The organism is Enterobacter adelaidei, from assembly GCF_041937165.1.
Taxonomy (GTDB): domain Bacteria; phylum Pseudomonadota; class Gammaproteobacteria; order Enterobacterales; family Enterobacteriaceae; genus Enterobacter; species Enterobacter adelaidei.
This window is the reverse complement of the sequence record NZ_CP154353.1, coordinates 2806737-2863551: the sequence shown is the minus strand read 5'-3', so window position 1 is coordinate 2863551 and position 56815 is coordinate 2806737. Positions and strand designations below refer to the sequence as shown.

Here is a 56815-nt window from a genome sequence, read left to right as displayed (position 1 = left end):
TTATTTCCGTCCAGTTGCCGCCCCACTCAACATCAACAGATAACTCCTTAGCGGCCTGAAACACCGCCGTTGCAATGGTCTGGTAATGTTTAAACTCCCATGATGCTGTGCCGTTTATGACTGCGAATACATCGACGGCGTGTCCCGTTAAATGCCTGCTTTTTGAGGTTAATGACTTTCCTGCTGCCAATAGCTCAAGCTGTCGCTTCTGGTTTCTTACCCCTTCTGAAATGCCGAAATCAACAGGCGATAACTTCAACGCTTTTTTCATCACATCAACAAGATCCTTATGTACGCCTTTAAGGTTCTTTTCAGTCGTTTTACTAAATTCATGATTTATCATTGCTGTCTCCAGAGATTTTTTTCCAGTAATAATTAAGGGCAACAACGCCCATGGCACCTGATACACCGCTGACGGCAAGCGAAGTATGAAATACTGTTCCAAGGCTTTGTGACATCAATCCAGCAACTACGCCAGTAAATCCTGATACAATAATTTGTGCTATTGCCGAGAATAAATTTCTTCCCGACTGGCCAGACTTAACGTCAAGGAGATATCTGACAAGACCTCCCCACGCGGCAAATAATATTATGTAAATCCAGCTAAAAAATACATTTGATGATGGGTCTTTCCATGGCAAAACAATTACCTCCATAGGTGTATAAATAACGAAATTTACCTCATGATGAGTTTATTATTTCCTGACAGAAAACTATGTTTTTTCTATGCAGTAAATAATAAACGTTGGGCAACCCTATTTTGTGATAAATGTCACACGGAATGTAATTAATAGTTTTTGTCGATCAATTTCATGTGAGTGATAGTTATGTGTTATTGATGTTGATGATCATATTTAGTAATGGAATACATGAGAGGAACCAGTAGTAGAGTGTCGTGATCCGCCTGGATTAACAGGCTTTTCAAATTTGGCTTCTCAGGCTGGGATCGGCCTTACCAGTCAATGACAAATAAATACGCTAAAACCATCAATCGACGCTGATGAGCGAATCAGAGGCTGGGATGTAGTGACTTACTATTGGAATTAGGGACACGCTGCTGCATCAATTCAACGATCCAATCAATAAAAACGCGCAGTTTGGCGTTGATATGGCGGTTAGGCGGAAATGCCAGGTACAGGGGCATTGGGTTAATACGCCATTGTTCGAATAGCGGAATCAAGGAACCACAAGCCTGATGCGCTTCCGCCATATAGACGGGTAGCGCAATCACGCCTAATCCCGCGAGCCCTGCTTCGAGGTAAGCGTTGCCATCATCGACTGCAAGCACATAGCTTCCCGTGATTTCAATATGTTCACTCTCACAGCGCAGTACCAGAGGATCAATCTTACCGGTGCGTGAGGACAAGAATCCCACTATGCGATGGTCGGTGTTTTCCAGCTCTCGCGGATGCCCTGGGGCGCCGAGGCGTTCCACATAGCTTGGCGCGACGTAAACACCCATTTGCAAATCGCCGACGTGGCGTGCGATCAGGGACTGGTCATTGATTTCGCCACCGCGCAGGACGCAATCCACGTTGTCGCCGATCAGATCCACCACCCGGTCGCTCACGCCCATGTCGAACTGGATATCAGGGTATCGCGCGTGAAAAGCCGGTAGCGCGGGCACCAGCACCAGACGGGCGAGAGGAGTGGGTACATCTATCCGTAGCCGTCCCCTGGGCGTCATCGCCGAACTGGACAGACTGTTTTCAGCATCTTCCATGTCCGCCAGCAGACGGATGACGCGCTCGTAGTAGACCGCGCCATCAGGAGTGACACCGAGCCTGCGGGTGGTGCGATGGAGCAGCTTAACACGCAGGCGCGCTTCAAGCTGCTGAATAAGCTGTGTCACCGTGGTTTTGCTCATATGAAGCGTTTGGGCAGCCTTTGTGAAACTGCCTGCCTCCACCACGCGAGCAAAGGCGCGCATCGCATCGAAACGGTCCATCCCTTGTCCTCTCTTTTCACCGATTGTTTGGATATTACAAACAATGTTGGACAAAGTCGCTTGTTTATCCGCCCGATCCTGCACCTGTAAAGTGTCTTTATGTTCACCGGGCAGATTTCGCCCCATTACAAAGGTACAAACATGACAATACGCGAAGCCGTTTTTCCCTTCGGACGCCAGGCGCTCTATGAGCGTAATCGCTATTCACCGGCCATCAAATCCAACGGTTTTCTGTTTGTTTCGGGGCAGGTTGGTAGCCGGGAGGATGGTTCTCCAGAAGAGGATCTTGAAGCTCAGATCCGGCTGGCATTCGATAACCTTAATGCTGTTCTTACGGCTGCGGGCTGCACGTTCGCTGACGTGGTTGATGTTACCCTCTTTGTCGTCGATCCCGAGTCAAACCTCGACGCTATCTGGAGTATCCTGCCAGAATATTGGGGAGAAGCGCCTTACCCTACGTTGACCGGGATCGGCGTGACGTGGCTGTACGGATTCCAGTTTGAGATTAAGGTGATTGCCAGGCTGGATGCGATTCTGAGTTAACATCAGAGACGTAGATAAGCAAAAAGCCTGCTTTAAAAGCAGGCTTTTCAAATTTGGCTCCTCTGACTGGACTCGAACCAGTGACATACGGATTAACAGTCCGCCGTTCTACCGACTGAACTACAGAGGAATCGTGTGAACGAGGCGCATAGTAGCGACCTCAGTGCGCCTTGTCAAAGGGTGAAAACGCACTTTTCGTTCGTTTGCCGACAATTTCAGCAAATCGCTGATTTTATAGTAAATTTGCTTCGAAATTACACAGCAAAATGCGCCGCCCGCAGGCGGCGCGCGGTATTAGAACAGTACGGAGTAGTTCAGACCAAACGTGCGTCCACGGCCCTTGTAGGTATAAAGGCCCGGTGCACCGTAGGTTGGGCTATACAGCCCCGGCGCGCGCTGGCCCCAGGCGGTGGTGTAGTCTTTGTCCAGCAGGTTTTCCACGCTGAAGCTGACTTTACCCACCGGCAGGGCGTAGCTACCCAGGAAGTCGACCGTGTTATAGCCATCAATCTTCTTACCGTCGGAGTCAGAGACGTCAAAGGTCTGCGTGCTCTGTACTCGCAAGGTCCAGTCGCCTGGTGCCCAGTTGACCCATGCGCTGGCTTTCGACGGGCTGGCGCTGTCAACCGTCAGCTTCTCCCATTTCCCATTTTCACGGGTTTCAGACTTGATGGCGTTAAAGTTCGCGCCCGTGCTCCAGTCGCTGTCGGTGAAGAAATAGTCCACCTGACCTTCCACTCCGTAGATACGACGTTTGTCGTCTTCGAGGTTAATGGTCATGTCCGTCTTGTTGATGGTGATGGTTTTATCCGAGAGCGAGTAGTAGGCCGCGACCTGCGTGCGCAGGTTATCGCCGGTGTAGCGCCAGCCCAGCTCGTAAGCGTTAACCTTGATACCGTCCAGTTTTGAGTCGTTCACGTTCACGCTATTCAGCAGGCGATAGTGACCATTGCTGAGCTGATAGGTGCCGGAACCGTAGTACTTCGCCAGGTCAGGAATTTCAAAGCCCTGCGAGAAGTTAAACCACACCTGCTGCTGCTCGGTCAGGCGACCGAGGATCCCGGCGTTAAACAGGAAGTTGTTGTAATCGGTCTTCCCGCCCGGCACCGCGTCTGCGGAGGTGGCTTTGCCAGTGGCGATAGCCTGCTGCTGCGCGTAACCCACAAAGTCATCTACTTTGTTTTCGGTGTACTGGTAACGCACGCCGCCACTCAGGGTGATGGCGTCAATATCGTAGCTGGCCTGCAGGAACGGGGCGAGGTTGGTGATGCTGTAACCCGGGTAACGACCTACGTTATACGCGTTGTCCAGCTCCATGCCGCCACTCGCCGCGGCTTTGCTCAGGTTGAAGAACTGCTGGTTGGCATCGAAGGTTTCGTGGTCGGCGTCGACACCCCAGGTAAGGTTCAAATCATCCACTGGCTTGCTGTTCAGCGTCAGCTTACCGCCGTAAAAATCGGTTTTCTGCTGAGAGGCGCCGATACTGGTCACCACACCTTTGGTCAGGGTCGGGAACGGATAATAGGTCAGGCTCTCGTCACGATAGTAAATCTGCGCAACCAGATCCTGACCCAGGAAATCGGTATTGGAGTACTGCAGGTTTATCAGATGGCGCTCGGTACCCGGCACGCGGTCAGAGTCGAGATTCCCTTTGTTGTACGCGTTAGCATCTCCCGTTACCGCTGAGAAGTTCTTCCCGAGGTACAGCCCATGCTTACCGTCTGACTCACTTTTGTAGTACTGCGTCGTCAGCTGCAATTGCTGGTGATCGTCGATGTTGATGGTGCCGGTCCCCATCACATCAATACGGTCTGAATACTGTAAGCCGGTCTGGGTGTTATCAATGATCACCTCGTTGCCTTTGCCGTCGTACCAGCCACCGTAGCGCTGATAGGAGACCGACAGGCGACCGGAAGCATTGTCGTTGCCGCCGCTGACGGCTGCCGACACGTTCTCATCGTGGTCGTTATGGCTGTTAAAGCCACTTTTTGTTCCGGTCTGGAACTCAACTTCAGTCTCTGGCTGGCCTTTTTTGGTGACGATATTCACCAGACCGCCGGTACTGCCGCCGCCGTAGAGCGATGTGGCACCGGAGATCACTTCAATACGGTCGATGTTGAACGGATCGATGGAGTCCAGTTGTCGGCTGTCACTACGGGACGAGTTCAGGCGCACACCGTCGACCATGACCATCATCGAACGGCCGCGCAGGTTCATTCCGTAGTTGGTACGCCCCTGGCTACTGACGTCCATACCCGGGATCAGCTGTGCCAGTACCTCTTTAATCTCTTTTCCGCCCTGAACCTGCTGCTCAATTTCAGCCCGCTCAATGACCCAGGTGGTCTGCGCCATCTCCGCCACGCTGCGATGCGCACGGCTGGCGGAGACAACGATATTTTCTTCCTTTTGTTCTTCCGCCCATGCAGAGGTAGAAAGCATTGCAAGCAAACAAGGATTTAAAACCCAAAGATGAGAACATTTCATTGTTATGTCGATCCTGATTGTGTGTGTCAGTACTCAGTCGTTTTTGATAACGATTTAAAAACCTGGCTGCTTTCCGGGCTGGTGGTGGTACGCCAGTGGATCACGCCAGGGGAGGTAGCCAACTCAAACGGCTCGTCAGCATGTGCGCGATTCAAAATTCGTGCGGCACGCCAGGCCATCAGGCTGAGCTGGGGTTCAGCAATACCGAGACGGTGCATCCCGGCATTCACGGCAAACAGGCGGTTGCTCTGCGGGCCGTCCCATTCGAGGGTGAAATCGTTGTTAATGCAGAAAGCTTCGTCCGTATCCAGATGGAGGCGGTGAGACAGTGGGGCGAGAAAAGCAGGCTGTACGCTGCGGTAACCGGTGGCGAAGATCACCACATCGGTCTCCAGCTGTTCGCGTCCGCCGTCGAGATGATGCTGTATTGCCAGGCGCTGCCCGCTTTGCAGCCTCGTAAGCTCGGTCACCGAGCGGGACGGCAAAAGGTGCGCCCAGGGTTTTTCACGCAGCACTTCGAAGCGGTGGTACATGGCGCGATAAATCGCCAGCAGAGACTCGGTGGTGATACCGTCGGAGGTCATCTTCTGCTCGTGCAGCATCTGGCGACGCGCCTCTTCACCGAGCGTGGAGAAGCTGTCCACGTACTCCGGCGTGAAGTACTCGTTGGCAAAAGCGGCTTCATCCAGGGCGTTGTAGTTATTACGTCGCGATACCCAGTTCAGGCTCAACGGTTGGCCCCACTCGCCACGGAAAATATTCAAAAACAGGTCGGCACCGCTCTGGCCGCCACCGACAACAGTGACGCGCTTGCCCGCGAGATCCGGCGTGCGCAGCATCATCTCGCTGGCGTGGAAGCAGGTATCGTCCTGAGTTGTGACGCAGTCAGGAAGATTGATCTGTTTGCCAATCCCCACGCAGACATGGCGTGCCAGGAAGCGGTCACGCTGAGTGATCACCTCAAACAGGCCGTTTTTCTCATCAAAACTCACCTGCTGTACCTGCTGGCTGAATGACAGGTTGGTGAGGTTTTCCGCCGCCCAGCACAGGTAATCGGCAAATTCCTCACGAGAAACGGTGCGCTGCTCGGTGGTTAGAAAGCGGTAGAACTTTTTACGCTGTACCAGGTAGTTGAGAAAACTATGTCGGTTGGTAGGCTCGACGGCACTGACCAGATCCTTGAGGAAGCTGGTTTGCATATGGCAATCCGGCACCATCATGCCAGGGTGCCAGGAGAAATGCGGCTTGCGCTCAAGGAACAGCGAGCTAAAACCGTCCAGCCCTTCCGCCAGCGCGGCGATGCTGAGGTTAAACGGGCCAATACCAATGCCGATGAAATCATAGGTTTTCATTGTGCTGACTCCCGGGAGGCCAGAAAAAGAGGGTTATCAAGGTCGGTGACATAGTTCGGCAGCATGCGGCTGCCGCCGTCGTGTTCGGAGAAGGTCAGTTTGACCGGGTTGAGGATCACGCGAATAATTTGCGGTTTGAACAGGTCGAATTTCGCGAACCGCTCAGCAAGATCCGGGTGAGCTGCCATATACTGGCGCAGCACTCCGGCCAGGATCTGATAGAAACGCGTTTCGCTGATGCCGCTTTGCTGGGTGAGACGCGAGATAAAGCGCAGCACCGTGACAAAGTTGCCGGTTTGAAGGTCATGGATGATGTAATCCGCGCTCAGGCGTGCCGTCACGGCCTTCACCTGCTCCGGCAGGCTCTGGGCCTGCGGGAAATCCTCATCCACCAGGCGCATATCACCCTGGAAATCTTTCAGCAGGATGCGCTGCGGAATAGAGTCTTTCATCACCAGCGTCACGTTCTGGCCGTGGGCGATCAGCGCCACGCCGTAGCGGCAGAGCAGGTGGTAGAAGGGGATAACCGTCGCTGCAAACAGCTTTTCCAGCCAGGCTTCAGCAGTTAACCCGGAATGGTTGATCCACGCGTCGATCAGTGGGCGCCCGGCATTGTCGGTTTCCATCAGCGCCGCCATCAGCACCGCCTGTTCACCGTCCTGCAGATAACACGACGGATTTTCGCGCCAGATCACGCCCAGCATTTCCTGATAGCGATAGGGCGCTTTCGGCAAGGCGGCATAACCCGGATGCGACAGATACCCGGCTGCGGGTTCGCCAAGCACCTGCGCGCCTGAGCGGGTAAGCGTGGCGTCGGTGGCGAACTGCTGCTGGAGCCAGCGCGAAGCCAGCGGCCCGGCGGCAATGTACTTGCCCGGAATGCCGCGATAGCAGGAGGTGTTGTAGATGGTCAGCGGCAGCTTGATGTCATACGGCGCGCGACGGCTGGCGTTGGTCAGCGTGCGCAGAGATTGTTGCGCCAGATACTCATCGCCAAATTCCCCCAGTTCCACCATCTCACCACGCGCGAGCTGCGCCAGGAAATGAATGGCAATTTTTTGCTGCCACTGCCACGGATGCAGCGGCACCGGCAGCCAGCTTTCGTCGAGACCCAGCGTCTGCCAGCGCGCGTCAAACCGGGCGCGTTCGGCGTTGTCCATGGTGCTTGCCAACAGGACGTTGATATCGCAATCGGCGTCGCTGCTCCAGACCAGATGATCACGTTGAACGGCAACCCAGTGCAGGCGAAAACGCCCGCGATATTCCGGGGCGTACTGGCGCAGCGCATCCAGACCCCATCCGCGGCGTCCTTTGTTAAAAATAAACTTAGGATGACCGCTCATCAGGCACTGCAATTCATCCGGGTCGAGATGAATGAGCGCGTCGGCATCCAGCGTTTCACGCTCCTGTAAAAGCTGAATATCGCCCCGCAACGTCGCGTAGAGATCTTCCAGATGCTCCGACGTTTGCGCATCGCTCATCTCCAGCACCGTCGCCAGCTGCAGCAGTGCACTCTCCGCTTCCACGGCGGCACCGCTGGCGGTGGTCAGGCTATCCGGATCGATATGCAGCCAGCCCCAGATCCCGCGCGTGGCATGAAACTGCCAGCTCTCCGCCCCCATGGTGATTTGCCATCTGTCGGCTGCCAGAGAATGAGCGCGCAGGGTGCGTTCGTATTCCAGCTCGGCGAGGATCTTCGCCACCATCTCATGGTTCACTTTTTGCCACAGTGCGTTCACAGTCCCACCTCGTTGAAGAAGCGGTGACGCTGGCTCATGATGAGGCGCGAACGTTTATGCGGGAAGTCGAACTCTTTCACGGTATCAAAACCGGCAGACGCCAGATGGCGGAACAGGCGCTGGTTGTCGAAGCGCGGCTCGGCGACAATGCGCGTGGTGCGCGGTTCATCAAGATACAGATAGTGGCTAAGGCCGCGCAGCCAGCTACGGATGTATTGCGCACCACGCCAGTTCTCTTCTCCGACTAGCATGTGCAGCCCACGGTCAAATGGCTGCCAGCGGTAGTGGCGACCAATACGGTCTTCTGGAGCCCAGTAGAGTTCAAAATAGCCGAACGGCTGGTCGTCGAAGCAGCCGATAACCGGGTAGCAATAGGTCGAGTCGAGCTGACGACGCAGGTAGTTTTCCTGCTCGGCCTGCGGGCCGGCCATCTCCCAGAAGGCATTGACGCGCGGGTTATTCATCCAGTGGGTGAAGCGCTCGCCGTCCAGCGCCACGTCGGCCACGCGGAAGCTGAGGGTGCGCTTGATTTGTGGGTCATAACGGCGGTATACCTCGCCCTGCGGGCGGTGAGGACGCAGCGGGAAGTACAGCTGACGGCTCTCATCAAACTGCATACCGCCGCTGGCCAGGGGGCGTTCACCTTTCAGCCACAGCGGCAGCTGCCAGAAAGTTTCGCGCGCCAGATAATCGCCACACGCGTGGTTAAACAGTGCCTGTGCCTGCGGTTCATCCTTCCAGGTAGCCCAGGGGAGGGTGATCCCGCTGAGGGTAGGCGCGGCGACAAACAGCTGAGCCAGCGCTTCAGCCAGCCAGCCGTCCGGGATATCGCGCAGGCGCTCCAGCACCGCGCTACCGTCGAGACCCAACGTCAGCGGCAGGGGCGTGTCCGTTGCGGTGCAACGAAAGCCGTAGCCGGAATGAACGATGTTCGCGTTAGCCATCACACCTTCTCCTTGTAAAACGGGTTGCTAAAGTCGAAATAGATCACTGCCGGGTCGGCAATCGTGTTTTCGTTGCGATCGTGCAAATAGCAGAAAAAGTTGCCTTTGCAGTTCCAGATCGGGCTGTCGAGCACGTAGTCGAGACAGCGGGTCTGCTTGGCCGTGCGGCGCAGTTCCGCCAGCGCGTCACGCACGCGTGCCATCAGGTTTTCTTCGCTGTCGAAACCAGCGGCGGCGAGGGCTGCGGTGACGGCAAGGGTAGAGTTCAGCAGCAGGTAGTAAGGGAAGTAGCGCAGCAGCTGGCTCTCACCGAAGTGGTTTTCCACATCAGTTTCGCCCGCCTCTTTCAGCCATGCGTCGGCTCCTTCGGTCCAGGCGCTGCCCTGGCAGTCGCGGTAGATAAGCCCGACGGGGAAATCCTGCTGCATCTCAACGAGAATGTTTTGCTGGTGTGCCAACAGGACCAGACCGTAATCGGCTTCGGCACTGAACAGCGGAAGTAATACGCGGTCGCAATAGGCGTCCAGCCAGCAGCGCGCGGCCCGGGCGAGCGGTAAATCCAGGCGCTCACTCAGACGACGCACCGCAGCGGCAAGCAGGCTGTCGCCGCCGTCCGGCGCGGCCTGGGTCAGGCTCACCAGCACATTTGTTTGCGTATACGGAGTATCAAACAGCAGATTGACGCGCAGGGCCATCAGGCTCTCTTCCTGAATCACGCCGTTTTCGTCGCGCAGCCCCGCCCAGCCATCTTCCTGCATCACGCGCATGGTCGGGTAGCGCACCTGTAGATCTTGCCAGCGTTCGGTTTTAGCCAGACGAGCCAGACGCATCCCGCGCTTAACTTCTTTCACCGACAGCGTGCGCACGGAGTTGGTCAGGCGCACGCTGAGGGAAAACTTAATCATGTCGCTGTTGGTTTCGCTGTACAGCGAGCGTGAAGAGCTGGTTGGCAGCCACTGTGCGCCCGCTTCACCCAGGTCTTGCAGCGAACCGTTGGTCACCAGCCGCTGGCACCATTCCTGACCGAGCAGGTACTCCGCCTGCCACGGATGCATCGGAAGCAGCCAGCGGGTGTCGGTGAAGTGGCCGAGAAGTTCAGGGGCGCTCTGGGCTGCAAAGCGTAGTAAACGTTCGCGCAGGGAAACATTCAGGCTGTCACCGGCAATAAGCGTGTTCTCAACGGCGAACCAGCGCAGCGGGAAGCGAGAAGCGAAATCGGGTAAATATCGACGCGCCTCGGTTTCGTTAAACGGCTCGTGTGACTTTGGCGCAGGGTGGAATGCATGGCCGACCAGCAGCGCCTGTTCCGCTTCGGCAAAGGTTAACGGTTTATCGCGCAGGGTTGGCCAGCTGTGGCGCAAATCAATCGCCTGCCAGGTGTGCGCATGGCTTTCAATGGCGCGTTGCTTAAAACGCGCCAGCGTATCGGCATCCAGCGAACCTTTTATTGACGGTTTTTCAAGAATTAAATCAACCAGTTGGTGGAATGTGACGGCGTCACTACTGTCATTGTCACTCTGGATAAGCGTTGCCGGGAAACAGTACTGATGATGCTGGGTCGGGGAAAAATACCGTACCGGAACCCGAAGAGCCTGGGCTGGAGAAAGCGGAATATGTATGTGCGATAACTCATCCGCAGAGGTTGCGGAGTGATAGTACCAGTCCTTCGTTTCACGCAACAGGGCGTTTAAAAAACACTGGGCCGCAACGTCTGTACCGGCGGAGCGGGGCAGAGTACGCATAGATGAACCTCATTCCATGATTGATAATAATTCTCGTTATGATATTCATTCTGTTTACAGTCGCAACCATTTTTGCAATATTTGTTTTCATAAACTTCATGATTTCCACACATTTATTGACACTATGTTCACATTCTCATGCGCACTGACTCTGAAACGTTGACGGAAAACGTCACCCCAAAAGCCAACTGGTCCCTGGCGTTATGTGCAGGTTTATTAGGGATTGGGCAAAACGGTTTGCTGGTCATGCTTCCGCAACTGGTCACCCAGACAGGGCTTTCGCTTTCGGTTTGGGCCGGGCTGTTGATGTTCGGATCCATGCTCTTTTTACCCGCATCACCCTGGTGGGGACGCCAGAGCGAGCGACATGGCTGTAAGGTCGTGATGCTGGCCTCGCTGAGTGGCTATCTGGTCAGTTTCGGGGTGATGTCGCTGGTGGTCTGGGCGATGGCGGCCGGGATGCTGGATAAGGTCTGGGGCCTGACGGGGTTGGTTCTCTCGCGCACGCTCTATGGTCTGACGGTCTCAGGCCTGGTACCTGCGGCTCAGACGTGGGCTATCCAGCGCGCGGGTCTGGAAAAAAGAATGGCCGCACTGGCGACAATTAGCTCCGGCCTGAGCTGTGGTCGTTTGCTTGGGCCACCGCTGGCGGCGCTGATGCTCAGCGTCAATCCGGTAGCACCGCTCTGGCTGATGGCGATTGCGCCTTTCATCGCTTTGCTGCTGGTGCTTCGCGAAGTGGCGGACCCACCGTTACCGCCAGTGGCGCATCAGTCGACGCGTTTGCGGGCTTCAATGCTGCCGTTCCTGTTATTGGCGTTGCTGCTGGCGGCCCTGGTGAGTTTAATGCAGCTTGGCCTGTCACCGCATCTTAGCCCGCTGCTGGAGGGTAACGTCCGGGACATCAGCCATCATGTTGCTCTCCTGCTGAGCCTGGCCGCGCTGGCCACGCTCGCGGCGCAGTTTCTGGTGGTCCGCCCGCAATATTTCAGCCCGGTGACACTGCTCTGCATGGCCGCGGTATTGATGGTAGTGGGGCTTGGGTTGATGTCTGTGGCGGGTCTGGCGCTTTTCTACGTGGGGATTGTCATTACGTCGCTCGGGGCAGCCATGGCAACACCGGGATATCAGCTACTGCTTAACGATCGGCTAACCACGGGCAAAGGGGCGGGAGCGATCGCCACCAGCCACACATTAGGCTACGGTGTTAGCGCGCTGCTGGTACCTGTAGTGACACGTTTTTACGGTGAACAGTTTTTAACGATGGCTGCATTAGGCATGGCATTGCTGTTTTTAGTGCTCAGCATAGGGGTTCGATCAACTGAGCGTCCCCTCGCTGAAAAAAATTAATGGACCTGGCGGGGAGAATGGCCGCCAGCATCCTCATTCTGCCGTAAACGCTGCAGGGGATCTTGCTGGTAAAACTGGCAGAATCGCTGCCACAGTGCCGGGAATCGGGGGGCGAAGAGTTCTGGTGCGCTGAAAAAGTATTCAGAGAGTACCGCAAAGCACTCTGCGGGATCGGTCGCCGCATAGGCATCAATGCTGGCTGCGCTTTCCCCCACCAGGTCTATTTCATCCTGGATATTATCCATCGCGGCATGCAGGTCGTGTTCCCATCCCGCAACCTCACGAAGCGGAATCAATGGCACGCCGCTGGCGCGATCGCCGTTGCGGGTATCGAGCTTATGCGCCACCTCGTGAATAATCAGATTAAAACCTGACGCATCGAACGAGTCCTGAATATCGAGCCAGTTGAGGATAATTGGTCCTTGCTGCCAGCTTTGTCCGGACTGAACCACGCGCTGGTTGTGCACCAGCCCGATATCGTCCTGCCATTCGTCATCGACAACAAACGGCGCGGGATAGATAAGCACTTCGTGGAAACCGTCCAGCCACTCGATACCCAGTTCAAGAACCGGCAGGCAGAACAGCAGGGCGATACGCGCGTTTTTCAGCGGGTCTAGTTCGAATCCCTGCAGCGGAACCAGGCGTTTTTGCTGCAAAAAACGATCCGCCAGCTGAACCAGTTTCGATTGTTCATCCGGGTTTAGATTAGCCAGAACAGGGATCGTCAGCGCGTCATCCCATGGCAGCGCCACATCCCGGCCAGCCTCATTCGTTTTCCAGGGCCACTTTATCATCGCTTTGCTCGCAAACTCGTCACTTGAACAAAAATGGGAAAGTCAGGTTCGGTTAAGACGCCAGAAAATCGCTCACTGCGACAATTCCAGCCTGAATAAACTATCATTCGTACGTAGCGGTGGGTAGCGGTTTGCGGGCATCACCTTCATTTTGTGAAGTCTGTCGTGGCCTTGTCTGTAGTCTCAGTGAATTCACCGACAAAGAGAAACCATCGTTACCTTGACTACAACGAACGCTAATCTGAATTTCAACACCTCACCGGTTGCGGTAGGTCAATAAGACGCTATTATTTTTGACTTTGTTGCGTATTCCCTGACAGGACATTTAGACGCCATGCCCGTGAATTTTGACCTTAACGATCTCTATGCTTTCAGAGCGTTAGTGGAATACGGTAACTTCCGTGTCGCTGCTGAATCTATCTGCTTATCCCAGTCGGCGCTGAGCCGCAGGATTGAAAAGCTGGAAGCCGCGCTGGGAAACCGGCTGTTCGATCGTACCACCCGCCGCGTGGCCTTAACCCTATACGGGCAAAACTTTGCTGAACGATCGGCTCAGCTGCTCGACAGCGTAGAGTCAATGTTGGCTGATGTTGATAAAGTCAGTGAAGAACGGACAGGGCTTATCACGGTCGCCACGGTACCCTCTGCGGCCTGTTATTTTATGCCTGACGTGATTCGTCGTTTTCAGTCTCGCTATTCACGCGTTCGCATTAAGCTCATCGATAGCAGTGCAGGAAATGTGATTGACGCCGTGGCCCGAAGCCAGGCGGATTTTGGTATCTGCTTCGCAGGAAACTTGCCGCCTGACATCGAATTTTTTCCGCTGGTGGAGGATGTTTATGTCGCGGCGTGCAGAAAGGATCACCCGCTGGCACAAAAGAGTCACCTGACGTGGCAGGCGTTTTATCAGCAGGATTATATCTCTCTCGATAAAACGTCAGGTAACCGTAACCTGCTCGATCGGATGCTGGGAGATATTGTTCCCGAGCGCCCCAGCGTCTGTGAAACCCGTCACGTCACCACGATGCTTGGTATGGTAGAGGCGGGGATTGGCATTGCTGCCGTTCCCGCCATGTCGATGCCGACGTCAGAGCATACGCTGCTGACGCATCTGCCGCTGGTGGCGCCGGAAGTGAAACGCACCGTGGGGCTTATCCGGCGCCGGGGGCGCATCCAGTCTTACATAGCGGCTGAACTGGAAAAGCAGATCACCGAGCAGTATCGCCGGACGTAACGGGGATCATCCCCGTCTCCTTGATGACGGCCCTTGAGGGCGGTGAGGCGAGATAGGTCAGCAGCGCTTTCCCCTCCGCGGGATGTTCGGCATGGCGGGTGACCGCACCCGCGAAGCGCGTGATGTACTGCAGACTATCAGGGATTTTCCCGATAAAGGTAACGCCCTGAACCGGCAGCAGCTCGCTGACCTGCTGGAAGCCCACGGCGTATTTTCCTTTCGCCACTTCTGAGGCAACCGGAATACGCTCGACCTTTGTCGCTTTGCCCGCCACTTCCTTTTCAATCCCCAGCTTTTTGAACAACGCCTGGCTGACATACCTGCCGCTGGCGCTGTCAGAGTAGGCGATGGAGCTGGCCTGCAGCAGCGCGTTACGCAGGGTCGCCTCGCTGCTGATATCAGGAACATCCGCACCTTTTTTCACCACCATGCCAACGGGAGAGTCCGCGAGTTCAGTTCGCGAACCCGGCTGGGTCTGGCTGGCTTTTTCGAGCTTCTCCAGCGCATCGCCCACCATAATCACCACGTCGGATTTCTCGCCGCGCGCCAGGCGGTTTGGGATCGCCTGCGGCGTCGTGCCCATTGAGGGGCCGGGGATGATCACGATTTTATCCCCGGTCTGGTGTTCATATTCCGGGGCCAGCTTTTCCAGGGCGGCTTTGAAGCCGCCTGAGATCATGACCGTCACGTCCTGAGCACAGGCATTGGCGCTCAGGAACGTCAGCACCAGCGCGCTGGCGGTATAGCGATAAGTGCGTTTCATACAGCCTCCTGTGACTTGACGGTGTTTTGCAGCGATACCGCACGGCGGCGGTAGAGGTAGAGCGTGGCCAGCAGGGCACACACGGCAGCGAAACTCATCCAGTAGCCAGGCGAGGCTTTGTCACCGGTGTATTCAATCAGCGCGGTGGACATTACCGGGGTAAAGCCGCCAAAGACCGCCGTTGCCAGGCTGTAAGCCAGAGAGAAGCCCGCCACGCGCACTTCGGCAGGCATAATCTCCGTCAGGGCCGGGATCATCGCGCCGTTATACAGGCCGTAGAGGAAGGAGAGCCACAGCAGTACGCTCAGCATCATGGAGAAGCTGGGGGCGTTAGCCAGCAGCGTCAGGGCCGGATAGCTGGTCGCCAGCGCCAGCAGCGTCATGGCAATCAGCACCGGCTTGCGCCCGAAGCGATCCGACAGCGCACCGCCCACCGGCAGCCAGACGAAGTTAGAGATAGCCACCAGCAGCGTGACCAGCAGGCTGTCCGAGGCGCTGAGCATCAGCACCTTTTTGCCAAAGGTGGGGGCGTAGACGGTGATCAGGTAGAACGCGGTGGTGGTCATCGCCACCATCAGCATGCCTGCGACCACCACCTGCCAGTTGCCAAGCAGCGTTTTAAAGACCTGACGCATCTCCAGATGATGGCGGCGCGCGCTGAACTCTTCCGTCTCCTCCAGCTTGCGGCGCAGGAAGAAGATAAACGGCACGATTAAACAGCCGAACAGGAACGGGATGCGCCAGCCCCATTCGCGAATGGCGCTCTCCTCCATCAGGGCATTCAGGGCAAAACCCATCGCCGCGGCGACCATAATGGCGACCTGCTGGCTGCCGGACTGCCAGCTGGTGTAAAAGCCTTTGCGGCCCGGTGTGGCGATTTCAGCCAGATAGACCGAGACGCCTCCAAGCTCTGCACCGGCGGAAAAGCCCTGCAGCAGACGGCCCGTCAGCACCAGCAGCGGTGCCCACAGACCAATGCTTTGATAAGAGGGGATAAGCACAATCAGGAACGTCCCCGCCGCCATGATGGAAAGCGTGACGATCAGCCCCTTTCTGCGCCCCACCTTGTCGATATACGCACCAAGCACAATGGCCCCGATGGGCCGCATCAAAAAGCCCGCGCCGAAGACGGCGAAGGTCATCATCAGCGACGCAAATTCACTGCTCGCCGGGAAGAACGTGTGGGCGATGTAGGTGGCATAGAAGCCGAAAAGAAAGAAATCGAACTGTTCAAGAAAGTTGCCGGACGTCACGCGAAGTATCGCGCCCGCCTTAGACCGTACGGTTGCAGGTGAGGTTGAGGAAAACATGGTTATCTCCAGTTATTGTTGACGTTTTACGCGTCTGTTTCTGAAAACTGGATCAGGACGAGGAAATAGATAAGCGCAAATGCCGCATCGGCTGATGCATTTTTTGCATGAATACTATTCACTGTGTAAATACAATTAATGGCAACAATAACTTAACAAGTTGTTGGCTTTTTATTCACCAATATTCTGTAAGTCTCTGATATTGCGATTTTGTGATGTTGCGCAGAGGGGCGCTTCAGAAAGTGCCGGGTAACCGCTTCATTACCCGGCGGGGGCAATTTAGCGCAGCGCCCGGGCAATGGCGCTAAAGGACGGCTCCGCCTGCGGCCAGGGATTCTTACCAACCCATTTTCATGCCGTGCATTGGCAGAACGAAAAAAGGCTGCGCACCGAAGTGGGCAGCCGGGGGATTAGTCAGACGATGGTCACCATCTGGAAGCCGGGAAGCGCTCAGCGCTGTGAACACCCTTTGCACTGTTGGTTCTGGATCTGCTGGAAGAAATCGTTGCCTTTGTCATCCACCAGGATAAACGCCGGGAAGTTCTCGACTTCGATTTTCCAGATGGCTTCCATACCCAATTCAGGATACGCCACGCATTCCAGACTCTTAATACTGTTTTGCGCCAACACCGCAGCCGGGCCGCCGATGCTGCCCAGGTAGAAGCCGCCGTGTTTATGGCAGGCATCCGTTACCTGCTGGCTGCGGTTGCCTTTTGCCAGCATGATCATGCTCGCGCCGTGGGATTGCAGTAAGTCCACATATGAGTCCATACGTCCCGCGGTGGTCGGGCCGAGTGAACCAGACGCATAGCCTTCCGGCGTTTTAGCAGGGCCCGCATAGTAGATTGGATGGTCTTTCACGTACTGTGGCAGTTCTTCGCCATTGTCGAGCAACTCTTTCAGCTTCGCATGGGCGATATCGCGCGCGACGATGATAGTACCGTTCAGCGACAGACGGGTAGAGACCGGGTGCGCGGAGAGCTGCGCCAGGATCTCATTCATCGGCTTGTTCAGGTTGATGCTGACCACGTCGCCTTCGCCCTGCTGACGCAGAGATTCAGGAATATACTGGCCCGGGTTGTGTTCCAGTTTTTCAATCCAGATCCCGTCGCGGTTGATTTTTGCTTTGATATTACGGTCTGCGGAGCAGGAAACACCCATGCCGATTGGGCAGGACGCGCCATGGCGTGGCAGGCGGATCACGCGGATATCGTGGGCGAAGTATTTGCCGCCAAACTGTGCGCCGAGACCCAGGTTCTGCGCTTCCTGGAGCAGTTCCTGTTCGAGCTGAACATCACGGAACGCCTGGCCGTGTTCGTTACCTTCTGTTGGCAGTGCGTCGTAATAGCGGGTGGACGCCAGTTTCACGGTTTTCAGGGTGCTTTCCGCAGAGGTACCGCCAATCACAAACGCGATATGGTAAGGCGGGCAGGCTGCAGTGCCCAGAGTACGCATCTTCTCAACCAGATAATTTTTCAGTTTCGCCGGGGTAATCAGCGCTTTGGTTTCCTGATAGAGATAGGTTTTGTTGGCTGAACCGCCACCTTTTGCCATGCACAGGAATTTGTATTCGTCCCCGTCCACACTGTAGAGATCAATCTGCGCAGGCAGGTTGGTGCCGGTATTCACCTCTTTATACATATCCAGCGCGGCATTCTGGGAGTAGCGCAGGTTGTCTTCGATGTAGGTGTTATACACCCCCTGGCTCAGGGCTGCTTCGTCGCCGCCACCGGTCCAGACGCGCTGGCCTTTTTTCCCCATGACGATCGCCGTTCCGGTGTCCTGACAGGTTGGCAGCACGCCTTTGGCGGCAATCTCGGAGTTGCGAAGGAACTGCAGGGCAACGTACTTGTCGTTCTGGCTGGCTTCAGGATCGTTAAGAATGGCGGCAACCTGCTTCTGATGAGAAGGACGCAGCATAAACGCAGCATCGTGGAAAGCCTGCTGTGCCAGCAGCGTCAGCGCCTCTGGCTCGACTTTCAGGATCTCCTGACCCTCGAACTCGGCAACGGAGACGTGCTCTTTAGTCAGCAGATAGTATTCGGTGTCGTCATGCGCGAGAGGGAAGGGGTTCTGGTATATAAACGGTTTGTTTGACATAGCGTATTGCTCCACAAAAATAAAACCGCCGGAGGATGAGCCCGGCGGTCAGGAATCAGAACATCATGGACATCCACGGATAACCAATCAGCAGCAGGGCCGCCAGGAAGATGGCACCGAAGATGGTGCCGAGGCGCCAGTAGTCTTTGGTTGGCAGGTAGCCACTACCGTAGTAAATCGGGCTTGGGCCGGTACCGTACGGGGTGATGATCCCCATCACGCCCAGCGAGGTCACCATCAGCAGAACAAACACTTCCATATTCATGCCAGGAATGGTGGAGGCGATGGTCAGCATCGCTGGCAGCAGCGCGGTGGTGTGCGCGGTGGTGCTGGCAAACAGGTAGTGCAGCAGGTAGAACGCCAGCAGCAGAACGATGGTCGCAACACCCGGTGAGATACCGCTCATTAACAGACCGCCTTCTTTACCCAGCCAGCTGATAAAGCCGGTAGACGAGAGGCCATCCGCCAGCGCAACCAGGGTGGCGAACCAGACGAAGGTGTTCCACGCGGCTTTGTTGCCGGTGATATCGTTCCACTCCAGCACGCCGGTCCACAGCATCAGGCCGACGATGAGCAGGGCAGCCATGGCAGGTTCAATCCACGCGGCAGCGAAAATCCACATCAGCAGTGCACAGCAGACGAATACCAGCAGCAGGATTTCGTTGCGGGACAGTTTGCCCAGTTTTTCCAGCTCACGTGTCGCCCACAGCGGCACTTCGTTGTTCACTTTGACTTCTGGCGGGTAGAACCAGTAGGCCAGCAGCGGCATGGTCAGGATCAGCAGGATGCCCAGCGGCAGGAAGGCGAGGAACCAGGTACCCCAGGAGATATCAATCCCAACCGTACTTTTCACCAGCGCCAGCGCCAGCAGGTTAGGCGCGAGGGCGGAGAGGAACATTGAACTGGTGATACAGGCCGCGGTGATAGCCACCCACATCAGATACGAACCAATTTTACGCGCGCTTGGGTCGTTCGGTTTTGAACCATACAGCGGCGGCAGGTTAGCGATGATCGGGTAGATGGTCCCGCCGCTGCGCGCGGTGTTGGACGGAGTAAACGGCGCCAGCAGCAGGTCTGCGAAGGTAATGGCGTAACCGAGCGTCAGGCTGCGACGGCCGAGATACTTCACCAGAATCAGCGCCAGACGGCGGCCGAAGCGGGTTTTGTCATATCCTGCGGCGAACATAAAGGCACCGAAAATCAGCCAGACGGTAGAGTTACCAAAACCGCTCACGGCCCATTTAAAAGAGGCACCGGCCAGCTTGAATTTCGGGTCGGCCAGCTGTTCTGGGCTGAACAGCACCCACTGGCTACAGAGCGCAATGGCGACCACGCCCGTCAGGCCAATCACCGCGCCCGGCAGCGGTTCGAAGATCAAACCAACGATCACACCGACAAAGATGGCGAAGTAGTGCCATGCGTAAGGAGGCAGCCCTTCTGGTACCGGAACAAACAGCAGCAGTACGGCGACGATGACGGGCAGTGCCATCATCAGCAGACGTTTTGCGTTTCCATTTGATGCCTGGTTCGCCACAGGGGGCGTTACAGCAGTTTTTGTATTCATAGTTTCACGTCTTAAGTTGTCAAAAATTCGGTCGTACTGAAAAACAAAATGGCTTTCTTAAGTTTCTTTGCTTTTTTTAGTTATTAAATGTGCGCTTTTGTATTTTCAGTAATAGCGATTTAACGCATTTTTGATTGCGCTAAATTAAAAAATGATGATGTTTTTATATTGCGCTTTTGGATGCCATAACTATTGATCACGATCAAAAAAACAGAATGGCAGCGTTATTTTTATTCTTTTATTAATAACCGCTCAGACGTATGTGGGTATTACGTGTTTTATTGGTTTGTTTTATCATTTTCGTAACATTTATGTTTTCTTTGTTTTGTATCTTGTTGTTTTTAATTGTTTTATTATTTATGTGGAAATTGGTTTTACCAATTTTTATTTAACGTATTTTAAATTATTGTGAATGACTGAATTACATTCGCTAACACCAATGTGTTATTTGTGTTATTGCAGGGATTAAATAGTTTTTTAACTAACGTAATAACTTTAGAAACTAAAAAAATCATTATATTAATATCATGACATCGGCAAAGAACGACGAAATAAAAAATCAATCCGATAACGAATTCTTAATTTTTAAAAGTTTGGAGTTTTCTATTATGAGCACTAACGAACGCATTCTGAGTTCCTTCACATTACCGAATGGTACCGAACTGAAAAACCGTTTGTTAATGGCCCCAATGACAACCTGTACCGGCTACTATGACGGTACGGTGACCAGCGAGCTGGTGGAGTACTATCGGGCCCGTTCCGGCAGCATTGGCACCATTATTGTTGAGTGTTGCTTTGTCGACGATCTCGGTCTTGCCTTCCCGGGTGCGATCGGTATTGATAATGACGAGAAAATCGCCGGGCTGGCGAAAATCGCTGAGGCAATTAAATCTAAGGGTTCTAAAGCCCTGCTGCAGATCTACCACGGCGGCCGTATGGTTGACCCGAAACTGATCGGTGGCCGTACGCCGGTAGGGCCAAGCGCAGTTGCCGCTCCACGTGACGGTGCCGCGACGCCGGTTGCGCTGACCACTGCCGAAGTCGAAGGCATGATCGGTAAGTTTGGCGATGCCGTGCGCCGCGCGATTCAGGCTGGTTTTGACGGTGTCGAGATCCACGGGGCCAATACCTATCTGATCCAGCAGTTCTACTCCCCGAACTCAAACCAGCGCACGGACGAATGGGGCGGCAGCCGTGATAACCGTGCGAAATTCCCGCTGGCGGTGCTGGAAATTACTCACAAAATGGTGCGCCAGTACGCGGACGACGCGTTTATTATTGGCTATCGCTTCTCCCCTGAAGAGCTGGAAGTGCCGGGCATCCGCTTTGAAGACACCATGTACCTGCTGGAGAAACTGGCGGCGCGCGGCGTGGATTATCTGCACTTCTCCGTCGGCGCTACCCTGCGACCTTCCATCGTCGATACCCAGGACCCGACGCCGCTTATTGAAAAATACTGCGCCATGCGTTCAGAAACGCTGGCACAGGTTCCAGTCATGGGCGTGGGCGGCGTGGTGAATGCGTCAGACGTGAATGAAGCGCTGGACCACGGTTACGACCTGATTGCCGTTGGCCGCGCCACTATTGCTTACCCGGACTGGACTGACCGCATCGCGGCCGGTGAAAACCTTGAGCTGTTTATGGACAGCACCAAACGTGAAGAGCTGAACATCCCTGAACCGCTGTGGCGCTTCTCACTGGTGGAAGCGATGATCCGCGACATGAGCATGGGTGAATCCAAATTCAAACCGGGCACCTTTGTTGAGAAAGTACAGGACGATGCTAACGAGCTGGTGATTAACGTCAGCCTGGAGACCGACCGCATTGCGGATATCGAACTTGCATCGGGTCCGAGCGAAGACGTTGAGTTTGTGACCAGCTTTGAAGAGATCCGTACCCGCATTCTGGATGCCAACACCCCGCATGTGGATGCCATCACTGGCGCAACCAGCCAGAGTGAAGCGGTGAAAAAAGCGGTCTCGAAAGCAATGCTGAAATCCAGCAAAGCGCTGGCCGCAGAAGAGGGCGCCGACCCGAATGAAACCCGCAGCGTGGACGTGGTGGTGGTTGGTAGCGGTGGTGCCGGTCTGGCCGCCGCCATCCAGGCTCACGACGAAGGTGCAAGCGTGCTGATTGTTGAGAAAATGCCAACCATCGGTGGGAACACCATTAAAGCCTCTGCCGGGATGAACGCCGCCGAAACCCGCTTCCAGCGCGTGAAGGGCATTCAGGACAGCAAAGAGCTGTTCTACCAGGAAAGCCTGAAAGGCGGCGGTAACAAGAACAACCCGGAACTGCTGCGCCGCTTTGTTGAGAACGCGCCGCAGGCGATTGAGTGGCTGGCAACACGCGGCATTATGCTAAACGACATCACCACCACCGGCGGGATGAGCATCGACCGTACTCACCGTCCAAAAGACGGCTCTGCGGTGGGTGGCTACCTGATTAGCGGTCTGGTGCGCAACGTCAACAAACGCAACATCGAGGTCATGCTGGACACCTCCGTCAGCGATATTCTCTTCGAAAACGGTGAAGTCACCGGCGTGCGCCTGACCACCGAAGAGAATGAAACTATTACCGTAGCAACCAAAAGTGTCATTGTTGCCACCGGTGGTTTCAGTGCCAACAGCCAGATGGTGGTGAAATACCGTCCAGACCTGGAAGGTTTCGTTACCACCAACCACAAAGGGGCGACCGGTGGCGGTATTGCGCTGCTGGAACGTATTGGTGCAGGCACCGTTGATATGGGCGAAATCCAGATTCACCCAACCGTTGAGCAGAAAACATCGTATCTGATTTCCGAATCTATCCGCGGCGGCGGGGCGATTCTGGTAAATCAGAAAGGGGAACGCTTCTACAACGAAATGTCGACACGCGATAAAGTCTCGGCGTCAATCATCGCGCTACCAGAGAAATACGCCTACATCGTCTTTGATGAACATGTTCGTGCCAAAAACAAAGCCGCAGATGAGTATATCGCCAAAGGATTTGTGACCAGCGCCAGCTCGCCAAAAGCACTGGCTGAGGCCCTGGGGATGGATTACCACCAGTTCCTGGCAACCCTTGAGCGCTACAACGGCTTTGTTGAAAAACAGCACGACGATGATTTCGGCCGTACCACTGCGCTGCGTGCGCCAATCAACGAAGGGCCATTCTACGCCATTCAGATTGCACCAGGCGTGCACCACACCATGGGCGGCGTGACCATCAATACCGAAACCTGCGTACTGGACAGCAACCACAACGTACTGCCTGGGGCGTTTGCTGCCGGTGAAGTGGTCGGCGGGATCCACGGCGGTAACCGTATTGGTGGTAACGCAGTGGCAGATATCATTATTTTTGGTACTCTGGCTGGACACCAGGCGGCTATGCGTTCGAAAAAGAGGTAAGGCACCTGTTTCTCAGGCCGGATGAGCGCAGCGCCATCCGGCATATTCCCCGGCGGCGCTGTGCTTGCCGGGGTTACATTTGAGGATACATCCTATGCCTGATAGCCATCGCGTTTACAGCTACTCCGCCGTCCTGATGGGCTCACCCATCCTCCTGAAACTCTTCTCCCATGACGAAGCCCTCGCTTCCCGCGTGTTTCGCCTGATCAAACAGTATGAAGATCTGCTCACCGTCAACCGCGCGCACTCGCAGGTCATGGACATTAATCATGCTGCAGGCCAGCATCCGGTCACCGTCAGCCGACCCGTATTTGAACTGATCCGCTGTGCAAAAGCGGCAAGCCTCCTCAAGGACAGCGCCTTTAACCTGGCCATTGGCCCGCTGGTGAAGCGCTGGAAAATTGGTTTTCAGGGAGACAGCGTTCCGCCTGCCGATGAATTAGCGTCACTGCTGGCGATTACCCGTCCTGAGGATGTCATCCTTGATGAGGCCCGCAGCAGCGTTTTTCTGACCAGCACGGGTATGGAAATCGATCTGGGGGCCATCGCCAAAGGATATATCGCCGACAGAGTACGGGATTATCTGCACAAAGAGGGGGCCGATCTGGGGCTGATTAACCTCGGCGGCAATATCCAGACATTAGGCTCGCCGGAAGGGGGCTGGAGCGTGGGGCTCAAAAAACCGTTCGCCGGGGATGAGTTGATCGGCACGATGACGGTCGAGAACATGTCAGTCGTGACGTCCGGAACATACGAACGCTACTTTGAACAAAACGGCAAACGCTATCACCACATTCTCGATCCGCGCACCGGGTATCCCCTGGATAACGAACTGGATAGCGTGACCATCATTTCTAAAAACTCCATTGATGGAGATATCTGGACCACGTTGATGTACGGCATGGGCGTAGAGAAGGGGTGTGCCACGCTGCGCGCGCGCCCCGATATTGAAGCTATCTTTGTGACAAAAACAAAAGAAGTGGTGCTCTCTTCAGCGCACCACTTCCGGTTTATCTTGCTGGATAACAGCTACTGCGTTATTGACAATACTGCTTGAGCAGGCCTGTTTGCTCCGGCTGGAGGCGGTAGCGATACACCGGACGCCCGGTGGCACCGTAGTGAATGCTGGTGAACAAAATGTTGATTTGCGCCAGCCAGATCAGATATTTGCGGCAAGATACGCGGGAGATATTGACCGCGCCTGCCAGGTCATCTGTGGAGAATTCTGTCTCCGGATGGGCATCAATCCACTGACAAATCGTGCGCAGCGTCTGCGGCGTTAACCCTTTCGGCAGCTTTTTGCTGTCCGCCAGCTCTGGCGCTCCGCCGTGGATCAGTCTGTCAACGTCGGCCTGCTCGTAGTACTGGTGCGATCCCATCAGACTGTGCTTCGCCTTCCAGCCGTTTAGTGCTTCCTCAAAGCGTGGGAACTGGAACGGTTTAATCAGATAATCCATCACGCCGTAATGGATGGAGGTCTGGATCGTGGCGGCGTCAGCAGCGGAGGAGATCATAATGACATCAATCGGGCGGCCCGAAGCGCGAATAACGGGCAACAGATCCAGCCCGTTATCCTGCTGCATATAAACGTCCAGCAGCACCAGGTCGACAGGCTGGTTGGGGTTATTGATAAAGGCCTCGGCCTGGTTGAGCGTAGAGGCGACTCCGCAGCAGCTAAAGCCTTCAACACGGTTGACGTACAGACGGTTGAGGTCAGCTACCATGGCATCATCATCGACAATTAATACATTTATCACGCGATATTCCTCTCGCTATCCCAGGGGATGTGAACAAAAAATTGGGTAAAGACACCAGGCTCAGACTCGACGGAGATGTCTCCGCCCAGGTTCTGGATTTGCTGGCGAGCAAGGAACAACCCAACACCGCGGTTTTCACCTTTGGTTGAGAATCCCTTTGTAAAAATAGCCTCCAGCTGAGTGGGATCAATACCGGGGCCATCATCACTGACTTCACAACTGAGCCAGCCATTCTGATAATGCAACAGCAGAGTGATTTCGCCTTCCTGCTGTCCTTCCATCGCGTCGAGAGCGTTTTCAATAAGGTTACCCAGCGCGGTGATCAGCACCGCAACCTGCTCTTCACTGGCGGTATCCGGAATCTGGCACTCATCGGCCAGCGACAGGGTGACGCCCGCTTCTTTCGCCCGGTTTATTTTACCCAGCAGGAACCCCGCAATCACCGGAGATTTTACCTTGCTCTGTATCTCACCGATATCTGTCTGGTAATTGTGCGCGGTCTGGATGATGTACTCTTCCAGCTTGTCGTAACGTTTCATGTGCAGCAGGCCAAGGATCACGTGCAGTTTGTTCATAAACTCATGTGTATGGGTGCGCAGGGCGTCAACGTAACTGACCATGCCATCAATCCGCTGCATCAGCCGGCTGATTTCCGTTTTATCGCGGAAGGTGGTGATCGCGCCGATCACCCGATCCTGGCTTTTGACTGGCACCATGTTGCACAGCAACAGCCGCCCGTTACAGCTGATCTCCTGATCCTGGCGGGCAATACCCGTTTTCGAGACTTCCCGCAGGCTGGCCAGCAGCGGCGCGCTGGAGTTTTCAGTCTGCTTCCCTGAGGGCAGGAGTAAAATCTCTCTGGCGGTTTGATTAATCATCGTCACCCGGCCATGAATATCGACAGCCAGCACCCCTTCACGGAGCGACTGCAGCATTGCCTGACGCTGTTCGAACAATGCGGAGATTTCGTAGGGTTCGAGCCCGAACAGGATGCGTTTCAGTACCCGAACCAGACCCCAAATCGCCATGGAACTCATAAAGATACTGAATAAGATGGTCCAGACGGCGTTCATCCGTCCACGGGCGATCTGATCTTCCACTTTTTTGAGAGAGATACCGACCACCACCACACCGATCTGATCGTGCTGGCTGTCATAAACAGGGGTGAAAACACGGAGAGCTTCGGCGAGCGCACCACGGTTTACGGAGACATTCTCTTTACCTTCCAGCGCAGGCTCGAGGTCATTACCAATAAAGTGCAGGCCGATCAGCGCTTCGTTCGGGTGCGAGTAACGAATCCCCCGCATGTCAGTCACCACCGTGAGCAGCAGGTCATTGCGCTGGGTGACGGCTCTGGCGATGGGTTGAATAATATCTGCCTGCGGGGGCTGCATCAGACCTCGCTGGATCTCCGGGCTGTCGGCCAGCGTGCGGGCGATACCCAGCGCGGTATCTTTAACATCATCGCGGGTCGCCCGGGTAATTTGTACTGAATAGAGTGCAAAGACCACCAGCAGCACAGAGGCAATAATCGCGCATACCATTAACGTGACCAGCGTATTCAGTTTCATGGGGCGCTTGCGCGTCAGAAGGAAAGGCTGCAAATCGCTCATCAACACTCCGCGATGATTAAGAAAGGGGGTAATTATCGCCGATGACGCGCTTTTCTTAAAGCCATGTAAAGGCGTGGATTTGCTCCTCTTTTCGTGACCCTCCTCGCATGTCATCCATATAAAACACTTTATAGTGTGTGGGTACTCATAATAAGGAGGCTGTTTATGAGCATTATGCTTACCGGTTCGGTCAAGGAAAGACGGCACGCCAGCACGATGAATATTGATAGATTGTCCACGCTGGACATGCTGAAAGTCATTCACCAGGATGATGCACTTATCACTGCTGCTATTACCCCCTGTTTAACAACTATCGCCCGCGTGGTGGATAACGCCGCCGCGACCCTCAGCCACGGTGGTCGTTTAGTCATTGTTGGCGCAGGCCCGTCGGGCCGTGTCGCGCAACAGGTAGCGGATGAATATGCTCCGGGTAAAACTCCTGTCATTGCCGTTACAGCAGGCGAGGGAGAAGGAAGCTATGAGCGTGGCGTTGCCGACCTGCAGGCCATCACCTTTGGCGAACACGATATGATGCTGGCGGTGACCATTAGCGGAAAAACACCGTGGGTTTGGGGCGCGATGCGGCATGCATGGTCGCAGGGCTCTTCGGTTGCTGTCATTACCGGCGACGCGCAAAGTGAAGCGGCGCAACTGGCGAGTATGGTGATTGCCCCGGACCTGGGTGCTGATGTGGTCGCAGGCTATATCAATACCAAAGCGGGGATTGCGCAGAAAATGATCCTCTCGATGATTGCTACCGGATTGGCCGTGCGAACCGGTCGCGTATACAGCAACCTGCGTGTGGATCTTGAGGCAAGCAATACCAAATGGGCCGAGCGACAAATCGCAATAGTGATGGAAGCAGGCGGATGTACCCGGGCGGAGGCGAAAGCCGCGCTGGAAGGGTGTAACCATAACTGTAAAACAGCGGTGTTGATGGTGCTGACAGGGCTGGATGCGTGGAAAGCCCATGAGCTGCTGGCGCAGAATAACGGGTTTATTCGCGTGGCGTTGCAGGAAGCGCCATAATATACACGTTGAAGACGTAAAAAAGGCCGCAATTGCGGCCTTTTGTCTTTCAGTAAATTAGAACTGGTAAACAATACCCATTGCGAACTGATCGTCAGTAGCATTACCAGTGATTGCACCGTCTTCTTCATTCAACAAGTTAAATTTATATGCAGTATAAACATTCATGTTTTTATTGAAGTAGTACCATGTACCAAGTTCGATGTAATTCACACGGTCAGCGTTGACGCCCTCATAACCATTTTTGGCACCGAAGTCCTTGGCTTGAGAATAAACATAGCCAAGGGATGGACGCAAACCAAAGTCGAACTGATATTGAACGACCGCTTCGACGTTCTGCGTTTTATTAGCAAAACCATGGTCAGAGCCTGCTTTGGTCATATTACGCGTTTCGCCATACATGACAGCGGCGTAAACGTTGTTTGCATCATACTTTGCAGACAGCGCCCACACTTCCGCGTTGTCGCCATAACCGTCAGCCGTTTGTTCATCAGTACGGTCGGATTTACCATACACACCGACGAAACCAAAGCCGTCTATGTTATAATTCACAGACATACTGTAGCCATCGCCATTTGCTTTGAAGCGATCGCGATCGTCATTTTTTCCTTGATATTGCACAGCGAAGTTCAGGCCTTCCACCATGCCAAAGAAATCGGTATTGCGGTAGGTTGCTACGCCGTTGGTACGTTGGGTCATAAAGTTATCGGTGGAAGCCCACGAATCACCACCCCATTCAACCAGCATATCGGTATATGCTGCGGCATCATAAGCGACACCGTAGTTACGACCATAATCGAATGAACCATAATCGGCATACTTAAGACCAGCGAATGCAAGACGAGTGCTTTCGTCCTGACCGCCTTCAGGCTTGCTGGCATCAATATTATGCTCAAACTGGCCGTAACCGGTCAGAAGATTGTTAATTTGCGTTTCACCTTTCACACCGAAACGAGCGTACGAAGTATCAGCATTTTCACTGTTACCACTATCAGTGTTAGACCAGATGCGTTCGCCAACCATCTTGCCGTAAAAATCAACTTTGTTACCGCCTTTGTTATAAATCTCTGCCGCATTTACCGCGCCAGCCATTAATAAAGCGGGTACAAGAAGTGCCAGAACTTTTCTTTTCATTATATATTCCCTTTAAAGATAATTTATATGAATATATGTAATTACACTCCGCAATTACATGGCTGATACTATTCTATGGATTGTTATTTTGGTTCAAAAATAAATGTAATTAAAGTCGTATAAATATTGCAAAATATTTCCAAATGTCGCTTTATTTTTCTTGTGAATTATTCGATTGAACATATAGGGGTTAATTATTATTAAGTATTTCACGCTATTATTATTTCATTTTTATAATTGCTTGAAATTATATATTTCGCCCTTTCAGAGCAAAAATAACACAACCGTTAATCTTGCCTGAGATCAACTTAACGCAAACTGAGCGTAAGAAATCTTCCCACACTGCCGCGTTTAATGACAAAATGTGATGATTGTCACAAAACTAAGTGAGCAGGTGAAAACGATAGTGCAGCTATCGTGGAGTGAAGGATAAAGATGGAACGAAAAATTGAACGCAGCCTGGGAGGCAAACTGGCTCTGTGGGTGTTCTACGCATTTTGCGGTTACTTTGTCTGGGCTATGGCGCGCTACGCGTGGGTGGTAAGTAAAATTCCATCACTGCCTGATACCGTGGCTGACGGTGATTTAGGGTCGACCAGCGGGAAGTGGCTTGGAGCCATTCTGGGGTTTATGGTGCTGGGCACCGTCGGTCTGATTCTGGGCGCGATTGCCTGGTACACGCGTCCTCGTCAGGACAACCGGTGATAGCAGCGGGGAAAGTTGCTATTGTTACCGTTTCACCGACAGGATGTGATCATGGAACTTACGCAGTGGCAGCACCGCTTTGAACGCTGGCTCGACGAAAACCACACCACCGACGACGCCGCTCATGATATTTCACACTTTCGTCGTGTCTGGATGACCGCGCAAAAAATTATGGACAACCAGACGGTTGACCCGCTGGTTGTGCTGACCGCATGTTATTTTCATGACATCGTTAGCCTGCCCAAAAACCATCCGGAACGCAGTCAGTCATCCCGTCTGGCGGCGCGTAAGACACGTAGCATTCTGCAATGCGATTTCCCTGATTTTCCGTCCGAATGTTATGCCGCAGTGGAACATGCCATCGAGGCACACAGTTTCAGCGCCGGGCTGACGCCGCAAAGTATTGAGGCCAAAATTGTCCAGGATGCAGACCGTCTGGAAGCACTGGGTGCCATCGGTCTGGCGCGAGTCTTTGCCGTGTCAGGCGCTTTGGGGGTGGCACTGTTTAATGCTGACGATCCGTTCGCCGATGCACGAGCCCTTGATGACCGGGCGTTTGCCCTTGACCATTTTCAGACCAAGCTGTTGCGCTTGCCTGATACAATGCAAACGGATGTCGGGCGCGAGCTCGCGCATCACAACGCCGATTTTCTGATCCAGTTTATGGCGAAACTCAGTGCCGAATTACACGGCGACTGCATCGGGCTGGATAGCCAGGTTCAGAGCCGCTTCCGTCGCAGTTTGCGCAAATGAACTGTGGTAATCTGTTTCCAGTCTTTATTGTCCGGTTAAAAGAATGCAGGAAAATCGATCAGTGACTGAGCCCGCACCTGAGCAGGCTGAGAAATCAACGGCAACGGTGCAGGCGCTATTGCACCAGTTGTTAGATATCTATGATGCTAAAACCCTGGCAAATCAGCTGGTGGCACGCGGTGAGAGCCACTGGAGTCCGGCAATCCTGAAAAGACTGCTGACCAGCGAGCGGGCAGGGCGTCGCCTGAGCGAAGGCGAGTTTCGTCACCTGCAGAGCCTGCTTCCACGTCCTTCTGCCGCGCACCCGAACTATGCCTTCCGCTTTATCGATCTGTTTGCCGGTATCGGTGGCATCCGACACGGCTTTGAAGCCATCGGCGGTCAGTGCGTGTTTACCAGCGAGTGGAACAAACATGCTGTGCGCACCTACAAAGCGAACTGGTACTGCGATCCGCATGAACATCATTTCAACGCGGATATCCGCGATGTCACCCTGAGCCATAAAAGTGGCGTGAGCGATGAACAAGCCGCGGAGCACATTCGCCAGACGATCCCGGCGCATGATGTGCTGTTGGCGGGTTTCCCGTGCCAGCCTTTCTCCCTGGCGGGCGTCTCGAAAAAGAACGCCCTCGGACGCGCCCACGGTTTCGCCTGTGATACCCAGGGAACGCTGTTTTTTGATGTGGCCCGCATTATTGACGCCCGACGCCCGGCGATTTTTGTGCTGGAAAACGTCAAGAATCTAAAGAGCCATGATGGTGGAAAAACCTTCCGCATCATCATGCAAACGCTGGACGAGTTGGGCTATGACGTGGCCGACTCACAGGACATGGGCGCGGATGACCCAAAAATCATTGATGGGAAACATTTTCTGCCCCAGCATCGCGAACGAATCGTGCTGGTGGGTTTCCGCCGCGATCTCAATCTGAAGGGGGATTTCACCCTGCGTGATATTCCTTCTTTATATCCGGCGCACCGTCCCACCGTGGCTGAGCTGCTGGAGCCTGTCGTCGACGCGAAATTTATCCTCACTCCGGTGCTGTGGAAATACCTCTACCGCTATGCCAAAAAACATCAGGCGAAGGGCAACGGCTTCGGTTTTGGGATGGTCAACCCAAACGATCCGCACAGCGTTACCCGTACGTTGTCTGCCCGCTACTATAAAGACGGTGCAGAAATACTGATCGACAGAGGCTGGGACAAGGCGCTTGGCGAGCAGAATTTCGACGACCCGGACAACCAGCGTCACCGTCCACGACGCTTAACGCCGCGGGAATGCGCCCGGTTAATGGGGTTTGAAACCCCGCAAGGCTACAGCTTCCGCATTCCGGTTTCGGATACGCAGGCTTACCGCCAGTTTGGTAATTCTGTGGTGGTTCCCGCCTTTGCGGCGGTGGCAAAACTGCTGTCTTCCCGCATCAAACAGGCTGTGGCGCTACGTGAGAGTGAGGCCGTCAATGACGGATGTTCACGATAAGGCCACGCGCAGTAAAAACATGCGTGCTATCGGCACGCGTGATACCGCAATTGAAAAACGCCTGGCCGCGCTTCTGACGCAGGCCGGCGTTGATTTCCGCGTGCAGGATCCTTCGCTTGCGGGTCGCCCGGATTTCGTTGTCGACGCGTACCAGTGCATCATCTTTACTCACGGCTGTTTCTGGCATCATCACGACTGCTACTTGTTCAAAGTCCCGGCGACACGCACCGATTTCTGGCTGGAGAAAATTGGTAAAAATGTTGATCGTGACAACCGGGATCTCACCACGCTTATTGCTCAGGGCTGGCGAGTGCTGATCGTCTGGGAGTGTGCCCTGAGAGGCAGATTAAAACTGAACGATGCCGATCTCACGGAACGGCTGGAAGAGTGGATCTGCGGCGGCGGTCAGACCGCGCAGATCGACACACAGGGTATTCATCCGCTTACGGTTTTTCCACCTCGCAAGGTGTGACAACCGGTTTGGCAGGCAGCAAATATTTGCCCAGCGTGACCAGCACAACAGCAAAAACAATCACCCCGAGTGCCAGCCATTCTACCGACGAGAGCGTTTCACCGCCCAATCCTGTCCCGAGCAGCACGGCCACGACCGGGTTGACATAGGCATAGCTGGTGGCGACGGCCGGAGAAACATTGCGGATCAGGAACATGTAGGCATTAATGGCGATGAGCGATCCAAACAGCGCCAGATAACCGACCGCCAGAAAGCCCGACAGACCCGGCATTGTCGTCAGCTTTTCTCCCGTCAGCGTTGAGGCGAGTAAGAGCACAATCCCCGCAGCGAGCATCTCTATTGCGCCAGCCATCATGCCGGAGGGCAGCTCAATACGGGAGCCGTATACGGAACCGAATGCCCAGCTCATAGAGCCGATCAGAATAATCACGGCGCCCCATGGGTTCCCGCTCAGGTTACCGCCGCTGTTGAGCAGAATAATGCCAGCAAGCCCGATGCCAATCCCCAGCCATTCCAGTTTGCGGGTACGAATGCCAAAAAGGCGGCTAAAACAGAGGGTAAACAGCGGGACGGTGGCAACCACCACGGCGGCGATCCCTGACGGTACATTCTGGTGCTCGGCAATGGTCACAAAACCATTGCCCACGGCCAACAGCAGCAGACCAATCAATGCAGCATTAAGCAGCGGGCGAAGTGGGGGAAGTTTATGACCGCGTAGCAGCAGGAATGCCAGCAGAAGCACCCCAGCCGAGAGGAAGCGAATACCCGCCATCATCAGCGGCGGCCAGCTTTCTACCCCGATGCGAATGACAAAGTAGGTTGAGCCCCAGATGATATACAGTGAAAAAAGTGCCCCAATGAGCGGTAGCAATTGCCGGAAACGCATAATCCCTCACGACGAAATAAAAAGGTCGCTGATAGTAAACGCGAAAACTATCGTGCTGGCGAGCCCTTTAATTGTGTGGTTGATGTGAATTTTTTGTTGACGAAAGGTGCCTGTTTCCGGGTTCACGCTTTTGCTCCATACTATTCACTACATTAGCAAAAAAAGAAGGATTGAGATTTTGGCAGGAAGTAGCTTATTAACATTGCTGGATGATATTGCCACCTTGCTGGATGACATTTCAGTGATGGGGAAACTGGCAGCGAAGAAAACCGCAGGCGTTCTGGGAGATGATTTATCGCTTAACGCCCAGCAGGTGAGTGGGGTTAGGGCTAATCGTGAACTGCCGGTGGTGTGGGGCGTTGCGAAAGGTTCATTCCTGAATAAAGTGATTCTGGTACCACTGGCGCTACTGATCAGCGCGTTTATTCCCTGGGCCATCACGCCGTTACTGATGATTGGTGGGGCATTTTTATGCTTCGAAGGCGTCGAGAAAGTCCTGCATTCGTTCGCGGCACGTAATAAGAGCGATACGCCTGAAATGCGCCAGCAGCGTCTTGAAGCACTGGCCGCGCAGGATCCAAAAACCTTTGAGCGCGATAAAGTGAAAGGGGCTATTCGTACCGACTTTATTCTCTCTGCTGAGATCGTCGCCATTACGCTGGGGATTGTGTCTGAAGCACCGCTGATGAACCAGGTTTTGATCCTCTCCGGGATCGCTATTCTGGTCACGGTAGGGGTGTACGGTCTGGTGGGGTTGATCGTTAAGCTGGATGATATCGGCTACTGGCTGGAAGAGAAATCAAGCGCGGTGGCAAAAGGGGTAGGCAAAAGCTTACTGGTGCTGGCGCCCTGGCTGATGAAGAGTTTATCCGTGGTCGGCACGCTGGCGATGTTCCTCGTTGGCGGCGGTATTGTGGTTCACGGTATTGCGCCATTGCATCACGCTATCGAACATTTCTCCACTGCGCAGGGTGCTGTTGTCGCGGCGATTCTGCCCACGCTGCTGAATCTTGTGTTGGGCTTTATCATTGGCGCTATCGTGGTGGCGGCAGTAAAGTTGGTCGAAAAAATGCGTGGCACGGCGCACTAATTGCTACCTGTTACAGATGCAAAAAGACCATTCCTCGTCTAAATTGAAAAAGTTTCACCCTGATACAGGAGGCAGGTATGGTCTTTTTGGTCAGTGATGAAGTTAAGCCTAAGAAGGGCGGCCCACGTATGATTGTCACCGGGTATTCCAGTGGAATGGTGGAGTGTCGGTGGCACGATGGCTACAGCATCAAGCGGGAAGCATTTCGTGAAGATGAGCTTCAGCCGGGTGATGGGCAGCAGAAACGAGACAAGGCTTAATCACATAACGCCCGGCTTTGTCGGGCGTTTTTTATTTCAGGTACCGGGTGTAGGCAGTCATCAGGGAGAGTGTGTGTGCAGCGCGATACATTTGTTGTAAGACGATCTTTTTTTCAATGGCTGCAAAAGCGCAGCAACCCTGGCCTGATTGTTAATTCCTGTTTTATCGTCGTACTGATCTTCTCCACTCTTCTGACCTGGCGCGAGGTGGTGGTGCTGGAAGAGGCCTATATCTCCAGCCAGCGCAATCATCTGGAAACGGTTGCCAGCTCGCTCGACAGACAGCTGCAATTTGGCGTTGATAAGGCGCTATTTTTCCGCAACAGCATGCGGGACGCACTGCAGAAACCGCTGGCATTTGACGTTTTGCATCAGGCTGTTGATCGTTTTGACCTCCTCCGGAATCGACCTGCCTGGCAGCTGGCGGTGGATAAAGAACGCACACTACCCATTAATGGCGTATCAGACGCCTTTGTTGAAAAAACGGTACTCCTCAACCGTGACGATGAACGTATCCGTAATGAGATTTCTGCTGCACTTGAAGTCGGTTACTTACTACGTCTGGCCTCATCGACGGTACAGAATGAAGAGCGGATTATCTATATCTCCCGCGCCGGGTTTTATCTTTCCACGGATACGCCTGCGCAGAGTGACGACATCATTACGCGTTATTACCACCTGGTGACCCAGCCCTGGTTTACGCAGCAGTCTGAACGTAACAATCGTGCGCGGGCGGTGCGCTGGTTTATCTCTACCGCGTCCTCCTGGACCGGCAACGAACGCATGATTACGGCCAGCATACCCATCTATTTTGAACATTACTGGTACGGCGTAGTGGCGATGGATTTTTCGTTTAGCACCATGAAGCGTTTGCTGGCAGATGCAACGGACGATCATGCCGAAGGGGAATATCAGCTGTACGATTCGCGCCTCAACTTGATTGCCTCTTCGGAATCTCCGGCCAGCCTGATGAACCGTTTTGACGAACGTGAAATGGCGCAAATCGCGCATGCCATTGAAAGTGACACGGAAGGCGGAGTCCGTCTCGGCAGTCGTTTTATCAGTTGGGAACGGCTCGATCACTTTGATGGCGTTGTTCTGCGAGTGCATACCCTGCATGAAGGTGTTCAGGGTGATTTCGGTAGCATCAGCATTGTGCTGGCTCTGCTGTGGGCACTGTTCACGGCCATGCTGCTTATCTCCTGGCTGGTGATTCGCCGAATGGTGAGCAACATGTATGCACTGCAAAGCTCACTGCAGTGGCAGGCCTGGCATGATCCGCTCACCCGTCTGAATAACCGTGGTGCACTCTTCGAACGGGCCAGAATACTGGCACAACAATGCCAGCAACAGTCGCTACCGTTTTCCGTGATTCAGATCGATCTGGATCATTTCAAAAGCATCAATGACCGCTTTGGCCATCAGGCGGGTGATAAGGTGCTGTCTCATGCTGCCGGGATTATTGCCAGCGGACTGCGTGAAAACGATGTCGCCGGGCGCGTCGGCGGGGAAGAGTTTTGCGTGGTATTACCTGGGGTGGCGCTTCCCGAGGCCTCGGTGGTAGCAGAGCGCATCCGCGCAAGGATTGACAGCAAAGAGATTCTGGTGAAAAAAAGCACCACATTACATATCACTGCATCATTTGGCGTGAGCTGTGCCCATGAAAAAGGGAACTACAACTTTGAACAGCTGCAGTCGATTGCCGATACCCGTCTGTATCTGGCAAAACAGGGGGGACGTAATCAGGTTATCTGGCGCGATGACGACAAGAAGTGATCCAGCCCCTCACTCCAGCCAGCCGGTCCGGGCTGCTGAGTGTAATAGACCCGCGCAGGGGAAGTGTCTCGCAGCACGATACCCTGTCGGTTTATCCCTTTGATGACGACAGCGAAGTCCATGCTGTCCAACAGGGGGGCATCATTGGGGCCATCACCGAGTCCCAGGGTGACAGGAGTGATATCTTCCTGCTCACGGTACTGCTCAATAAGCCAGTTAACCGCAACGTCCTTACCACAGCGGGCGTCCAGAATATGCCAGAAACGGGCGCCTTGCAGGCATTTCAGGCCACTTCGCGCCAGCACCTCTTCAAACTCAACCATTTTCTCATCGGTGTCGCGCCAGATAAGCGTGACGGAGGCTTCATGCTTACGTGCGAGGGCTGAGCGATAGCGCGTCAGCCCGGTCCACTCGCTGATAACCCGTTCATCGACGTCGTCAAAGGTGGTGAATTTAACGCGTAACTGCAGGCGGATTTGTTCAATCAGCCGGTGGATATCCTGGTGCGACATCCCTCTGATGTGGCGCTGACCCATTTCCCAGCGGACATCAGGCTGAATCACTGCGCCGTTTTCGGCAATAAGCGGTAAACCTTCCAGCCCCAGATCCTGCTGGATCTCAAGCATCTCTGCCACCGTCTTACTGCTGCAAAGAATGACCGGTACCTGGTTATCCAGCAGCCTGTCGAGCCAGGGTATCGCTGGCTGCCAGTCATAGGTATGAATATCCAGCAACGAGCCATCCAGGTCAGAAAAAATCAGCAGCGTGTCCTGCAGTGAAGGCATAGTGGCTCCAGATAACGGATGCGTCAGAGATTAAGAATATTCCTAAAAAATAACGAAAAGGGAAATCCTGGAAAAGGGAACTATCCCAGGCAAACCCGCATTCGGCGTATGTTATCGCTCATAACAAAAATCAATATGTTAAAAAAGTTATATTCATTCCGAGAATATATGCTTGTCAGGCAAAATTGTTGGGGATAGTGTGGCATGTACATCAGGTTTCCTGGTGTAACGAATTTCAAGTGCTTCTTGCATAAGCAAGTTTTGATCCCGGCCATCCCCATGACCGGGATTTTTTTCGTGCTACCGATTTGCTTCAGACACGCTAAAGTCATGAATATCAAGCTCGAAGGCCTCAGCCAGTTCACGATAGGTGTGATAATCCCTTCCGTTAACAATGACGCGGTCAGAATTATCGTCCATACGACGGACTTCTGATTCACTGATCTCATTGATCGCGGCCAGCAGGGCATCGACATCCACTTCGACGTCGCGTTTGATGGTGTCGCTGTAAGCTTTGTCGGTCTTCATTACGGGACTCCTCTTTCAACCTACAAACGTGTCCAAGGTTAAGTATAGCCTGTGTATAAAAACGCCATTCGCGCCGGACGGCGATGTGCGTTTTTGCGTTTTGTTCTACACTGGCTCAAAACCAGAGGAGGAATGTATGAAGGTCAACGATCGGGTAACCGTTAAAACGGACGGTGGGCCGCGCCGCCCGGGTGTGGTACTGGCAATTGAAGAGTTTAGCGAAGGCACAATGTACCTGGTATCACTGGAAGACTACCCGCTTGGCATCTGGTTTTTTAACGAACTGGGGCATCCTGACGGCATTTTTGTTGAGAAAGCAGAGTAGCTCGGCGTCGGGTGGCACAACGCGTACCTGACAACGTTCTCAGAAGCAAAAATCTCTGGCCAGGCCAGAGATCAAAGGTAGGGTGCACAGGGTCTTAAGCGACTAACGCATGTTGACGAAAATCCCGTTCGTCACATTATCGGTCAGGCGTACTACGTGGTAGATCACTTGCTTATTATGCGTTTTAATTTTCCTTTTAATATTTCCTTTGTGTGACGAAACGGTTTTAGCTTTAATATTCATCTGGTCTGAGATCTGAATAGTTCCTTGGCCCGCCATCCACATTCTCAGCATACTTGATTCAGTCCTGCTTAATGATAGGGTGGGTAAGTTAACCGCTCCTACATTTTTAACTTCTTTATTCAAATAATCACCCAGAATGTCATCCAGCGACTCTGGTTTAATCGATTTAGAGCTGATTAATAAGTTTTTACGGACCAATAAATACTCATCGAAATGGATATTCGCGATCGCCATAAAAACAATAAACAGGGTTTTTGGATGCTGATTAATGATTTGCTTAATGTGCTGACTGTTGGCTGGATCGTGAATGAAACAGTCCTCATTAATAAACACCACGCCTGGTTTTAGTTCGTCACAAGCGGCTGCGAGTTCGTCAACGGTGTGTGCATCGTTGATGTCTCTCTTTCTTACCCCTCTGCTTGCCAGGTACCCGGTTAACCCTAGCCGGGTGTAGCTGCATAAATCCATAATGATCGTTGACATGGCATACCCTCACTCAATGCGTAACGATAATTCACCATCTGCCTGAGAGCTCAAAACAGCCATACGGGATGGAAAAAAATAATAAACCTGTGAGCATGACAAAGACTTTCAGGCGGACTCACTATCCCGTAAAGTTACGTATAATTTGCCAGGAATCTTCTTAAAGTAAAGTAATTATTAAGTATTGTGAGGTGCTTAGAAACAATTAAACCGCGTCAGATATATCCTGGAAGATGTTTTTCAGGTTTTATTTTAGGAATATCCTCAGAAAGACAATATCAATAGTGAGGGCTATTATTTACGTGGCAGTTCGCTGACAATATCCGCTAACAGGTTGAATATCTCGCCGAATAAATGTTCACAGAAGGGGGCGATAAGTGGCATGAGTAATGACATTAATAAAATTCCGACCGTCAACGTCAGCGGAAAACCAATGACAAACACCGATAACTGCGGCGCCATTCGGTTCAGTAAACCTAATGCCAGGTTTACTGTCAGCAGCAGCGTGATAATCGGTAGCGCGAGCATCAGCCCGTTCAGGAATATCAGCCCTGCGGCACGGGTGAGCGCCAGAAAAGCATTGCTGTTCACCGGGTTCTCACCAATTGGCAGCGTATGGAACGTATCCACCAGCATGGAGATGAGCCACAGATGACCGTTGAACGACAAGAACAACAGCATGGCCAACAGGTCGATAATGCGCGCCAGCACAGGCATGTTGAGATGGCTGCCGGGATCGACGAACGTGGCGAACGATAATCCCATCTGCAGGCCGATGAGTTCCCCTGCGGTGCGCACGGCGGCAAAGGCGAGTTGCATGGTAAAGCCGACGGCGACGCCAATCATCACCTGCTGCAATGCCACCCATACCGCATTGGCCGAGAAAATCGGAATATCCACAGGAGGGAGAGAGGGCGCGACGATAATGGAAATGATAATGCCCAGCCCCACTTTGACACGCTTGGGGATCGATTTCTCACTGAGAATCGGGGCTGTTGAGATCAGCGCCATGATGCGCAGCATTGGCCAGAAATAGACGCCAAGCCACTGAACCCACTGGTCGCTGGTGAAGTGCAGCATCGTCAGGTCAGCCGATGATGTACGGCAGATTGGTAAACAGGTTGCGCATATAGTCCAGCAACAGGTTCAGCATCCACGGCCCGGCAACGATAATCGCCACGAACACGGCGATGATTTTCGGGATGAATGACAGCGTCATTTCGTTAATTTGCGTGGCGGCCTGCAGAATACTGATAATCAGACCGGTTACCAGCGCGACAAGCAACAAAGGCGCGGCAACGGCTATCGCGATTTTCATCGCTTCCGTGCCCATCATCATGACCGATTCGGGTGTCATCGCCGTTCCTTAACTGTAGAAACTCTGGGCCAGGGAACTGACCAGCAGCTGCCAGCCATCGACCAGCACGAAGAGCATGATCTTAAAGGGCAGGGCAATGGTGGCGGGAGGAACCATCATCATACCCAGCGCCATCAGCACGCTGGCGATCACCAGGTCGATAATCAGGAACGGAATAAAAATGGTAAAGCCAATCTGAAACGCGGTTTTCAGTTCGCTGGTGACATAGGCAGGCAGCAGAATACGCATCGGAACCGCTTCCGGACCCTGAAGCTCACCGGTGTTGGACAGGCGAGCAAAGAGTGCCAGATCCGCTTCACGCGTCTGGCGAAGCATAAATTCCCGTAACGGCTGAGCGCCTTTATCCAGCGCCTCCTGCATGGAGATTTTGTCTTCGCTGAACGGCTGGTAGGCGTCGGTGTAAATCTTATCGATCACCGGCGACATAATGAAAAAGGTCAAAAACAGCGCCAGACCCAGCAGAACCTGGTTTGGCGGTGCGGAAGGGGTTCCTAGCGCGTTTCGCAGCAGACCAAAGACGATGATGATGCGGGTGAAGCTGGTCATCATCAGCAGGATGGCCGGAATAAACGTCAGCGAGGTGATGAAAACCAGTGTCTGAACCGGGAGCGACCAGCTTTGGCCGCCGCCAGCGAGGGGCGTTGAGACCAGACCAGGCAGTTGCGCATAAACTGCGGGAGCAAACAGACCCACGCCCGCAAGCGTAAGGGATAACAAACGGCGCATCAGGATCTCCCGGAACGCTTAAGCAAACTCTTCATAACGGACTGGAAATCCGCAGGGGCGTCTGCGCGCTCGTCCACCAGAACAGGAGCGGGCGGCAGTTTATGTAATACGTTGATGTTTGAGGCAGTGACGCCCAGAACCAAACGCGCATCTTCCACATCGACAATGACCACGCGTTCCCGTGGCCCCAGTGTGGTGCTGGCGCTGACCTTCAGACCGCGGGTACCGGCGGTTTTACCCGCCAGACCAACGCGTTTCGCCAGCCATGCGGCGATAAGAATAAAGGCAATAATACCGAACAACGCCCCGCTCACCTGTAGCAGAGGTGAGCCGGGGACGGCAGAAGGTTGTGATATTGTTGCCTGAGTTTTCATGCTTAACGGCTCAGACGACGCATACGTTCAGACGGGGTAATGATGTCGGTGATGCGTACGCCGTATTTATCGGCAACCACTACGACTTCACCCTGGGCAATCAGATAGCCGTTGATCAGAATATCCAGCGGCTCACCGGCCAGACCGTCCAGCGCCACCACGGAACCCTGCGTCAGGCGCAGCAGTTCTTTAATGGTCATACGGGTACGTCCCAGTTCCACGGTCAGCTTAACAGGGATGTCCATAATCAGGTCGATGTCCTGCAGCGTGCCGCTGACATCACCCCCACCAAGCTGCTGGAATACCGCATCCGCCGCGCTTTTGCTCGGGGTGGATTGTTGCTCGTTTAACGCGTCAGCCCACAGATCGTCCAGTGCTCCGCTGTTTTCATCGGACGGATTGTTCATGTCACTCATTTGGGCTGTTCCTCATTCAGCGAATTCAATATCGGGTTGATCAAGTGCTCAACGCGTAACGCATACTGACCGTTAAGTGTGCCGTACTGGCTTGTCAGCACCGGGACACCATCCACATGGGCAATAATGCGGTCGGGTTTTTCTATCGGCAGAACATCGCCGGGTTGTAATTTCAGTATCTGGGATAACCGCAGCGGGATATCGGCAAAACTCGCGATCAGCTCAAGCTGCGAATGCTGAACCTGACGTACCAGGTTTTCACGCCAGTTCTGGTCTTCATTGCGTGAGTTCTCCAGCGGGGGGTTAACCAACAGTTCACGCAGCGGTTCGATCATGCTAAACGGCAGGCAAATGTTGAATTCCCCGGTCAGGTTACCGATTTCTACATGGAACGGTGTGTTGACGACGATATCGTTTGGAGAGGTGGTGATATTGGTAAATTTCACCTGCATCTCAGAACGTACGTACTCTACGTCCAGTGGGTTAATGGCTTTCCACGCGTCGCTGTAAGATTCCAGCGCCAGCTTCAGCATACGGTTAATCACGCGCTGCTCGGTGTGGGTAAATTCACGACCTTCTACTTTGGTCGGGAAACGCCCGTCGCCGCCGAACAGGTTATCCACCGCAATGAACACCAGGCTTGGCGAAAACACCACCAGTCCAGTGCCGCGCAGCGGCTTCAGATGAATCAGGTTAAGGTTGGTTGGCACCGGCAGGTTGCGGGCAAACTCATGATACGGCTGAATACGGATCGCACCGACCGTGATGTCCGGGCTACGACGCAGCAGGTTAAACAGCCCCATACGGAACTGACGTGCAAAACGTTCGTTAATGATCTCCAGCGCCTGCAGACGCTCACGTACCACGCGACGCTGGGTATTCGGGTCATAGGGGCGAATATCGCTATCGCCACCAAGTCCCGGTTGCGGATCATCACTCTTATCGCTGTCGCCGTTAAGCAGCGCATCGATTTCTGCCTGAGAAAGAATACTGTCGCCCATGTCGTTACCGCAGAATGAAGGCTGTATACAGAACGTCAGTGACTTCCTGCTTAGGTTGGCCGTTTACCAGCGGGGTCGCCAGCGTTTGTTTAATGGCGTCGACCAGCTTTTGCTTGCCGACATCGGTGGCCAGCGTCGAAGCATCCTGACGAGAGAACAGCAGCAGAAGGCGGCTACGCACTTCAGGAAGATAATCATTCAGGCGCGCACGCGTGGCCTCATCTTTCAGGCGCAGCGTAATACCGACATACAACACACGATCCGCATCACCGAGATTCACGGTGAAGGTATCGAGAGGGAAAAATACCGGTGCCGGCGGTGGTGCTGGTTCGGCTTTGGCCGCAGCGGTCGAAGGTTCCTGCTGCATACGCCAGTAACTATAGCCCGCGGTGGCGCAGGCGGCGAGCGTGATCAACACCAGCAGCGGGATCCAGATGGAACGCTTACTTTTTTTGGTGATAGCGGAGTCAGTCATCTGATACGAGCTTCCTGTTTCGGTACAGCTTAATAAGGTGATTATCCCGTGTCCTGCCGACGTCAAAGCGTGGAAAAGACGGGGATAATCACGCTACCTCTGGCGTTTAGGCGAAGATGTCTACGGCGCTGTTGCCACGTGCTGCGGATTGCAGGGCGGCAGGGGTAGGCAGTATCTCATCACTCTCTTCATTAAAGCCGCCGGTATTACCGGAACGCGAAGCCTGCTGTTGCTGCTGGGAGAAGGACTGCTGCTGCCCTGCAAAGCTCTCACTGCTGACGCTGCTCTGCGCAAGCTGAATACCGTTCTCAGCCAGCGATGTCCGTAGTACCGGCAGGGCTGCTTCCAGTGCTGCACGCACGTGGCTGTGCGCCGAGACCATCTGCAGTTGCGCCTGGTTATCATCCAGTTTAAGCGAAATTTGCACCTGACCCAGATCTTCCGGGTGCAGACGCAGCTCCGCTGTCTGTTGTCCCTGCTTAGTGAACAGCGTGATGTGCTGGCTCAGGGATTGCTGCCATTCGTGAGTTCCCAGAGGCTGGCTTAACACCGGCGCAGTGGCAACGGTGGCGGCCGGCTGGCTGGTCGCGTGGCTGGACATCACTGGCGCCAGGGTTGCGGTCGGCGATGTTGAAGACGACGCGCTGGCGAGTTCTTGTTTCTCCACGGCAGCGGTTACAGCCGGTGTCGCGGGCGCGTTGTCAGGCAGAACAGGGTCGCTGTGTTTGCCCTGACTCTGATACGACGCAGAAAGCTGGGCTTTATCATGGCCTGCCAGCGGGGTGTTCTGGGACGATTGGCCCGCGCCATTCTGTGCAAGCGTCGCTGAACTCAGAACAGACTTCGCGGTAATACCGTCAGTGCCTGCCGCGTGAGCTGTGCTGGTCTGCTGGTGGGGGAGCATCGCCATCAGCGCACTCAAACCTGCCAGTTCTTCTTCGCTCAGTTCGCTTTTGCTGTCATCTTTGCTGGCTGTATTCAGGGTGTTCAGGGCATCTCCCTTTGAAAGCGGCGTCAGTCCGGAGACCAGCGTTTCCAGCGGCGTGGTTGAGGACGCTTCATCGCTATTCAGCACACCCTGACGCGAGAGCAGGTCCGTTATTTTAGCCTGCAGCGTGGTATCGCCGCTGGCGTCCTGAGCAACTTTTGACAGTTTACTGCCAGCGGCTTTCAGGTCAGCCAGGGTCAGTGGCGCATCCTTGCCTTTGCCGGTTGCATCCGTCAGGGCGCCCGCCAGCAGAGAGAGAAAGTCTTGCGCACCGTCAGTGCCTTTCCCTGTTAGCGTGCCGCCTGACAGGTCGCTGTCGCTCATCAGCAGTTGTTGCAGTGTGATCATTCCGGTTTCCTCATTGATGCGCGCTGGGCAAACTCATCCATTTTTTTCTGATCCAGACGGTTTTCCGCCAGGGTCGAGGCTGCAATCTGCCGATCCTGTAAGGTTTGCCAGGCCTGCAGCCGCTGTTTTTTCTCGCGCCAGAAATTCAGCGCGGTATCCACTTTCTGGGTCCACTGGTTAAGCTGCTGGCGATGCTGCTCTATCGCCTTCTCCAGCGTCTGGATAAACTGCTGATAGTTAATCCAGCGCTGACTGCCAATGCCCTGTGTCATATCGGTATTGAGGTTGGTGCGATATTCATGCTGATAGTCGATTAACATCTTCAACTGTTCTTCAGCCTGCTGGCACCCGCGTCGCATTGCGCCAAGCTGCAATGCGGCATCATCAACTTCTTTTTCAGCCAGATCTTTCAGCGTTGATAACGCGCTGTTTTGCGCCATAACCTTCGCCCTCCACCTGTGTTACACCTGCGGGAAAATCAGCTCCAGTGCCTGAATTGAATCTTCCCAGTCGGCACGTTCAAAAATGCCTTGTTGCAAAAACGCCTCCAGCTGCGGCCACAGGTTAATCGCTTTGTCGAGCATCGGGTCGCTGCCTTTGGCATACGCCCCCACGCTGACCAGATCGCGGTTACGCTGGAAGCTGGAGAGGAGTTGTTTGAAATTACGCACGCGGGCGTAGTGTTTCTCGGTTATCAGCGCCGTCATTGCGCGGCTGATAGAGGCTTCAATATCAATGGCCGGATAGTGCCCGGCTTCGGCCAGACGACGCGACAGCACAATGTGACCGTCAAGGATCGCACGCGCGGAATCGGCAATCGGGTCCTGCTGATCATCTCCCTCGGTCAGTACCGTATAGAATGCGGTAATGGAGCCGCCGCCGCTGATGCCGTTCCCTGCACGTTCTACCAGAGCAGGGAGCTTGGCGAATACCGAAGGCGGGTAGCCTTTGGTCGCCGGAGGCTCACCAATAGCCAGCGCGATTTCACGCTGTGCCATCGCGTAACGGGTCAGGGAATCCATGATCAGCAGCACGTGCTTGCCGCGGTCACGGAAATCTTCGGCGATACGGGTGGCATACGCTGCACCCTGCATACGCAATAACGGCGAGACATCTGCCGGTGCGGCGATAACCACCGAGCGGGCGCGACCTTCCGCCCCCAGAATGTTTTCGATAAAGTCTTTAACTTCACGCCCACGCTCGCCGATCAGACCCACGACAATAACATCGGCTTGAGTGTAGCGCGCCATCATGCCGAGCAGGACGGATTTCCCCACGCCAGACCCGGCGAACAGGCCCATACGTTGTCCACGTCCTACAGTCAGCAGGGCGTTGATCGGACGCACGCCGGTATCCAGCACATGCTCAATAGGCGTTCGTTGCAGGGGGTTGAAGGGCTGAGTAATGAGTGCGCCGGTTTCCGTAGTGTCCGGTGAAGGCAGACCGTCAAGCGGTTTACCGCTGCCGTCCAGCACGCGGCCCAGCAGGGCAGAGCCAAGCGGCAGCTGTTTCCCGCTCTGCAGTCCATCACCGATAATGTTTTTGGCGTATACACGAGCACCGGGAAGAATGCCTTCCACCTCTTCAAGCGGCATCAGAAACAGACGCTGGCCGTTAAAACCGACCACTTCGCTTTCGACTTCGCGCGTTTCCAGACCATCCTGACGCTCAATGACGCAGGTCGCACCCAGCGGAAGCTGCAGGCCGGTGGCCTCCAGTACCAGCCCGGTGGCGCGCGTCAGTCGCCCATAACGACGAACAGATGGCAGTTGCGCCATCTTCGTCTCAAAGTTGTCGAGCGTGGTGAGCCAGCGGGTGAGGCGTGCGGTCATCAGACGACTCCCGGTGCCGCAAGGCGACACAGTTCCTGCCAGCGGGTAGCCACGCTGGCATCCAGGTCACCCTCATCGGCAGAGACTTTGCAGCCGCCGTGATGTAGCGACGGGTCGCCGCGCAGACGCCAGCCGTGCAGGTTTAGCGTCGCCCCCAGGCTCTCTTCCACGCGCTGCAGGTCGTCCGGGTGAACGCGCAGCTGAGGCTTCCCGCTGAACAGCGGCTCTTGTTGCAGCAGCCCCTGAATTTGTTTGATCAGCGCAGTGTTATCCACCACCGGCGTCTGGCCGATAACCTGACGCGCGGCTTCCAGCGCCATCTGCATCAGTCGTGAGGCAATCACGCTGTCCAGCGCATCCAGCGTGTGCTGGAACTCGCTGACCAGCTGCTGCATGCGGGCATGGATCGGGGCCTGCTGCTGACGCGCCTGATCAATACCGTGCTCTAACCCTTTCGCCAGACCTTCCTGATACCCTTGCTCGTGGCCCTTCTGTCGACCTTCGTTCAGACCGGCATTATAGCCTTGCTCGTGCGCCTGCATCTGCAGCTGAGCCAGCATCTGTGCTTGTTGCTCTTCTTCACTCAGTTCAGGCTGCTCAGCATCCGGGTCGAGCGCCTCGGGCGATACCACCGCTGGCGTGAATTCGGAGAGGGGAGGTGCCAGATCGTCCGGTGTCCAGCGCTTCCACGGCATCTCATTAGACATAGGTGTCGTCTCCGCTGCCAATCACCATCTCGCCGGTTTCTGCCAGACGACGAACAATAAGCAGGATCGCTTTCTGTTCGTTTTCCACCTGAGACAGACGTACCGGGCCACGGTTGGCAAGGTCGTCGCGCAGGATATCTGCCGCACGCTGAGACATGTTGCACAGGAACTTCTCGCGCAGTGGCTGCTCGGCACCTTTGAGGGCGATAAGCAGCGACTCGGAGTCCACTTCCTGGAGCAGGCGCTGGATGCTGCGATCGTCCACTTCGACCAGGTTTTCGAACAGGAACATCTCGTCGATAATTTTCTGTGCCAGCTCGCCGTCGAATTCGCGTACTGCGGTAATAACCGCCTCTTCCTGCTGGGTTTTCATCAGGTTGATGATTTCCGCCGCCGTTCTCACGCCGCCCATTTTGCTGCGCTTGAGGTTCTGGCCGTCGAGCAGGTTGTTCAGTACTTCTGTCAGCTCCGCCAGTGCGGCTGGCTGCACGCCGCCGAAGGTTGCGATACGCAGCATCACATCGTGGCGCAGACGCTCTTCGAACAGCGCCAGAATATCGGCCGCCTGACCACGTTTGAGGTGGACAAGGATGGTGGCAATAATCTGCGGGTGCTCGTCGCGAATAAGGTCGGCGGCACTCTGCGGTTCCATAAAGTTGAGCGTTTCGATACCGCTGGCGGTATCGCGCGTTTCCAGAATATCTTCCAGCAGGCTGGCGGCACGCTCTTCGCCCAGCGCCTTGACCAGCACGGAGCGCAGGTAGTCGTTGGCGTTGACGTTGAGCGCGGCAAACTGTTCGGCTTCCTGCTCAAATTCCGACAGCACTTCGGTCAGCTGTTTATTGGAGATTTGACGCACGTTGGCCATGGCCGCACTGAGAATTTGCACTTCTCGCTGGGAGAGGTGTTTAAACACCTCTGCCGCGCGATCTTCGCCAATGGTCATCAACAGGATGACGCTTTTATCGGTGCCTGTAAGCGTATTACTCATGTTCGTTACCCATCCACTGGCGGATGACCAGCGCCACGACGCGCGGATCGTTATCTGACATTTCGCGAATGCGCTGGCTCATCACCTCAGCGCCCATGCGCTGGTTAGCACGGCGTTGCTGCATTTGTTCATCTTTGCTGAGGCGTACTTCAACCGCTTCTTCCACTTCCTGACGCGCGCTCATCTGTTCGCGAGCGGCTTTCTCGGCTTCAGCTCGACGCTGGAGCTGCGGACGAACGCCTTTACGCCACAGCAGCCACGCGACAATCAGCACCAGCAGCCAGCGTCCCGCGGACATCAGCTGATCGATAAACGCCTGCTGTTGCCAGAACGGCAGTTCACCGCCGGTCTCATCCACCGCGTTGAACGGTGAGTTCACCACGTTGAGGCTATCGCCACGCTTCTCGGAGTAACCCATTGCTTCACGGGTCAGGTCTTCGATCTGCTTCATCTGCTCGGCTGTGAGCGGCAACGGTTTGCCATCCGGCAGAGTCTTGTAGTTCACCACTACCGCAACAGAAAGACGCTGAATATCGCCCACGTTCAGTTTAGTGTGGCGAATCGTCCGATCCACTTCGTAGTTCGTGGTTTCGTTACGACTGCTGGTATGCGGACCGGCATTATTGGCCGTTGACGTAGTCTGCTGGTTATTTTGCTGACCGTTCTGCTGGTTTGCCGGAGGTGTAGAAATAGGTGCTGCGTTAGCAGGGGCAGGCTGGTTAGACAGCGCACCAGGAACACCGCCAGGGTACGCACCACCAGACTGTTCGCTGGAGTTAATCTGGCGAGAACGCATCACCGCCTGAGCGGCATCACCGTTCGGGCTGTACTGTTCTTCAGTTTGTTCTTTATTAGCGAAGTCAATCTGCGCGGTAACCTGCGCGTGCACGTTACTGTTACCCACGACCGGGCCGAGGATCGCTTCAATACGACGCTGGAGACGGTTTTCTACATCGGCGGCATATTTCAGCTGCGCGTCATTCAGATCGCGACCGGCGGTATTGGATTGCGTCAGCAGATGACCACTCTGGTCGACCAGCGTCACGTTACCCGGCGGCAGACCGGCGACAGCGCTGGAGACGAGATGCGTCACAGCGCTAATTTGCCCTTCATCCAGCGCGCGGCCAGGTTCGAGATTCACGGTCACGGAGGCGGAAGGGGATTTCTGTTCGCGGACAAATAAGGAAGGTTTAGGCATCGCCAGGTGCACTCGGGCACTTTTCACCGGGCCTAACGTTTCAATGGTACGAGCCAGTTCGCCTTCCAGGGCACGCTGGTAGTTCACCTGCTCGCTGAACTGGCTGATACCGAATTTTTCCTGATCCAGCAGTTCAAAACCGACCGCGCCGCCCTTCGGCAGCCCCTGCTGCGCCAGACGCAGACGCAGTTCGTGCACCTTATCCGCAGGAACCTCAAGCGCACCCCCGTTATCGGCAAAGCGATAAGGGATGTTCATCTGGGTAAGCTGGGTGACGATGGCACCGCCATCCTGATCGGAAAGGTTACTGTAGAGCGTCCGGTAATCAGGGCTTTTCGCCCACAGGACCATCGCTACAAGGATCGCAATTGCGGCAGCGCCTGCCACGATCAACGGGATTTTAGGATTCGCGCGAAGGCGGTTCATCCACTCGAGTGATTTATTTTGTGGCGCTGTCGATGCTGTTGCACTCATTGCGCACCTCTTAAATCCTGGTGGTTTACGTTATTCGTGTAGAGAAACAAAACTGACTCCCGGGTCGGCAAACACGACAAAAGTTCCATATTGATGGCCCTGCCATTATTTGATGATTCGTGATTTTCTATGCGTCAAATAACCTGGTTTTTTCACGCTATTTACCGCCATTATCTTATTGACAAGCTGTTAGTCTTGACCGCGTAAAAAACCATCCAGGGGAGAGTCATGGCTATACAGGGTATTGAAGGGGTAATCAGTCAGTTGCAGGCAACGGCGATGACGGCCCGTAATCAGAATGTGGCAGAACAACAGCCGAGCATCAGCTTTGCAGGGCAACTGCATGCCGCTCTTGACCGTATCAGCGATACCCAGACCGCCGCACGGACCCAGGCAGAGAAGTTCACCCTCGGTGAACCGGGTGTGGCCCTGAATGATGTGATGACCGATTTGCAAAAAGCTTCGGTGTCCCTGCAGATGGGGATCCAGGTGCGTAACAAGCTGGTGTCGGCTTACCAGGAAGTCATGGGGATGCAGGTTTAAGACCTGTCGATCTTCGCTGGCAGCCTTAGCGCTTTAATGCCACAATATTTTTTTCTTCGAATGCAGGAAAGGTGATGAAAAAAATAGCAATTGCTGGTGCGCTGCTGGCACTGACCGGGTGCGTTCAGGTCGATAACTATAAAGAAGTGATCAAGCATCCTGTTCCGGCGGAACTGGCGGGATACTGGCAGTCAAAAGGGCCGCAGAGCAAAATGGTCAGCCCGGAGGCGATTGCCACGCTGGTGGTGACGGAAGAGGGCGATACGCTTGACTGCCGTCAGTGGCAGCGAGTGATTGCCGTGCCGGGTAAAATCATGCTGCGTTCAGACAGTTATTACAATGTAACCCGCAAGCTGGATATCTATCCGCTGGAACGTGATGGTTTAACGCTTGAGTACGACGGACTGGAGTTGCAGAAGGTGGACCGCCCAACGGTTGAGTGTGCTGATTACCTGAGCAAAAATCCGCTGGAGAGTAAGGCGCCTTAACCAATTTTGCCGGGTGGCGCTGACGCTTACCCGGCATTGTTTTTACAGCGCTTCCTCTATTACCCAAATGCTGACGCTCCCGCCTTTACAGGTAAACGTCCCTTCGCCATCCGCGGCCGTGGTGATGGTCTCTTCGCGATTGCCGAGGAAATCCCGCCACGTTTTATTACCGTAGTTTTCCCCAAGACAAATCACTTTCTCTCCATCGTCACCATTTGACAACACGACCACACAGCCGGGATCGTCCTCGGTACCGCTGCGGCTGAAGGCGATACAGTTAGGATGGTCAAAAAAGAGCGTCTGCACGCCGTGGGCAAAGCGCTGACGAGCGAGGATCAATTCGTGGAGCTGCTCAATGACCGGCATGTCTATATGGTACATTTCACCGTCGCCCCCCGTATCGTCATAACTGGCACCGAAGAGATCGGGATAAAAGACGCTCGGCACACCATTTTCCCTTAGCAAGATCAACGCATAAGCCAGGGGTTTAAACCAGGGTTCGACCGGTGCCTCCAGGGCCTGCAAAGGTTGGGTGTCGTGGTTAGCCACAAGGGTTACCGCATGAAACGGATCGGCTTCCACCAGCGTACCGGTGAAGATTTGGCTCATGTCGTAATCCCGTCCCTGGCGTGACGCTTCGTGGAATTTCATCTGCAGGGGGGCGTCAAACAGCATCGTTTTACCCTCGACCTGGTCAATATAGGCCTGGAGCTTATCCACTTCGTGGGACCAGTATTCTGCCACGATAAACAGCGGCTGGTCCGCGACTTCCTGAACGTGTTCAATCCACTCTTTGTAAAACCAGGCAGGAATATGTTTAACGGCGTCCAGACGAAAACCGTCGCAGCGCGTCTGTTCCATGACCCAGCGGGCCCAGTATTTGATCTCTTCGGTGACGGCATGATTGCGAAAGTCGATATTTTCGCCCATCAGATAATCGAAGTTACCCATTTCATCATCAACCTGATCGTTCCAGCCTTCGCCGGTGTAGTCGTTGACGATTTTAAAGATGCCGTCTTCAGAAGGGTTTTCAATATGGTCGACGCCGCTGAAACATTTGTAATCCCAGATAAACTGCGAATATTGCCCGGCGCGGACAGGGAAGGTGTAACGTGTCCAGGCTTCACACTCGATGACCTCGTCATCAATTTGCGTGCGGTCCTGTTCGTTTACACGCTGAACGCGGACAGACTCTTTCTCATCTGCCCCCATTTTATGATTCACCACCACATCCAGCAGCACCGCAATGTCGTTGCTTTTAAGCGCGTCAATGGCTTCCAGCAACTGTGGTTTGTCGCCGTATTTGGTGGCGATGCTGCCTTTCTGGTCAAACTCACCGAGATCGAATAAGTCGTAAGAATCATACCCAACCGAATACCCACCAGACGCGCCTTTATAAGCGGGTGGCAGCCAGATCATATTGATGCCGATTTCGTTAAGATTGGGGGCTAATGCCGTGACCTCTCGCCACAATTCACCGCCAGCAGGGTAGTACCAGTGAAAACATTGTAACAGGGTGGGGTTTTTCATCGTCCGTGCTCCGTTTTGAGAACACAGTGAGTATGGGCGAAAAGGGGATAAAACGCGGATGAAATCACAAAATAATATTCATCCGCAAAAGACCATATCCAGACTAGAGATCAGAGGGAAAGAGAACATTTCCTGATAAACGTCCATAAGTTGAGTTCAGATTATGTTGTCTCGACGTCTGTCCAACCAGTGCTTTCAGCTCTTCCATACGCTGGTGCAGCAAGGTTTTCAACTCGATTTCATTATCGAGTATTTGTTTCAGAATAGGGCGTATTTGCGCCTGAATATGAGGCGGAATTTCGCTGGCATCCTGGAACATGGTAAGTTTTTCAACTGATGTCAGATAATCAACCTCGTAAGCGATAAGCTCGTCCCAGCGCCCTGCCTGGGTAAGAACAAGCATCGTGTTACTGGTTGTTAATAACTGCTGATAATGTTGGAGCAAGCCGAGATGGACGTCCATTAGTAATTGTCCCGCATGTTTTGAGAATGAGGGCCTATCTCTTTCCAGGCATCAGCAATGTTATTGAGTAACTCCACTACTTCATTAATGGCATTGATGTCGTTATGAAGATTAGCCTGTAAAAGACGCCTGGTCATATAGTCATAAAGACTATCGAGATTTGCCGCCAGGTCGCCACCAATCTCATGGTTTAGACCTGACTGCAAACCGTTACTGATGATATTGATTGCTTTACTTATGGCCTGCCCTTTACCGGGAATATCACCTTGTTCAATCAAAATGATGGCTTTCTTCATGGCACTTAATGCGCCATCAAAAAGAAGCACAACCAGTTGATGTGGGCTGGCACTCAGAACGGCCGATTCAACGCCGACCTGAGCATATGCCTGAATTCCCGATTTTGTATACATGGTAAAACCTCAATTCATCATTTATTAACGGTTCATGGCGTTAAACTGTTGGGTCAGATAACTTCCGGTCTGATCCATCTTTGAGACAAGCTGGCTCAGACTGGTAAATTGCGTTTTATAACGTGCCATGGTGGCAGTGATCTGCGCGTTTACGCGATCGTATTCGTCCGACAGTTTTTTCAGCGTCTTGTTAATGCCCGCGGTGGCATTCTGTACGGAACCATCAGTTCCGAGCATGTCTTTCAGCAGACTGCTGGTCTGGGTGGCAAACCCGGTGGTTTTTCCATCGCCGGACAGGAACGCGACGACGTCAGCCGATTTTTCGTTCAGTGCCTTGTTGAGTTTGGTACTGTCCACCGTCAGCTTACCGGTGATATCCTGCGTAATCCCAATCTGGGATAAAGTGGCCAGATCGCCTGAACCCTGACTGGCCGAAATCATCGAGCGCAGACGGGTCTGAATATTACGCAGCGTTCCGTCGCCCAACAGATCGCCGTTGCTGCTGTCCTGGTTGGTGCTTCCCTGATCGACCGCCGTATATTTCGTCTGATTGGCAATAGTGGTCTGCAGAGAGTTATACGCATCCACAAAAGCCTGAATGGCATCGGTCATTGGCTGGTTGTCTTTGACAATTGACAATGTCTCCGGGCTGCCTTTATTGGTCTTCGTCAGGTTTAGGGTAACGCCCTCTGGTGCATCCGTGATGGCATTACTGCTACGAACGATCTCGATACCGTTGATATTGACTTTAGCGTCGGCGGCTGGAACCTGTTCACTCATCACGTTGGTGGCGCTGGATGGGTTGTAGCTGACGTATTTCGCCAGTTGGCTATCATCCGTCGTAATGGTCATCTCGTTTGCTGTACCAGTATCACGGGAAGTCAGCGCTAAGTAATAACTGTTGTCATCCGCTTTGATAATGCTGGCGCTTACGCTTCCCTGCTTGGCGTTAATAGCGTCACGCACATCGGCAAGGCTGGTCTTATCGCTCGCCAGGGTGATCGTTAACGGATCTTTCTGCCCCGGCTGAGTGATTGTGAGGGTGCGCGTGCTCATGCTGCTGTCGCCGAGTTCGGTATCCTTACTGCCGACTTTAGGGCTCAACAGAGACTGCGCAGCCGCCAGTTGCGTTACTTCAACGGAATAAGATCCTGCCGCTGCGCTGCTGGCAAGCGTTGCACTAAACGCCGTGTTAGTGCTGGAAACTTTTGATTGTGCAATAGCAGAGGTATTTTTTAATGCATCTGAAGCAGTCTGTAATTTAGTGAGTGCTGTCTGCACCACCCCCCATGCTGTCAGCTTGGCTTTATATGACGTTTGCTGGGTAGTGATAGGCTTTAGCTTGGTTTGCTCAGCTGTCTGTAAATTGTCATACAACGTATTGAGGTCCAGTGAAGTACCTGCGCCGAGTGAACTAATACTTGCCATTTTTTCATCCTTTATTGAGACAATCGCTGGATGGTCTATCGGCAGAAACGAGAAAAAGATTAGCGCTATTTAAAAAAAACAATGCGTAAATAAAGAGGGAGAAATTCGGGCAGTTTACAGGTTTAAAAAAATGATTTTTTTCCTAAAGCTTGAGAAAGGACGGTCGATAACCTCATTGACGGTGAGAAAGCCGTAGGCAGATGCCTAAATCTGATAACTTTTTCAAAGGAATACATCATGGCTGTTATTAATACTAACACCCTGTCTCTGATGACTCAGAACAACCTGAGCAAATCTCAGTCTTCTCTGGGCACCGCGATCGAGCGTCTGTCCTCCGGTCTGCGTATCAACAGCGCGAAAGACGACGCTGCTGGTCAGGCGATTGCTAACCGTTTCACCTCTAACATCAACGGTCTGACCGTTGCTGCACGTAACGCCAACGACGGTATCTCTCTGGCGCAGACTGCTGAAGGCGCACTGGGTGAAATCAACAACAACCTGCAGCGTATCCGTGATCTGACCGTGCAGGCGCAGAACAGCTCTAACTCTGCTTCCGACATTGACTCCATCCAGGCTGAAGTTAACCAGCGTATGGAAGAAGTGAACCGTGTGACCAAGCAGACCGACTTCAACGGTATCAAAGTTCTGGATACCGGCACTGGCTCCAGCACCTACAACTTCCAGGTTGGCTCAAAAGATAAAGAAACTATCGGTATCACTCTGAGCTCCAGCGATAGCTTTAACCTGGCCGCTGCTGGCAACACCGGCGCGACGCTGAACACCAAAGCAATGACCACTGGTGACGTTGTTAACGGTAACCAACGTACGACTGCAGCAGAAGGCTTCGACGTTCTGCACGGTGCGGTAACTGGTGGCACTGGTGGTACTGCAGCAGGTACTACCCCACTGGCAGACATCGATAAGGCAATCAAATCTGTAGACAACCAGCGCAGCCTGCTGGGTGCGTCTCAGAACCGTTTCGAGTCCACCATCACCAACCTGAACAACACCGTGAACAACCTGTCCGCTGCCCGCAGCCGTATTCAGGATTCCGACTACGCGACTGAAGTGTCCAACATGTCCCGCGCGCAGATCCTGCAGCAGGCTGGCTCTTCTGTACTGGCTCAGGCCAACCAGGTTCCACAAACTATGCTGTCCCTGCTGCGTTAATCGCTGTTATGACAGACAAAAAGCGCCGCATGTCGGCGCTTTTTTCTTTTAAAATCAAGATGAAATAAGAAAAGAAAAAAAGATCAAAAGATCTAAAGTTTGTAAGTGCCCTGTCGATAACCTTTATGAAGGCGATGAAGCCCCTGGCAGCTAGCCGGAACTCATAATCAATTAAAGGATACTTACCATGGCAGTGATTAATACTAACACTCTGTCGCTGATGACTCAGAACAACCTGAGCAAATCTCAGTCTTCTCTGGGCACCGCGATTGAGCGTCTGTCCTCCGGTCTGCGCATCAACAGCGCAAAAGACGACGCTGCTGGCCAGGCGATCGCTAACCGCTTCACCTCTAACATCAACGGTCTGACCGTTGCTGCACGTAACGCCAACGACGGTATCTCTCTGGCGCAGACGGCAGAAGGTGCACTGGGCGAAATCAACAACAACCTGCAGCGTATCCGTGATCTGACCGTTCAGGCGCAGAACAGTTCTAACTCTGCTTCCGACATTGACTCCATCCAGGCTGAAGTTAACCAGCGTATGGAAGAAGTGAACCGCGTAACGACTCAGACCGACTTCAACGGCATTAAAGTTCTGAACACCGGCACTGGCTCCAGCAGCTACAGCTTCCAGGTAGGTTCTAAGGATCAAGAAACTATCTCTATCAGCCTGAGCAGCTCTAACGCCTATAACCTGTTCAACGCCTCTGGCGCAACCTCTGTTACCTCTGGTCAGAGCATCAACGGTACCGCACGTACTACTGCAGCAGAAGGTTTCGACGTTCTGAGCGGTACGGTGACCTCCGGTGGTACTACCGATGGTAGCCCGCTGGCAGATATCGATGCGGCAATCAAATCTGTAGACAACCAGCGCAGCCTGCTGGGTGCGTCTCAGAACCGTTTCGAGTCCACCATCACTAACCTGAACAATACCGTGAACAACCTGTCCGCTGCCCGCAGCCGTATTCAGGATTCCGACTACGCGACTGAAGTGTCCAACATGTCCCGCGCGCAGATCCTGCAGCAGGCTGGCTCTTCTGTACTGGCTCAGGCCAACCAGGTTCCGCAAACTATGCTGTCCCTGCTGCGTTAATTTTGATAACGCAAAAAAGGCATCTTCGGATGCCTTTTTTATTTCCCAATCGCCGGATTTAAACCCAATTACACAAGCTATTTTTCCTCTTAAACCGTCCTCTATCCCTCACAATATTGCATTACTGAAAATAGATCTGTAGGCGTCCTTGTGGCGGCGTTAAGGATAAAAAATGCCTGAAATTCTGATAAGTGTGGACAAACTGGACGC

At 53.9% G+C, this 56815-nt stretch carries 55 protein-coding genes, 1 tRNA gene and 2 pseudogenes (2 of these 58 only partly in view); 20 read left to right on the top strand and 38 right to left on the bottom strand.

Going from position 1 to position 56815, the window contains the following annotated elements:
* The 3 genes from AAHF05_RS13955 to AAHF05_RS13945 form a co-directional block, all read right to left on the bottom strand.
* Positions 1-343, bottom strand: the 5' portion of a protein-coding gene (locus AAHF05_RS13955; protein ID WP_128348776.1) for a M15 family metallopeptidase. It extends 47 nt beyond the left edge of the window; 343 of the gene's 390 nt are visible here — the first part of the coding sequence; its start codon is at positions 341-343; the stop codon falls past the left edge of the window.
* On the bottom strand, positions 330-656 hold the full coding sequence (locus tag AAHF05_RS13950; RefSeq protein WP_129325256.1) for a phage holin family protein: 327 nt from the start codon (positions 654-656) through the stop codon (positions 330-332). Before AAHF05_RS13950 ends, AAHF05_RS13955 begins: the two co-directional genes overlap by 14 nt.
* Positions 657-1009: 353 nt before the next feature.
* On the bottom strand, positions 1010-1948 hold the full coding sequence (locus AAHF05_RS13945) for a LysR family transcriptional regulator (protein ID WP_129325257.1): 939 nt from the start codon (positions 1946-1948) through the stop codon (positions 1010-1012).
* 141 nt (positions 1949-2089) lie between these two features.
* On the opposite strand from AAHF05_RS13945, the gene AAHF05_RS13940 reads away from it, so the two are divergent.
* Entirely contained in the window at positions 2090-2491 is a 402-nt protein-coding gene (locus AAHF05_RS13940; RefSeq protein ID WP_129325259.1) for a RidA family protein, read from the top strand.
* A gap of 54 nt (positions 2492-2545) precedes the next feature.
* Here the strand turns inward: AAHF05_RS13940 and AAHF05_RS13935 are convergent.
* The 6 genes from AAHF05_RS13935 to AAHF05_RS13910 all read right to left on the bottom strand — a co-directional run bounded on the left by AAHF05_RS13935 (position 2546) and on the right by AAHF05_RS13910 (position 10752).
* A tRNA-Asn gene (locus tag AAHF05_RS13935) sits at positions 2546-2621 on the bottom strand.
* 164 nt (positions 2622-2785) lie between these two features.
* Complete coding sequence (locus AAHF05_RS13930; RefSeq protein ID WP_129325441.1) at positions 2786-4975, bottom strand: TonB-dependent siderophore receptor; 2190 nt, start codon at positions 4973-4975, stop codon at positions 2786-2788.
* Between the two features lie 26 nt (positions 4976-5001).
* A complete protein-coding gene (locus tag AAHF05_RS13925; protein WP_129325439.1) occupies positions 5002-6327 on the bottom strand; it encodes a lysine N(6)-hydroxylase/L-ornithine N(5)-oxygenase family protein in 1326 nt (441 codons plus the stop codon).
* Entirely contained in the window at positions 6324-8066 is a 1743-nt protein-coding gene (gene iucC / locus AAHF05_RS13920) for an IucA/IucC family siderophore biosynthesis protein (protein WP_129325437.1), read from the bottom strand. The genes AAHF05_RS13925 and iucC overlap by 4 nt, the downstream gene beginning before the upstream one ends.
* Positions 8063-9010 carry a GNAT family N-acetyltransferase gene (locus AAHF05_RS13915; RefSeq protein ID WP_129325435.1) on the bottom strand — a complete coding sequence of 316 codons (948 nt, stop codon included), beginning with the start codon at positions 9008-9010 and terminating at the stop codon, positions 8063-8065. Before AAHF05_RS13915 ends, iucC begins: the two co-directional genes overlap by 4 nt.
* Complete coding sequence (locus AAHF05_RS13910) at positions 9010-10752, bottom strand: IucA/IucC family siderophore biosynthesis protein (RefSeq protein ID WP_129325433.1); 1743 nt, start codon at positions 10750-10752, stop codon at positions 9010-9012. The genes AAHF05_RS13915 and AAHF05_RS13910 overlap by 1 nt, the downstream gene beginning before the upstream one ends.
* A gap of 138 nt (positions 10753-10890) precedes the next feature.
* On the opposite strand from AAHF05_RS13910, the gene AAHF05_RS13905 reads away from it, so the two are divergent.
* Complete coding sequence (locus tag AAHF05_RS13905) at positions 10891-12102, top strand: MFS transporter (protein ID WP_129325431.1); 1212 nt, start codon at positions 10891-10893, stop codon at positions 12100-12102.
* Here AAHF05_RS13905 and mtfA read toward each other — a convergent pair.
* Positions 12099-12896, bottom strand: a complete 798-nt coding sequence (gene mtfA / locus AAHF05_RS13900; protein WP_028019616.1) for a DgsA anti-repressor MtfA — start codon at positions 12894-12896, stop codon at positions 12099-12101. The two genes, AAHF05_RS13905 and mtfA, sit on opposite strands and share 4 nt — an antisense overlap.
* A gap of 334 nt (positions 12897-13230) precedes the next feature.
* Between mtfA and AAHF05_RS13895 the strand changes: the two genes are divergently transcribed.
* Positions 13231-14130, top strand: coding sequence for a LysR family transcriptional regulator (locus AAHF05_RS13895; protein WP_028019615.1), 900 nt, complete (start codon positions 13231-13233; stop codon positions 14128-14130).
* Here AAHF05_RS13895 and AAHF05_RS13890 read toward each other — a convergent pair.
* Entirely contained in the window at positions 14105-14893 is a 789-nt protein-coding gene (locus AAHF05_RS13890) for a substrate-binding domain-containing protein (RefSeq protein WP_129325429.1), read from the bottom strand. The genes AAHF05_RS13895 and AAHF05_RS13890 overlap by 26 nt on opposite strands.
* Positions 14890-16203: an MFS transporter gene (locus AAHF05_RS13885; RefSeq protein ID WP_128348835.1), complete on the bottom strand. Its 1314-nt coding sequence runs from the start codon at positions 16201-16203 to the stop codon at positions 14890-14892. Before AAHF05_RS13885 ends, AAHF05_RS13890 begins: the two co-directional genes overlap by 4 nt.
* 322 nt (positions 16204-16525) lie before the next feature.
* Between AAHF05_RS13885 and AAHF05_RS13880 the strand changes: the two are divergent.
* Positions 16526-16660: pseudogene (locus tag AAHF05_RS13880) on the top strand (LysR family transcriptional regulator); the annotation flags it as partial.
* Here AAHF05_RS13880 and fumA read toward each other — a convergent pair.
* A complete protein-coding gene (fumA, locus tag AAHF05_RS13875; protein WP_028019612.1) occupies positions 16654-18303 on the bottom strand; it encodes a class I fumarate hydratase FumA in 1650 nt (549 codons plus the stop codon). The pseudogene AAHF05_RS13880 and the gene fumA sit on opposite strands and share 7 nt — an antisense overlap.
* Positions 18304-18358: 55 nt before the next feature.
* Positions 18359-19867, bottom strand: coding sequence for an anion permease (locus AAHF05_RS13870; protein WP_023325580.1), 1509 nt, complete (start codon positions 19865-19867; stop codon positions 18359-18361).
* Positions 19868-20475: 608 nt separating this feature from the next.
* On the opposite strand from AAHF05_RS13870, the gene AAHF05_RS13865 reads away from it, so the two are divergent.
* Together AAHF05_RS13865 and AAHF05_RS13860 are read left to right on the top strand one after the other, a co-directional pair.
* Positions 20476-23256, top strand: coding sequence for a flavocytochrome c (locus AAHF05_RS13865; RefSeq protein ID WP_129325482.1), 2781 nt, complete (start codon positions 20476-20478; stop codon positions 23254-23256).
* Positions 23257-23350: 94 nt separating this feature from the next.
* Positions 23351-24313, top strand: coding sequence for an FAD:protein FMN transferase (locus AAHF05_RS13860; RefSeq protein ID WP_129325481.1), 963 nt, complete (start codon positions 23351-23353; stop codon positions 24311-24313).
* Here AAHF05_RS13860 and dcuR read toward each other — a convergent pair.
* Positions 24294-25013, bottom strand: a complete 720-nt coding sequence (gene dcuR / locus AAHF05_RS13855) for a two-component system response regulator DcuR (protein WP_028019609.1) — start codon at positions 25011-25013, stop codon at positions 24294-24296. The genes AAHF05_RS13860 and dcuR overlap by 20 nt on opposite strands.
* The gene (locus tag AAHF05_RS13850; RefSeq protein ID WP_129325480.1) at positions 25010-26626 is read right to left on the bottom strand and encodes a sensor histidine kinase; all 1617 of its coding nucleotides are present in this window, start codon (positions 26624-26626) and stop codon (positions 25010-25012) included. Before AAHF05_RS13850 ends, dcuR begins: the two co-directional genes overlap by 4 nt.
* A gap of 165 nt (positions 26627-26791) precedes the next feature.
* Between AAHF05_RS13850 and AAHF05_RS13845 the strand changes: the two genes are divergently transcribed.
* Complete coding sequence (locus tag AAHF05_RS13845) at positions 26792-27655, top strand: N-acetylmuramic acid 6-phosphate etherase (protein ID WP_129325479.1); 864 nt, start codon at positions 26792-26794, stop codon at positions 27653-27655.
* 57 nt (positions 27656-27712) lie between these two features.
* Here AAHF05_RS13845 and AAHF05_RS13840 read toward each other — a convergent pair whose 3' ends face one another.
* Positions 27713-28789: a porin gene (locus AAHF05_RS13840; protein ID WP_129325478.1), complete on the bottom strand. Its 1077-nt coding sequence runs from the start codon at positions 28787-28789 to the stop codon at positions 27713-27715.
* Between the two features lie 435 nt (positions 28790-29224).
* Between AAHF05_RS13840 and drpB the strand changes: the two genes are divergently transcribed.
* From drpB to AAHF05_RS13820, 4 genes are all read left to right on the top strand, one after another.
* Positions 29225-29494 carry a cell division protein DrpB gene (drpB, locus tag AAHF05_RS13835; protein ID WP_028019605.1) on the top strand — a complete coding sequence of 90 codons (270 nt, stop codon included), beginning with the start codon at positions 29225-29227 and terminating at the stop codon, positions 29492-29494.
* Positions 29495-29545: 51 nt separating this feature from the next.
* Positions 29546-30247: a phosphohydrolase gene (locus tag AAHF05_RS13830; protein ID WP_128348898.1), complete on the top strand. Its 702-nt coding sequence runs from the start codon at positions 29546-29548 to the stop codon at positions 30245-30247.
* Positions 30248-30308: 61 nt separating this feature from the next.
* A complete protein-coding gene (locus tag AAHF05_RS13825; RefSeq protein ID WP_129323334.1) occupies positions 30309-31724 on the top strand; it encodes a DNA cytosine methyltransferase in 1416 nt (471 codons plus the stop codon).
* Positions 31705-32196 (top strand): very short patch repair endonuclease, encoded by a 492-nt coding sequence (locus tag AAHF05_RS13820; RefSeq protein ID WP_128348900.1) that lies wholly within the window; start codon positions 31705-31707, stop codon positions 32194-32196. Before AAHF05_RS13825 ends, AAHF05_RS13820 begins: the two co-directional genes overlap by 20 nt.
* On the opposite strand, the gene yedA is transcribed toward AAHF05_RS13820, so the two are convergent.
* Positions 32168-33082, bottom strand: coding sequence for a drug/metabolite exporter YedA (gene yedA / locus AAHF05_RS13815; protein ID WP_028019601.1), 915 nt, complete (start codon positions 33080-33082; stop codon positions 32168-32170). The genes AAHF05_RS13820 and yedA overlap by 29 nt on opposite strands.
* A 175-nt stretch (positions 33083-33257) precedes the next feature.
* Between yedA and AAHF05_RS13810 the strand changes: the two genes are divergently transcribed.
* The 3 genes from AAHF05_RS13810 (at position 33258) to dgcQ (ending at position 36208) form a co-directional block, all read left to right on the top strand.
* The gene (locus tag AAHF05_RS13810) at positions 33258-34172 is read left to right on the top strand and encodes a DUF808 domain-containing protein (protein ID WP_192831230.1); all 915 of its coding nucleotides are present in this window, start codon (positions 33258-33260) and stop codon (positions 34170-34172) included.
* A gap of 77 nt (positions 34173-34249) precedes the next feature.
* A complete protein-coding gene (locus tag AAHF05_RS13805) occupies positions 34250-34432 on the top strand; it encodes a YodC family protein (protein ID WP_028019599.1) in 183 nt (60 codons plus the stop codon).
* Between the two features lie 75 nt (positions 34433-34507).
* Positions 34508-36208: a cellulose biosynthesis regulator diguanylate cyclase DgcQ gene (dgcQ, locus tag AAHF05_RS13800; protein ID WP_028019598.1), complete on the top strand. Its 1701-nt coding sequence runs from the start codon at positions 34508-34510 to the stop codon at positions 36206-36208.
* On the opposite strand, the gene AAHF05_RS13795 is transcribed toward dgcQ, so the two are convergent.
* Positions 36175-36993: a mannosyl-3-phosphoglycerate phosphatase-related protein gene (locus tag AAHF05_RS13795; protein WP_129323335.1), complete on the bottom strand. Its 819-nt coding sequence runs from the start codon at positions 36991-36993 to the stop codon at positions 36175-36177. The genes dgcQ and AAHF05_RS13795 overlap by 34 nt on opposite strands.
* Before the next feature lie 300 nt (positions 36994-37293).
* Positions 37294-37521, bottom strand: coding sequence for a YodD family peroxide/acid resistance protein (gene yodD / locus AAHF05_RS13790; protein WP_028019596.1), 228 nt, complete (start codon positions 37519-37521; stop codon positions 37294-37296).
* A gap of 136 nt (positions 37522-37657) precedes the next feature.
* On the opposite strand from yodD, the gene dsrB reads away from it, so the two are divergent.
* The gene (gene dsrB, locus AAHF05_RS13785) at positions 37658-37846 is read left to right on the top strand and encodes a protein DsrB (protein WP_013097741.1); all 189 of its coding nucleotides are present in this window, start codon (positions 37658-37660) and stop codon (positions 37844-37846) included.
* Between the two features lie 102 nt (positions 37847-37948).
* On the opposite strand, the gene rcsA is transcribed toward dsrB, so the two are convergent.
* The 14 genes and pseudogenes from rcsA to fliF all read right to left on the bottom strand — a co-directional run bounded on the left by rcsA (position 37949) and on the right by fliF (position 49480).
* The gene (rcsA, locus tag AAHF05_RS13780) at positions 37949-38572 is read right to left on the bottom strand and encodes a transcriptional regulator RcsA (RefSeq protein WP_008500313.1); all 624 of its coding nucleotides are present in this window, start codon (positions 38570-38572) and stop codon (positions 37949-37951) included.
* Between the two features lie 278 nt (positions 38573-38850).
* A pseudogene (fliR, locus tag AAHF05_RS13775) lies at positions 38851-39652 on the bottom strand (flagellar biosynthetic protein FliR).
* Between the two features lie 7 nt (positions 39653-39659).
* Positions 39660-39929: a flagellar biosynthesis protein FliQ gene (fliQ, locus tag AAHF05_RS13770; RefSeq protein ID WP_008500315.1), complete on the bottom strand. Its 270-nt coding sequence runs from the start codon at positions 39927-39929 to the stop codon at positions 39660-39662.
* 9 nt (positions 39930-39938) lie between these two features.
* Positions 39939-40676, bottom strand: coding sequence for a flagellar type III secretion system pore protein FliP (gene fliP, locus AAHF05_RS13765; protein WP_008500316.1), 738 nt, complete (start codon positions 40674-40676; stop codon positions 39939-39941).
* Positions 40676-41050, bottom strand: coding sequence for a flagellar biosynthetic protein FliO (gene fliO / locus AAHF05_RS13760; RefSeq protein WP_028019595.1), 375 nt, complete (start codon positions 41048-41050; stop codon positions 40676-40678). Before fliO ends, fliP begins: the two co-directional genes overlap by 1 nt.
* 2 nt (positions 41051-41052) lie before the next feature.
* Positions 41053-41466: a flagellar motor switch protein FliN gene (gene fliN / locus AAHF05_RS13755; protein WP_028019594.1), complete on the bottom strand. Its 414-nt coding sequence runs from the start codon at positions 41464-41466 to the stop codon at positions 41053-41055.
* Complete coding sequence (gene fliM / locus AAHF05_RS13750; RefSeq protein WP_028019593.1) at positions 41463-42467, bottom strand: flagellar motor switch protein FliM; 1005 nt, start codon at positions 42465-42467, stop codon at positions 41463-41465. The genes fliN and fliM overlap by 4 nt, the downstream gene beginning before the upstream one ends.
* Before the next feature lie 4 nt (positions 42468-42471).
* Positions 42472-42942, bottom strand: a complete 471-nt coding sequence (gene fliL, locus AAHF05_RS13745) for a flagellar basal body-associated protein FliL (protein WP_028019592.1) — start codon at positions 42940-42942, stop codon at positions 42472-42474.
* A gap of 106 nt (positions 42943-43048) precedes the next feature.
* Positions 43049-44278 (bottom strand): flagellar hook length control protein FliK, encoded by a 1230-nt coding sequence (gene fliK, locus AAHF05_RS13740; protein WP_129323336.1) that lies wholly within the window; start codon positions 44276-44278, stop codon positions 43049-43051.
* Complete coding sequence (fliJ, locus tag AAHF05_RS13735; RefSeq protein WP_006811155.1) at positions 44275-44718, bottom strand: flagellar export protein FliJ; 444 nt, start codon at positions 44716-44718, stop codon at positions 44275-44277. Before fliJ ends, fliK begins: the two co-directional genes overlap by 4 nt.
* 21 nt (positions 44719-44739) lie before the next feature.
* Positions 44740-46110 (bottom strand): flagellar protein export ATPase FliI, encoded by a 1371-nt coding sequence (gene fliI, locus AAHF05_RS13730; RefSeq protein ID WP_129323337.1) that lies wholly within the window; start codon positions 46108-46110, stop codon positions 44740-44742.
* Positions 46110-46817, bottom strand: a complete 708-nt coding sequence (fliH, locus tag AAHF05_RS13725) for a flagellar assembly protein FliH (RefSeq protein WP_114979711.1) — start codon at positions 46815-46817, stop codon at positions 46110-46112. The genes fliI and fliH overlap by 1 nt, the downstream gene beginning before the upstream one ends.
* Positions 46810-47808 (bottom strand): flagellar motor switch protein FliG, encoded by a 999-nt coding sequence (fliG, locus tag AAHF05_RS13720; RefSeq protein ID WP_374936342.1) that lies wholly within the window; start codon positions 47806-47808, stop codon positions 46810-46812. The genes fliH and fliG overlap by 8 nt, the downstream gene beginning before the upstream one ends.
* Positions 47801-49480, bottom strand: coding sequence for a flagellar basal-body MS-ring/collar protein FliF (gene fliF / locus AAHF05_RS13715; RefSeq protein WP_129323338.1), 1680 nt, complete (start codon positions 49478-49480; stop codon positions 47801-47803). The genes fliG and fliF overlap by 8 nt, the downstream gene beginning before the upstream one ends.
* Positions 49481-49708: 228 nt before the next feature.
* Here fliF and fliE point away from each other — a divergent pair, with 228 nt between their 5' ends.
* Positions 49709-50023 carry a flagellar hook-basal body complex protein FliE gene (gene fliE, locus AAHF05_RS13710; RefSeq protein ID WP_028019587.1) on the top strand — a complete coding sequence of 105 codons (315 nt, stop codon included), beginning with the start codon at positions 49709-49711 and terminating at the stop codon, positions 50021-50023.
* A 74-nt stretch (positions 50024-50097) separates the two neighbouring features.
* Positions 50098-50511 carry a lipoprotein YedD gene (gene yedD, locus AAHF05_RS13705; protein WP_108089646.1) on the top strand — a complete coding sequence of 138 codons (414 nt, stop codon included), beginning with the start codon at positions 50098-50100 and terminating at the stop codon, positions 50509-50511.
* Between the two features lie 42 nt (positions 50512-50553).
* On the opposite strand, the gene amyA is transcribed toward yedD, so the two are convergent.
* From amyA to fliD, 4 genes are all read right to left on the bottom strand, one after another.
* On the bottom strand, positions 50554-52041 hold the full coding sequence (gene amyA, locus AAHF05_RS13700; protein ID WP_129323339.1) for an alpha-amylase: 1488 nt from the start codon (positions 52039-52041) through the stop codon (positions 50554-50556).
* Between the two features lie 103 nt (positions 52042-52144).
* The gene (fliT, locus tag AAHF05_RS13695; protein ID WP_028019584.1) at positions 52145-52504 is read right to left on the bottom strand and encodes a flagella biosynthesis regulatory protein FliT; all 360 of its coding nucleotides are present in this window, start codon (positions 52502-52504) and stop codon (positions 52145-52147) included.
* Complete coding sequence (gene fliS / locus AAHF05_RS13690; protein WP_021241380.1) at positions 52504-52914, bottom strand: flagellar export chaperone FliS; 411 nt, start codon at positions 52912-52914, stop codon at positions 52504-52506. The genes fliT and fliS overlap by 1 nt, the downstream gene beginning before the upstream one ends.
* Before the next feature lie 24 nt (positions 52915-52938).
* The gene (gene fliD / locus AAHF05_RS13685; RefSeq protein ID WP_049005150.1) at positions 52939-54342 is read right to left on the bottom strand and encodes a flagellar filament capping protein FliD; all 1404 of its coding nucleotides are present in this window, start codon (positions 54340-54342) and stop codon (positions 52939-52941) included.
* Between the two features lie 237 nt (positions 54343-54579).
* Here fliD and AAHF05_RS13680 point away from each other — a divergent pair, with 237 nt between their 5' ends.
* The 3 genes from AAHF05_RS13680 to AAHF05_RS13670 all read left to right on the top strand — a co-directional run.
* Positions 54580-55512, top strand: a complete 933-nt coding sequence (locus AAHF05_RS13680) for a flagellin (RefSeq protein ID WP_108089649.1) — start codon at positions 54580-54582, stop codon at positions 55510-55512.
* A gap of 187 nt (positions 55513-55699) precedes the next feature.
* Entirely contained in the window at positions 55700-56605 is a 906-nt protein-coding gene (locus tag AAHF05_RS13675; RefSeq protein WP_108089650.1) for a flagellin, read from the top strand.
* A gap of 172 nt (positions 56606-56777) precedes the next feature.
* Positions 56778-56815 carry the beginning of a glycosyltransferase gene (locus AAHF05_RS13670; protein ID WP_374936341.1) on the top strand. It continues 3598 nt past the right edge of the window, so the window shows 38 of its 3636 coding nt (coding positions 1-38); it begins with the start codon at positions 56778-56780; its stop codon lies beyond the right edge, outside the window.

Coding starts and splice junctions, on each gene's coding strand:
- AAHF05_RS13830 (WP_128348898.1), top strand. CDS start 29,546: ATGGAACTTACGCAGTGGCAGCACCGCTTTGAACGCTGGCTCGACGAA.
- AAHF05_RS13930 (WP_129325441.1), bottom strand. CDS start 4,975: ATGAAATGTTCTCATCTTTGGGTTTTAAATCCTTGTTTGCTTGCAATG.
- fliQ (WP_008500315.1), bottom strand. CDS start 39,929: ATGACACCCGAATCGGTCATGATGATGGGCACGGAAGCGATGAAAATC.
- AAHF05_RS13850 (WP_129325480.1), bottom strand. CDS start 26,626: ATGAGCGATTTGCAGCCTTTCCTTCTGACGCGCAAGCGCCCCATGAAA.
- fliI (WP_129323337.1), bottom strand. CDS start 46,110: ATGACCGCACGCCTCACCCGCTGGCTCACCACGCTCGACAACTTTGAG.
- dsrB (WP_013097741.1), top strand. CDS start 37,658: ATGAAGGTCAACGATCGGGTAACCGTTAAAACGGACGGTGGGCCGCGC.
- AAHF05_RS13870 (WP_023325580.1), bottom strand. CDS start 19,867: ATGAATACAAAAACTGCTGTAACGCCCCCTGTGGCGAACCAGGCATCA.
- yedA (WP_028019601.1), bottom strand. CDS start 33,082: ATGCGTTTCCGGCAATTGCTACCGCTCATTGGGGCACTTTTTTCACTG.
- AAHF05_RS13845 (WP_129325479.1), top strand. CDS start 26,792: ATGAGCATTATGCTTACCGGTTCGGTCAAGGAAAGACGGCACGCCAGC.
- fliG (WP_374936342.1), bottom strand. CDS start 47,808: ATGAGTAATACGCTTACAGGCACCGATAAAAGCGTCATCCTGTTGATG.
- drpB (WP_028019605.1), top strand. CDS start 29,225: ATGGAACGAAAAATTGAACGCAGCCTGGGAGGCAAACTGGCTCTGTGG.
- fliD (WP_049005150.1), bottom strand. CDS start 54,342: ATGGCAAGTATTAGTTCACTCGGCGCAGGTACTTCACTGGACCTCAAT.
- AAHF05_RS13905 (WP_129325431.1), top strand. CDS start 10,891: ATGCGCACTGACTCTGAAACGTTGACGGAAAACGTCACCCCAAAAGCC.
- fliK (WP_129323336.1), bottom strand. CDS start 44,278: ATGATCACACTGCAACAACTGCTGATGAGCGACAGCGACCTGTCAGGC.
- fliJ (WP_006811155.1), bottom strand. CDS start 44,718: ATGGCGCAAAACAGCGCGTTATCAACGCTGAAAGATCTGGCTGAAAAA.
- fliS (WP_021241380.1), bottom strand. CDS start 52,914: ATGTATACAAAATCGGGAATTCAGGCATATGCTCAGGTCGGCGTTGAA.
- AAHF05_RS13860 (WP_129325481.1), top strand. CDS start 23,351: ATGCCTGATAGCCATCGCGTTTACAGCTACTCCGCCGTCCTGATGGGC.
- mtfA (WP_028019616.1), bottom strand. CDS start 12,896: ATGATAAAGTGGCCCTGGAAAACGAATGAGGCTGGCCGGGATGTGGCG.
- fliF (WP_129323338.1), bottom strand. CDS start 49,480: ATGAGTGCAACAGCATCGACAGCGCCACAAAATAAATCACTCGAGTGG.
- fliH (WP_114979711.1), bottom strand. CDS start 46,817: ATGTCTAATGAGATGCCGTGGAAGCGCTGGACACCGGACGATCTGGCA.
- AAHF05_RS13890 (WP_129325429.1), bottom strand. CDS start 14,893: ATGAAACGCACTTATCGCTATACCGCCAGCGCGCTGGTGCTGACGTTC.
- AAHF05_RS13675 (WP_108089650.1), top strand. CDS start 55,700: ATGGCAGTGATTAATACTAACACTCTGTCGCTGATGACTCAGAACAAC.
- AAHF05_RS13885 (WP_128348835.1), bottom strand. CDS start 16,203: ATGTTTTCCTCAACCTCACCTGCAACCGTACGGTCTAAGGCGGGCGCG.
- fliP (WP_008500316.1), bottom strand. CDS start 40,676: ATGCGCCGTTTGTTATCCCTTACGCTTGCGGGCGTGGGTCTGTTTGCT.
- AAHF05_RS13680 (WP_108089649.1), top strand. CDS start 54,580: ATGGCTGTTATTAATACTAACACCCTGTCTCTGATGACTCAGAACAAC.
- AAHF05_RS13795 (WP_129323335.1), bottom strand. CDS start 36,993: ATGCCTTCACTGCAGGACACGCTGCTGATTTTTTCTGACCTGGATGGC.
- AAHF05_RS13910 (WP_129325433.1), bottom strand. CDS start 10,752: ATGCGTACTCTGCCCCGCTCCGCCGGTACAGACGTTGCGGCCCAGTGT.
- fliE (WP_028019587.1), top strand. CDS start 49,709: ATGGCTATACAGGGTATTGAAGGGGTAATCAGTCAGTTGCAGGCAACG.
- yedD (WP_108089646.1), top strand. CDS start 50,098: ATGAAAAAAATAGCAATTGCTGGTGCGCTGCTGGCACTGACCGGGTGC.
- AAHF05_RS13925 (WP_129325439.1), bottom strand. CDS start 6,327: ATGAAAACCTATGATTTCATCGGCATTGGTATTGGCCCGTTTAACCTC.
- AAHF05_RS13840 (WP_129325478.1), bottom strand. CDS start 28,789: ATGAAAAGAAAAGTTCTGGCACTTCTTGTACCCGCTTTATTAATGGCT.
- amyA (WP_129323339.1), bottom strand. CDS start 52,041: ATGAAAAACCCCACCCTGTTACAATGTTTTCACTGGTACTACCCTGCT.
- fliO (WP_028019595.1), bottom strand. CDS start 41,050: ATGAAAACTCAGGCAACAATATCACAACCTTCTGCCGTCCCCGGCTCA.
- AAHF05_RS13950 (WP_129325256.1), bottom strand. CDS start 656: ATGGAGGTAATTGTTTTGCCATGGAAAGACCCATCATCAAATGTATTT.
- AAHF05_RS13805 (WP_028019599.1), top strand. CDS start 34,250: ATGGTCTTTTTGGTCAGTGATGAAGTTAAGCCTAAGAAGGGCGGCCCA.
- fliM (WP_028019593.1), bottom strand. CDS start 42,467: ATGGGCGACAGTATTCTTTCTCAGGCAGAAATCGATGCGCTGCTTAAC.
- AAHF05_RS13940 (WP_129325259.1), top strand. CDS start 2,090: ATGACAATACGCGAAGCCGTTTTTCCCTTCGGACGCCAGGCGCTCTAT.
- AAHF05_RS13895 (WP_028019615.1), top strand. CDS start 13,231: ATGCCCGTGAATTTTGACCTTAACGATCTCTATGCTTTCAGAGCGTTA.
- AAHF05_RS13820 (WP_128348900.1), top strand. CDS start 31,705: ATGACGGATGTTCACGATAAGGCCACGCGCAGTAAAAACATGCGTGCT.
- fliT (WP_028019584.1), bottom strand. CDS start 52,504: ATGGACGTCCATCTCGGCTTGCTCCAACATTATCAGCAGTTATTAACA.
- AAHF05_RS13945 (WP_129325257.1), bottom strand. CDS start 1,948: ATGGACCGTTTCGATGCGATGCGCGCCTTTGCTCGCGTGGTGGAGGCA.
- fliN (WP_028019594.1), bottom strand. CDS start 41,466: ATGAGTGACATGAACAATCCGTCCGATGAAAACAGCGGAGCACTGGAC.
- fumA (WP_028019612.1), bottom strand. CDS start 18,303: ATGTCAAACAAACCGTTTATATACCAGAACCCCTTCCCTCTCGCGCAT.
- AAHF05_RS13865 (WP_129325482.1), top strand. CDS start 20,476: ATGAGCACTAACGAACGCATTCTGAGTTCCTTCACATTACCGAATGGT.
- yodD (WP_028019596.1), bottom strand. CDS start 37,521: ATGAAGACCGACAAAGCTTACAGCGACACCATCAAACGCGACGTCGAA.
- AAHF05_RS13915 (WP_129325435.1), bottom strand. CDS start 9,010: ATGGCTAACGCGAACATCGTTCATTCCGGCTACGGCTTTCGTTGCACC.
- fliL (WP_028019592.1), bottom strand. CDS start 42,942: ATGACTGACTCCGCTATCACCAAAAAAAGTAAGCGTTCCATCTGGATC.
- rcsA (WP_008500313.1), bottom strand. CDS start 38,572: ATGTCAACGATCATTATGGATTTATGCAGCTACACCCGGCTAGGGTTA.